Genomic DNA, 56,363 nt, shown 5'->3' on the forward strand with positions numbered 1-56,363 from the left:
GTGAAACGGAGGTCGTCGCCGTGTCCGGCAGATCCCCATGTGGGTGACCAGATCGAACAACCTCAAGCCGATCACCGGAGGTAAAACGACAAGCTTAGGGCCTGTCGTCAGACTCCCGTCTGCGCGTCGACGCTCCCCCAGCCTTCGGCCGGGAGGTGCCCCCACCGCAGTGGCTTCCTCCTCCGCCTTGCGATGCACGCACCCCAACGCCGTCACGCCCGCCCTCCGGGCGGACGACGGGAGTCCGACGACAGGCCCCAGGGCTTCTCCGCCGATCCCCGGGGCCGGACACACCCGGTCGGCGGCGAGTCGCGAACCCGCCGGCCGACCGGGCTCACCACCGGCCGGTACTGGTTCGCTACCGCCGCCCAGTCAGCGTGGCGCCCACACTCGCGGCCACCACGCACCCGATCCCGGCCAGCTGCGGTGCGCCGAGCAACTGGCCCAGCACCACGAGGCCGACCAGGGCGCTGACCGCCGGCTCCAGGCTCACCAGCACGCTGAACACCCGTTGCGGCATCCGTCGCAGCGCCGTCATCTCCAGCGCGTACGGGATCACCGGCAGCAGCAGCGACACCCCGGCCACCGCGAGCAGCAGCATCAGCGGTGAGGCGCCGGGGGCGGTCAGCCCGTCCCAGGCCTGGCCGAGTCCGAACGGTGCCAGCGTCAGCGCGCCGACCGTCATCGACACCGCCAGGCCCTGGAAACCCTGGAACGCGGCGCCGACCTTGTCCGTGAACAGGATGTACGCGGCGTAGCAGGCGGCCGCGCCGAAGGCGTACAGCAGGCCGACCGGGTCGAGTGACGAGCCGCCGTCGCCCTCGCCGAGCAGCGTCAGCAGCACCACCCCGCCGGCTGCCAGCAGCGCCCAGAGCAGGTGGCTGGCGCGGCGGGCGAAGACCAGCGCGACCGCGAGCGGGCCGAGGAACTCGATGGTTGCGGCGGTGCCCATCGGCAGCCGGTCGATCGCCCCGGCGAAGAGCAGCGTCATCCCGGCGGACGCCATCCCGAGCAGGCCGGCCGCCGCGAGGTCGCGCGGACGGCGCCCGCGCAGCCGGGGCCGGGTGGCGATCAGCAGGATGACCGCAGCGAAGCTCAGCCGCAGGAAGGTCGTACCGCTGACCCCGAGCGGGCCGAACAGCGGCTTGGACAGCGCGATGCCGAGCTGCACCAGGAACATCGCGGCCAGACAGAAGAGCGGCGCCGGGATTCGATCCGGGCGCCGCATCAGCTTCGAGAACCGCCGGTCGGTCCGGCCGGGTCGGGTGCCTGGGGGCGGTTCGGCGCCGGGCGCCCCGCCTCGTCGCCAGCTACCGCGCTCGCCGGCGGGCTCGCCCTTGGGGGCGGGCGGCATGGCAAGGGCCTCGGCGACGGCGGCGGCCGACGTCGGGGCGACGGTTTCGCTGGGGTTGGGCGTGGGCATGCTGGCGAGTTTGCCGTAAGGAGTGATGAAGGGGCAAGCTCGTTACCTGAATCCGGACGGATGCGGACGGGTGCGCCCGAAAGGGTGAGCTTCGGCGGCACGGGCGGCGCGGCAGTGGCAACCGTTCGACGGTCCGTCAGTATCAAGGCGGGGTGCGCTATCTCCGTTCCGCGGCCCTTGTCGTCGTGTCCCTCGCCCTGCTGCTCGCCACCGACGGAGCGGGCGTGAACGCCGACACGACCGTCCTGGCCGCCGCCGCCGTCCCCCGGATCCGGGCCACCGTGCTGCCCGATTGGGCCGGCCCGCCCGCCCTCCGGGCCCGCGACCTCTACACCGGCGCCGCCTTCGACGCCTGCACCGCACCCCCGCTCGACACCCTCCGGGCCTGGCGCGGCACCTCCCCGTACGGCGCGGTCGGCATCTACACCAGCGGTGGCCAGCGCGGCTGCGACCAGCCGAGGCTCACCGCCGACTGGGTCCGCCAGGTACGGGCGATGGGCTGGCGGTTCATCCCCGTCCACGTGGGGCTGCAGGCGCCGTGCAGCGGACTCAGCCGCAAGCCCCGGCGGATCGACCCGAACCGGGCCGTGCAGCAGGGCCGGGACGAGGCGGCCGAGGCGGTCCGCGGCCTGAGCACCGTCGGGCTGGGCGAGGGCAGCCCGGTCTTCCTCGACATCGAGGCGTACCCGGCGCGGGACCCGGGCTGCGGTCAGGCCGTCGTCGACTTCACCCTCGGCTGGACCCAGACCCTGCACGCGGCCGGCTACCGCTCCGGCTTCTACTCCAGCCTCGACTCAGGCATCGCCGACCTCGCCGCCGCCGCGCGGGCCGGCAGCTCCCCGCTGCCCGACTCGCTCTGGTACGCCCGCTGGGACGACCGCGCCGACACCGTCGGGGGCGGTCCCCTCGGCGCCGAACTCTGGACCGACCACCAGCGCGTGCACCAGTACCACGGCAACATCGAGGAGACCTACGGCGGCGCGACGCTCACCGTCGACCGCAACCACGTCGACACCCCCCTCGCGGGCTGACGGGGCGGTTCCCCGGCCCCCCGCCGAGCCGCCCGGCGGCGCCCACCCGGGCTCAGCCTGCGGCCGGGCGCCGCCGCCACTCGCCGCTCCCGAGCGGCGACCAGCCCCGTCCGGCACAGTCCCGGCAGGTCTCCGGGATGTGGCCGGTCCCCGTCCGGTCTCCCCGGATCCCCATCCGGGCCCGGGTCTGCACCCCGTTCGAACAGTTGGGACACGGCACCCGGAACCTGGCCGGCTCCCGCTTCACCTGGCGGTCGTCGTGGCTGTCGCTCATGCCATGCAGTATCGCGCGCGGGCCCGTCCGGGACCGGCGCCGACCGCCATTGTCAGCCGTGAGTGCTACAACCTCTGTCCAGGGAAGCGGAAACCGAGGAGGACCACATGGGTACCTGGGACAGCGGCAACTTCGACAACGACACGGCGGCCGACCACCTCTCCGGGGTCACCGCGCGCCTCATCGGCGAGATCGAGCAGGCCATGGCCGGTGACCAGGTCGAGCTGGAGCCCGACGAGTACTGGGGCGTGGCCGTCCCCTGCAACCTCGAACTGCTCCACCTGATCGCCTCCCAGCACTACGTCGGTGCCGAACTTCCCCCGGCCGACGTCGTCGAGGCCTGGAAGGAGACCTTCCTGTCCGTCTGGGAGCGCTCCATAGACGACCTGGACCCGTCACCCGGCCACAAGGAGGAACGCCGCGCCGTCCTCCTCCGCACCTTCGACGACCTCGCGGCCCTCGCCCGCTCCCGGGGCTGATCCCCGGGGCCGGGAACAGGGACGAATCCGTGATCCGTGCAACGGGCCCGGGCTACTGACATCCGCCCTGCCGAGAGGCACAATCGGGCTCGTCCGCGCGCCTTACCGCCCAGTAGCCCCCGGTAGCCGCGCAGTCGCAGCCGCAGTGCCGCCCGGTCAAGGAGGACCCGTGTTCAGCACGATGCAGGACGTACCGCTCACCGTCGCCAGGATCCTCGAGCACGGGGCCACCATCCACGGGCGGTCGACCGTCACCACCTGGGACGGCACGGGGCCGGTGGTCCGGACGTACGCCGAGGTCGGGGCGCGGGCCGCCCGGCTCGCGCACGCGCTGCGGGACGAGCTCGGGGTGACCGGGGACGACCGGGTCGCGACGCTGATGTGGAACAACGCCGAGCACCTGGAGGCCTACCTTGCGGTGCCGGCGATGGGCGCGGTGCTGCACACGCTCAACCTGCGGCTGCCGGCACACCAGTTGTCGTTCATCGTCAACCACGCCGCCGACCGCGTGATCATCGTCAACGGCAGCGTGCTCCCGCTGCTCGCCGCCGTCCTCCCGGACCTCGACCCGACGCTCCGGCACATCGTGGTCAGCGGCCCCGGCGACCGGTCCGTCCTGGACGGCTTCGCGGGCACCGTGCACGACTACGAGGAGCTGATCGCCGACCGGCCCGCCGAGTACCCCTGGCAGAGCGACATCGACGAGCGCCAGGCCGCCGTGCTCTGCTACACCTCCGGCACCACCGGGGACCCGAAGGGCGTGCTCTACAGCCACCGGTCGGTCTACCTGCACTGTCTCCAGGTCAACACCGGGGACAACTTCGCCTTCACCCCGCGCGACATCGCGCTGCCGGTCGTCCCGATGTTCCACGTCAACGCCTGGGGCATCCCGCACGCCGCGTTCATGTCCGGCGCCGGCCTGCTCATGCCGGACCGTTTCCTCCAGCCGAAGCCGATGGCGGAGATGATCGCCCGGGTGCGACCCACCGTCAGCGCGGCCGTGCCCACCATCTGGAGCGGTCTGCTGGACGAGCTCGACGCGGGCGACCACGACACCTCCAGCCTGCGCATGGTGGTCATCGGCGGCAGCGCCTGCCCGCCGTCGCTGATGCGGGGCTTCGAGGAGCGCCACGGCATCCGGGTCCTGCACGCCTGGGGCATGACCGAGACCTCGCCGCTCGGCTCCTTCGCGCAGCCTCCGGGGGGCCTCACCCCGGAGGAGGAGTGGCCGTACCGCGTCACCCAGGGCATCTTCCCGGCCTCCGTCGAGGCCCGGCTGATCGGCCCGGGCGGCGAGCGGATGCCGCACGACGGCGTCTCGGCCGGCGAGCTGGAGGTGCGCGGACCGTGGATCGCCGGGGCGTACTACGGCGGCGCGGGCCACGACCCGCAGCGTCCGGACGACAAGTTCTCCGAGGACGGCTGGCTGCGCACCGGTGACGTCGGCACCATCACCGCCGACGGCTACCTCACCCTCACCGACCGCGCCAAGGACGTGATCAAGTCCGGTGGCGAGTGGATCTCCTCGCAGGACCTGGAGAACCAGCTGATGGCCCACCCGGAGGTCGCCGAGGCCGCGGTGGTCGCCGTCCCGGACGAGAAGTGGGGCGAGCGCCCGCTGGCCACCGTCGTGCTGCGCCCGGGCGCCACGGTCGGGCTGAAGGAACTGCGCGCCTTCCTGGCCGGGCGGATCGCCTCCTGGCAGCTGCCGGAGCGCTGGGTGATCGTCGACGCGGTGCCGAAGACCTCGGTCGGCAAGTTCGACAAGAAGGTGATCCGTGCCAGCTACGCGGCCGACGAACTGGACGTCACGCTCCTCGGCAAGGAGTAGACCGGGGCGCGACGAGGGCCGGCCACCCACGGCGGGTGGCCGGCCCTCTCGCGTCGTCCGGGTCAGCCGGCGGCCGCGACGCCCGTCTCGCCCATGGCACCGATCCGTCCGAGCAGGTCGACGATCCGCGACTGCACGTCCGCGCTGGTCGAGCGCTCGGCGAGGAACAGCACCGTCTCGCCGGTGCGCAGCCGGGGCAGCTCACGCGGGTCGAGGTCGACCGAGGTGTAGACCACCAGCGGGGTGCGGTGCAGCCGGTCGTTGGTGCGCAGCCAGTCCAGCAGACCGATTCGGCGGCGGCGGATCTGGAACAGGTCCATCACCACCAGGTTCGGCTGGACGCTGCTCGCCCGGGCGACGGCGTCGTTCTCGTCCACCGCGTGCTCGACGTGCATGCCGCGCCGCTCCAGGCTGCTGATCATGGCGGCGGCGATGTCCGGATCGCCCTCGACCAGCAGGACCCGCGGGGCGTGGTTCTCCCCGTCGCGGGGGGCGAGGGCGCGCAGCAGGACGGCCGGGTCGGCGCCGTACGCGGCATCCCGGGTGGCCTGGCCGAGGCCGGCGGTGACCAGCACCGGGACCCGGCTGTTCAGCGCGGCGGTGCGCAGCGACTGCAGCGCGGTCCGGGTGATCGGGCCGGTCAGCGGGTCGACGAAGAGCGCGGCGGGGAAGCCGGAGACCTGGGCGTCCACCTCCTCGCGGGAGCGGACGATCACCGGGCGGTAGCCGCGTTCCTGGAGGGCCTGCTTGGTGGCCGGGTCGGGCTCGGGCCAGACCAGCAGCCGGCGCGGGCCGCCGTCCCCGGCGGGGGTCGCCATCGACGGGTGCTCGACCGAGTCCTGGCCGGCGGCCGGCAGCTCGGCCATCGGACGCGGTGCCGTCCGGGCCTCCGGCGCGGCGGGCGGCTGCGGCGCGCCGCCGGTCGGGACCGGCCCGGCGGACGGTGTGACGGCGGACGACGGGGCGGCCGGGGGCAGCGCGGCCGGCGGGAACGCCTCACCCGGGCCGCCGGGCGTGCCGGCCTCGCCCGGAGCGCCGAGCGGGCGCGGCGGCGCGAGCTCGGCGAGGCCGGTGCCGACCGGCCGCGGGCCGTCGGTCCGGTCCGGCGCGCCGGGGCCGTCGCCACCGGAGCCGTTCCCGCCGGGGGCGGGCAGCGCGGGCCGGGCGGGCTCCAGCTCGGTGGACGTGCCGGAGGTGCCGGAGGTGACCCGGGCGTCCGGGCCCGGGCCGGGCGGGACGGCCAGCCGGCGCCGACGGCCGGTCGGCGCGGCGCCGGTCGGTTCGCTCGGTGCGGGCGTGGGCGCGGGCCCGGCCGGGAGGGCGTGCTCCAGACCGGGGTAGACCGGGAAGCCGGTGTCGGGGACGCCCGGCAGGGCGAATCCGTCGGCGGACTCCTCGTTGGCGGGCAGCGCCCGGCGCCGCCCGGAGGGCTTGGACTCCGGCTCGGCCGGGGCCTGACCGGACGGCCGGCCCGTGCTCGGGCCGGTCTCCCGGCCGGCGGCCGCGCCGCGGTCGCCGAAGGCCTCGGCGGGGGTCTCGGTCCCACCCGCCGGCGTGCTCGTGGCGGGCTCCGGAGCGGACCCGGTGCCCGGCCCGAGCGCGAACGGGCCGCGCGGGCCCGTCGGCGCGGCCTGGCCGCCCCGGCCGCCCGGCTGCTCGCCGCCGACCGGCACCGCGTACGCCGTACCGGCCCGGCCGTCGTCCTTGCCCCATGGGTCGCGCTGCGCGGTGTCCGGGCCGCCCAGGCCCTGCCGGCCGTACGCGGGGTCGTTGCCGGTGCCGTTCCACTGCTCGGGAACGGCCCGCTCGACCCGCGCCGGGGCGTTCGGCCACTGGTCGGGGTCGGCCGGTACGGCCGGGGGCGCGGCCTCCTCGGCCGCGGCCCGGCCACGGCGTCCGCGCCGTTCGGCCGCGGGCTCCTCGGCGGACTTCTCGGCGGACTTCTCGTCGGGGCTCTGCTCCCGGTCCTTCCCCTTCCCCTGGCCCTGGTCCGGGCGGGGCGCCTTCTCGCCGGGCGCCGCCTCGGCGTCGTCCTCGGCCCCCTGCGCGGTGGGCAGCTGCGGGATGCCCGGCAGGTCGGGCAGCACGGCGCTGTCGCTCTCCTTGGGGCGGTCCGAGCGCCCCTCGGCGCCCGCGCGCTCGGCGGCGGCCTTGGCCGCGGCCGGGTCCAGCGGCAGCTCGACCACATAGGTGGTGCCGGCCTTGCCGGGCAGCTCGTGCGGCTGGAGCACACCGCCGTGGCGCTCGACCACGGCCCGGGCTATCGGCAGGTGGACGGGGCTGCCGCCGCGTCCGGGGCCGCGGATCTCCACCCGGGCGACCTCGCCGCGCTGGGCGGCCGCGAGCACCACCATGGGCGCGTCTCCGCCGCCGGGGGGCAGCGCGGGCGCGCCGGGGGCGGCCAGGCCGGGGGAGGAGGTCTCGGGGGTGGCGTCCAGCGAGAGTCCGACCCCGCTGACGTCGGCGACCAGGTGGGCCAGCGCCTGGGCGAGCCGCTGCTCGTCGGCGATCACCTCGACGGCGGCCGCGTGCACGGAGAACCGGACCCGGCCCGCGCCGACCAGCTCGCCCGCCTGCTCGACGGCCCGCCGGACGACCTTGTCCAGGGCGACCGGCACCCGCTCGGCGGTCTTCTTCCCGCCCTTGTCGTCGCCGGCCCGGCCGTCCTCGGCGGAGCCGGGTGCGCCGGACCCGCCGTCGCCGCCGGCCTCGGAACGCTGGTGGGCGAGCACGCCGTCGATCAGCTTGCCGAACCGGCGGCACTCGTCGGCGAGCCGGCGCAGTGTCCAGTTGGCCTCGGGCCAGAGCTGGCCGGCCGGGTCGGTGGCCAGCGCGTCGATCCGCCGGTGCAGCGCGGTCAGGGCGCCGCCCAGCTCGCCCTCCAGGACGGCGGTGAGGTGCTCGTTGCGGGCGACCAGGGCCAGCTCACGGCTGCGGTCGGTGAAGGTCATCACCGCGCCGACCAGCTGGTCGCCGTCCCGGACGGGGGCGGTGGTGAGGTCGACGGTGACCGGCCGGCCGTCCTTGCGCCACAGCACGGTGCCGCGCACCCGGTGCTTGCGCCCGGAGGTCAGGGTGTCCAGCAGCGCGGACTCCTCCAGCGTCAGCGGCGTGCCGTCGGCCCGGGAGTGCTGGATCAGCGGGTGCAGCTCGCGCCCGCCCAGCTCGCTCGCCCGGTACTCCAGGATGTGCGCGGCGGCCGGGTTGACCAGGACGCAGCGGCCTTCGAGGTCCACGCCGAGCACGCCCTCGGCGGCGGCCCGCAGGATCATCTCGGTCTGCTTGTGCTGGCGGCGCAGCTCCGCCTCGACGCCGAGGCGGCTGGAGAGGTCGCGGACCAGCAGCAGGAGCAGGTCGCTCGCGGAGGAGCGCTCGCGGTACGGGTCGTACGGGACGAGCGGGGTGAGCGCGTAGCCGCGGCTGTCCCCGGCGCCGTCGTCGGCGAAGTCGTTGCCGGAGACCTCGACCGGGAAGGTCGTGCCGTCGGTGCGGCGGGCGGTCATCCGGACCGGCCGGTCGAGGGCGTCGTCCTCGCGGGGCGCCGGCCGCATCGAGCCGGGGATCCGGCTGGGGTCGAACTCGGGCAGGAGGTCCAGCACGCCCATGCCGACCAGCGAGGTGCCGGGGGTCTGGAGTGCGTGGACCGCCGCGTTGTTGGCGTCGACAACGGTGCCGTTGCTGTTCACCAGCAGCAACGCGTCTGGCAGGGCGTCGAGTATGGCGGCGAGGCGAGCAGCGCCTCGGATCGGCCTGCTGCTCACGTCGACAGGTCTCCTCGGCTCAGGGCAGCTCCTCCGGAGACGGCAGTATCTCATTCTTCTTTGCGGCGGGGACGACCCGCCTAGTAACGTTGGCGGCGGTTGGTGCCGGGCCCTCGGGTTGTGGCATCATCACAGGCACACGGAACGAGTCCGCCATGCGGGCGCGGTCCATGTGGGGAGGCTTCGCCTAGTCCGGTCTATGGCGCCGCACTGCTAATGCGGTTTGGGTCTTAAAGCCCATCGAGGGTTCAAATCCCTCAGCCTCCGCCCCATGGGAGCCCCGTCGACGATCATGTCGGCGGGGCTCTTCGCATGGCTCCGCAGGGCGTCCGGATCAATCGATTTCGCCCCGCGTCGCAGGTCATGTAATGTTGTCCCCGCAACGCCCCGATGGCACGTTCACCAGGGCGAGCGCTCATAGCTCAACGGATAGAGCACTTGACTACGGATCAAGAGGTTGCAGGTTCGAATCCTGCTGAGCGCACCAATCCCCGCAAGATCGGGTTCGCCCGGTTCTTGCGCTCATAGCTCAACGGATAGAGCACTTGACTACGGATCAAGAGGTTGCAGGTTCGAATCCTGCTGAGCGCACCATCGAGAAGCCCCCGGCCACCGGCCGGGGGCTTCTTCGTCGTGTGCGCCCGGCCCGCGGGTGCCCGGATGCTGTGCGCCCGGCCCGGGGACCGGGGCCGGCTGCCGGACGGCGGTGCCCGGTTGGGCTTCTGGGGCTCCGGCCCGATACCCCGCTTAATGGATGAAATGCATTCCTTTCGGGTACATCCTGTCCTGCCGGTCGGATGACCGCCAAACGGGTAGGACACGGCCAGGAGTGCAGGTGTCGCAGTATTACCGGCCCAGGATCATGATTCCGTTTTGTCAGATCTTGTGCCCAGACTGCCCGGCCACCCTGGCAGCCGACACCGAAGGGAGAGCCGGATGGGCCGACAGCTTCCCCGCATCGCAGCCCCGCCCGCCCCGGCCCCGGACCGGCGCACCCGCCGGGCGCGATGCCTACGACTGGCGTCGGCCGGGGCCTCCTCCGCACTGGCCGCCGGACTGCTCGTCGCCGGGAACCCGGCGCCCTCCGCCGCCCAGCAGTCCCCGGACGCCTGGTCGGGAGAACAGCGCGCGGTCCTTCCCTCCGGGCTCTCCGTACAGTTCGACTTCTCCGCCGCCCCGGGAGTGGCCGTCACCGCCGGGCCGGGCGAATTGGCCGACCGTTCCGGAGCGGGAAAAACCGGCGCGCTCTATGCCGACGGACTGCGGCCCGGAGATCCCGCGCAGACGTTCCGAATCGCCGAGGACCGTCCGTGGACGGATGGTTCCTGGCGCACCGTCGGAACGCTCCGGCTCGCATTCTCGCGCCCGGTCCGCAATCCCCGGCTGCACCTCAGCGGACTCGCCGGAATCGCCACCGGGAAAGGCGGGACCACCAGCACCGCGACCCGGCTGACCCTCACCGACGGCTCGCCGGGCTCGCCCACCCTGGTCGACCGCACCGGCTGGCCCGGCTGGACGGTGCGGGGCAGCACCCTGGCGCCCGCCGGGGCCGACGGCGGCACCGACGCCGTGGCCGGATCCGCCGCCGAGGGCAGCCTGGAACTGGCCGGCACCTTCCGCACCGCCGTCTTCCGGGTCGAGCAGCGCTCCACCGCCCGGGCCGGCAGCACCACCGCCCCCGCGGCACTGGCCCAGGTGTACACCGTCACCCTGGACGAAGGCGTCGGCACCGCGCCGCAGGGCTACGGCAACGCCTCCCACCTGGTCTCTGACCTCTTCCTGGGGACGGACGCCACCACCACGCCGGGCCGGCCCGCCCGGCGGGCCGCCGCGACCGCCCCGGGGGCGGCCGGGGAACCGCTCGTCCAGCTCGACCACGGCGCGGGCCTGCGCGGCGTCTGGTCCGACCCGGCGTCGTCCCGGCGCCGGCCCGGGCGCGGCGAGTACCCGGGCGCCGATCCGGCCGTCGCTTTTCCCGCCGAGGCCGCGATCGGCCGCTACTACCGGCTCACCGTCCCGGTGGCGGTCGGCGACGCGCCCGCCACCCTGGCCGGCTGGATCGACTTCGACCACAACGGGAGGTTCGACCCCACCGAGCGGGTGCAGACCGACCTCCCGGCCGGGGCGCGCACCGCCGTCCTGGAGTGGACCGTCCCCGGCAACGCCTCCTCGGGGGAGACCTGGGCCCGGCTGCGGCTCGGCCGGGACGCCACCCAGCTGGTGGGCGCCGACGGCTACGCCGACTCCGGCCAGGTCTCCGACCAGCGGGTCAGACTGACGGTCGGCGCCGCCCGCCTTGAGATCGCCGACCCGGTCGACGGCGCGGTGGTCTCCGACGCGCGCCCGCGGATGCGCGGCGAGGGTGCCGTCGCCGGGGCGGCGGTGGAGGTCCGCGACGGGGACACCGTGCTCTGCGGCACCCGGGTGGGGCCGGGCGGCGACTGGTCCTGCAGGCCCGGCAGCGCGCTGAGCGCGGGCGCACACAGCCTCACCCTGGTCGAGACCACCCGCGGCGGCGTGGTGCTGCGCGGCGAGCCGGTCCGGATCACTGTGAAGACGGCGCCGCCCGGCGCGCCCGTCCTCACCCTCCCCGAGTACACCAACGACCCGGGCCTCCAGCTGACCGGCACCGGGGAGCCGGGCAGCGTCGTCTCGGTCGCCGACCGGCCCGCCGGGGCGCCCGGCGACGCGGACACCGAGCTGTGCACGACGGCGGTGCGGGCCGACGGTGGCTGGTCCTGCCTCCCGGTGGAGAACCTGCCGGACGGGCGGCACCGGCTCACCCCGTCCGCCGCGGACCAGGCCGGGAACCGGACGGCGGGGCGCGTCGCCGAGCTGGTCGTCGACACTGTTGCGCCGGACCGCCCGGTGCTCACCGCGCCGGCCGTCGGCGAGACCGTACGGGTAGCCCGGCCGAAGCTCGCCGGGCGGGCGGAGGCGGGGGTCAGGGTCGTCGTCACCGCCCGGGCGGGCGGCTCGGCCCCGGGCTCCGGCGAGCCGGTCGTGGCCTGCGGGGCGACCGCCGCCGTCGACGGCAGCTGGACCTGCACGGCCGACCGCGATCTGGCGGACGGCGAGCAGCGGCTGGTCGTCACGGCGACCGACCTGGCGGGGAACGGAACGGCGGCCGACGCGGTCCCGATCCTGGTCGCGACTGCGACTGCGACTGCGAGTACGGGTGCGGCGGTGCCGACGCCGTCCCAGCCGATGTCGCCGTCGCCGTCGGTGCCCACGTCGTCGCCCACGTGGGCACCCACGTCGGTACCGACAGCGGTGCCGTCCTGGACGGCGTGGCCCTCGCCGTCCCTCTCCCCGTCCCGGCCGCCGGTTCCCGGCCGACCGGCCCCGTCCGTACCGGTCGCCAGGCCCACGGGGCCGGCGAGTCCGGTACCGGCGCCCGTGGCGTCGTCGGCCGCGGCCGCCCCGTCCGGCCGGCCGGTTCCGTCCGGTCCTGTCCGCGGGCCCGGCCTGCCGGGGCTGCTGCCGATCGCCGTGCCACCGGCGGCCGTGCCGGACCCCCGTCCGGCGCTGCCCCCGGCGTCCGTCCCCGCCCCGGCGGCGCCCGCGCTCGCGGTGTCCGTCTCGCCGAGTGCGGTGGTGGGCCGGAGCGCGGCACCGGACCCGAGCCCGAGCGCGGGTCCGGCCGCGGTCGCCGCCCCGGCCGCCGCCGTCACCCTGGAGTCCGGCGCCGGGAAGGCGCCCACCGAGGCCTCCCGGCAGCCGGCTGCACCGCCGGCTGCACCGCCCGCCGTATCGCCGCCCGTGTCGCCAGTGGTGGAGGAGCCCGTGGACGAGCCGCCCGTCGAGGCGTCGCACGCGTCCGGCCGGACGGGATCGGGCGGCTGGCGCGGCGGGCTCGCCGGTGTCCTCTTACTGCTCACCGCGGCCGGCCTGATCACGCGACGGTTCGTCGCGCGGAGGCCCGGCGCGCAACGAGGTTGAACCAATCCGACCATCCGACCATGTGCCTGCGCGTCAGGTCAGCCTCGGACGATTCGTCAGGAAATGTCGACACGCACTACCTCAAATGTCGCATTTGATGACGTATGAACTTAGCCTGACTCTGGCACTGCCCGTCAGATCCGGGCCGCCCGTTGCGCGACACACCGACCCCGAGGATCCGTGCATGGACGTCACCCGCGATTCTTCGCAGCGACCCGACAATCTGCCCAAGGCGCTCCCCCCGGCGCTGCCGGAACGTTCCTCCAGCGGCGCCAGCCCGCTGGTCAAGCTGGCCAGGACCGCCGGCCCGGCCGACAGCGGCCCGGCCACCACACCGCTGGCGGTCGTCCCCGGCCCGTCGACGGGTACCCCGATCGACCTGCGCGACCCGCTGGAGACGGCCGGCCCGGCGAACCTGGACAGCCTGGAGGCCACCCCGGCCGGCGCGGTCCCCGCCACCGCCTCCCGCCGCCCCCCGCGCGCCGACCAGGCACTGCGGGAGCACAGCGCCGCCGCCCTGCCGGGCTGGATCGCCCTGCTGACCCTGCTGGTCGGCGTGACCGCCGTCCTGCTGGTGCTGCTGCGCGACGGCGTCATCCCCTACTGGGACGCGCTGCCCGACCTGCGCGGCACCGCCGCGAGGGAGAACGGCCACGGCGAGGTGACCGTCCAGTCCATCGCGGCCGTCACCACCGCCGGGCTGCTGATCGTGCTCTCCCTCGCCGGGCTGCTGGCCAACGCGGGCGGCGAGACCCGGGTGCTCACCCGCTGGGGCCGCTACCGGGGCACCGTCCGCCGGACCGGCCTGGTCTGGGTCAACCCGCTGCTGCGCCGCCGCCGGGTGGACGTCCGGCTGCGGCACTGGCGCAGCGAACAGGTCAAGGTGGTCGACCGCACCGGCACACCGATCGTCGTCCGGCTGCTGATCGTCTGGCGGGTCAAGGACACCGCCCGCGTGCTGCTGGCGATCGAGGACCACGAGAGCTACCTGCGCGAGCAGGTGCAGGCGGTGCTGACCCGTACCGCGTCCACACTGCCGTGCGACAGCAACGCGGCGCCCGGGCCCGCGCTGCGCGACGGCCAGTGGTTCGCCGACGAGCTGACCCGGGGGCTGGCCGCCGAGGTCGCCCCGGCGGGCATGGAGGTCTACTCGGTGCAGCCGCTGGCACTGGACTACGCGCCCGAGGTGGCCGAGTCGATGCGCCGGCGCCGGCTGGCCGACCTGGACGCGGGCCTGCGCACCGTGCTGGTGGACGACGCCGTGGAGGCGGCGGCGCTCGCCGTCCGCCGGCTGGAGCGCGCCACCACGCACGAACTGGACGAGGCCGCCCGCAGCGCGCTGATGGAACAGCTGCTGGTCGCCTTCGTCGCCCCGGCCGGAGTGGCCGCCTCGGTACCGTCCCCGGCCACCCGGGCCGGGCGGAAGGAAGGACGACCGGCATGAGGATAGCCACCGGCACGGAAGCCGGCTTCGACGCCGACACCGCACTGATCGGCTTCGAGGAGAGCCTCGGCGGCATCCCCGCGATCGAGGGCTGCGCCTGCCCGAACTGCGCGGCCCGGCCGCGCACCGCCCGCCCCGCGGCGGGCGGTGGCGGCCGAATACACCGCGCCGTGCGAAATACCTGCCTGGCCACCACCGTGCTGGCCGGCGCCGGCGTGGTCGGTCTGACGGCCGGCGCCGGGTCCGCGCAGGCCGCGGCCGGCAAGCAGGGCTGGGACGGGTCGAAGTACTGGTTCAAGAACGCCGACGGCGAGTGGCGCTGGACCAGCCACTACGAGGTCTACGCCGGCCGCACCGGCAAGTCCGCCGGCTCGGGCGGCTCCGGCGGGGCCGCCGCCTCCAACGGCTCGGCCTCCTCCTCGGGTATCACCCAGGGCTGGGACGGTTCCAAGTACTGGTTCAAGAACGGCAGCGGGGAGTGGCGGTACACCAGCCACCACGACGTCTACCTGAGCCGCACCGGCCAGTCCGGCGGCGGTTCGGCCCCCGCCCCCGCCCAGCCCGCCACCCGGCCCGCCGCCGACAGCGCGCCCGCCTCCGGCAGCGTGGAGACCGCGATCGACTACGCGCTCGCCCAGCTCGGCAAGCCGTACGTCTGGGGTGGCAACGGCCCGTCCGGTTACGACTGCTCGGGGCTGGTCCAGCAGGCGTACCGGCGCAGCGGGATCAGCCTGCCGCGGGTGGCCGACGACCAGTACGCGGCCACCACGCCGATCAGCGCCGGGCAGCTGCGCCGCGGCGATCTGGTGTTCTGGTCGGACAGCGGCCGGGCCTCCGGCATCCACCACGTGGGGATCTACCTGGGCGGCGGCAAGTTCGTCGAGGCGCCCAGGCCGGGGACGACGGTGCGGATCTCCAGCCTGAGCCAGGGCTACTACCCGACCCACTTCGGGCGTCCGTAGGACGTCGCGGCCCGGGCCCTCCGGGGACACGGCCCGGGCCCCCGCCGGGGCCTGACCCGGCGAATGCTCCTAGCTGTTCTCGCCGCCGCGGCCGAGGGCGGTGGCGGCGTCCGAGCGGCCGGTGTCGTAGACCGTCCGCATCTGCTGCTCGTCCCAGTCCACGTCGAGGGCGTCGGGGCTTTGCCGCCGTCGTTCCGTCTGCCACGTCTCGACCATCGCGCTGATCCCCTCGTGGCCGCTTCCGCCGTCGCCGCCGGTGAGGGTGTTCCGCTCGATCCGGCCGGCCGCGGCCGCGTTGATCTCGTCGGTGGCGCTGCTCTGCCACTGGGTGAGCCCGGCGCCGAGGAGGCGCTGGGCGGCCTCGCCCATCCCGGGGACGGGGACGAGCGAGAGCGGGGTGCCGACCCCGGCGTACATGGTCTTGGCCTTCCAGGCCTCGACCTTGGTGTCGTCGTCGCGCTGGTCGAGGATGGCGTCGGCCTGGACGGCGTCGATGACCCCGAGGGCGACGGAGGAGTTGGCCATCAGGCCCTTCCATTCCTTCTCGGCCGTGGTCGGCGGGAGCTGGGAGAGCTGCTGGGCCACGTGCGTCAGCTCGGCCCGGCGGACGGTCTGGTGGGCGTCCGGGTCGTCGGCGACGCCGCGCAGGAGCCGGATCAGCGAGCCCTTGTCGGTGGCCATCCTGGTTCCGCCGGTCTCCTGGTCGGTCCAGACGCCGCCGGTGTTCCCGCCCGCGTGGTCCTTGGCGGCGCGGTTGGTGCCGGAGAGGATGTCGTGGGTGTCGGCGGCGTAGTCGGCCAGCGCGTCGGCGAGCGGGCGCCGCAGGCCGTCCGGGAGCCTCTCGTGGCCGATGCCGGCGTCCAGCAGACCGACGGTGTCGCGCATCACCCGGGCCTGGGCCTCGGTGTGGTGCCTGACGGCGTCCTCCCGGCCCGGGCGGTCGCCGGTGGCGGCCGCCTCGACGGCCAGGCCGAGCGAGTGGTGGCCGGTGGCGCGGGCGCCGGCGACCAGCTCCTCCGGCCAGTGGCGGCCGTTCAGCAGGTAGGCCAGGTGGTCACCGCGACGGGGGTCGCCCGGGTCGAGGAAGCGGGTCGAGGCCTGCGGGTTGCGGCCCAGGGCCGTGAGGAAGCCGGCCACCGCGTCGCCGCCGCGGCCCTCGCCGAGGTGGTCCCACGTCGGCTGGGTGGAGTCCGGGGCCCAGATGGCCTGCGGGCCGATCCCGGAGCCGCGCTCGAAGGCGAGCAGGCTCTCGCCGTAGGCGTTGAGGAAGTCGGAGTCGTACGCCCCGGAGCGCAGCAGGCTGCTCATCAGCTGGTAGCCGTAGGGTGTGGGGCCGCCGCCCGGGCGGTTCCGGACCCGTGGTCCGAGCCTGATGATCTCGTGTTCCCAGTCCCGCATGGCCCGGCCGCGGCTCTGGGTCGCGGTGCCGAGGGTGGTGCCCAGCGAGGTCTGGAGGCGCCGGACGGCCTCGCCGCGCCCGCCGCCGTACGCGCCGGCCTTCGCCGGGTCGTTGACGTCGCGCCAGAAGTCCAGGGTGCCCTGCGGGCCGAGCGTGACGGCGAACTCCTCGGCGAAGGCGGGGTCGCTCCCGCGCCGGTCGAGCAGGGCGTTCAGCCTGGTCAGCTCCGCGGTGGAGAGGGCGCCGCCCTTTCCGGCCAGGGCGAGGGCCTCGCCGAGGTCCGCGCGGGCCGCCCGGGCCTCGTCCAGGCTGCGGCAGCCGCTGGTGTTGAAGGAGTCGTCGGCCGCGCCGTTCGGGTCGGAGCGCAGGGCCCAGGCCGCGGCCTCGTCGGCCTCGGTGGCCTGCCGCAGTGCCGCCTCGATGCGGTGGACCAGGTCGTCGACCGCCTGCCTCCGCCCGGGCAGGAAGGCCGTCCGGAAGTCCGGCTGGTGCCGGGCGGACTCGTCGTGCAGGAGCGGGTGGACGTCGGTGACCGTCCCGTCGGGCGCCACCTTCAGATGGCCGGCGGGGGCGTCCTCGTCGGCGAGCCGCCTGAGCCGGCGCTGGGCCTCGCCGAACTGCCCGGCGGCGTCGGCCAGCAGGCCGGCGAGGTCCGCGGACTCCTGGGCGGCGGCCTCGATCTGTTCGGCGGCCCGCCGGATCAGCGCCCTGGCCTCGGTCGCGGCCTCGCCCTCCCAGCCGCCGGCCAGCGCGGTCACGACCTCGCCGGTCAGCCGGTCCTTCAGTCCGAGGTAGCGGCCGCGCAGCGCCCGCCACTCCTCGGCGGCTCCGTTCAGCGTGTCGAGTCGGGCCGTGGTCACGGCTTCGTAGCTCAGCATGGTCGGCCCCGTCACCGTTCGCCGGAGAGGTTCCGCCCGGTCGCGTCCTCCGTCGCCGTGTAGGCGTCGGCGGTGGTGCGCAGCCGCCGGGCGATGTCGTGGAGCGTGTTTCCCAGCGTCGCCACCTGGTTGTCCCAGCGGATCGCGCGGGCCCGCAGCTCCGGTCCGGTCCGCCAGCCGCCGAGCGTGCCGTACGCGGTGGTGGTCCACTCCTGGGCGCGGTCGTCGACGGCGGAGAAGCATGCGTGGATCTCGTCGACGGTGCCGGCCCGGGCTCTCAGCTCGGCCGGGGTGACGGTCACTTCCGGGCCGGCCGTGGTGCCGGGGCCCGGCCGCGGGTACGGCGTGCCGTCCGCGCCGTCGAACAGGCCGCCCCGGACGGGTTGGCCGGCCGACCGGCGCCAGGTGGCCGTGTGGTCGGTGAAGTCCTGCTCGGTACCCGGTCGTTCGTGGACCATGGTTCATCATGGCGCGTTCCGGCCGTGAACGGCTGGTCCGCGTGCGCGAAAACGCCCGCAGGCTGCGAACAGGACCCGTACGGGGGGCGTGTTCGCAGCCTGCGGGGCGTGCGGGGACCTGCGGTGCGCTCAGGCGGAGGCCCTGTCCAGCAGGGCCGTCTGCTCGGGGGTGAGCCGCAGCGAGGCGGCGGCCAGCAGCGGCGGGAGCTGCTCGACCGTACGGGCGCTGGCGATCGGGGCGGCGACCGTCGGGCGGGCGGTCAGCCAGGCCAGGGCGACCGTGGCGGGCTCGACGCCGTGCTCGCCCGCGACGGTGTCCAGCGCCTCCAGCACCTTGGGGCCGCGCGGGTCGTCCAGGTAGCGGGCGGCGCCCTCGGAGCGGGCGCTCGCCACCCCGGCACCGCCGAGGCGGTACTTGCCGGTCAGGAAGCCGGAGGCGAGCGCGTAGTACGGCACGGTGGCCAGGCCGTGCTCCGCGACCACGTCGGCGAGCGGGCCCTCGAAGGTGGCGCGGGAAACCAGGTTGTAGTGCGGCTGGACCGCGACGTACTTGGCCAGGCCCTCGCGCTCGGAGAAGGCCAGCGCCTCGGCGAGCCGTTCGGCGCCGATGTTGGAGGCGCCGATCTCGCGGACCTTGCCCTCCTTCACCAGCTCGTCCAGCGCGGTGACGAACTCCTCGACCGGGGTGTCGTCGTCCTGGTGGGTGTAGTAGAGGTCGATGCGCTCGATACCGAGACGGCGCAGCGAACCCTCGACGGAGGACTTGATGTTGGCCGCGCCCAGGCCGAGCGCCTCGGGGTGGAGGCCGACCTTGGTGGCGATCACGATGTCGTCGCGGTTGCCCCGGCTGCGCAGCCAGTTGCCGATGATGGTCTCGGACTCGCCGCCGGTGTTGCCGGGCACCCAGGAGGAGTAGACGTCGGCGGTGTCGACGAAGTTGCCGCCGGCGGCGGCGTAGGCGTCGAGCACGGCGAAGGACTGCTCCTCGTCGGCCGTCCAGCCGAAGACGTTGCCGCCGAGGGAGAGCGGGTGGACGGTGAGGTCGGAGGTGCCGAGCTGCACACTGCGCCCGGCGTCACTGTGGTTTTCGGTCATGGTCGGAGTCAACCCGATCACGGTGGCCCGCATTCCATGATCCGGACAGGCTTCACCCGCTTGTCGCACCGTTGTTGCACTCGCGGGTGGTGAGGGCCGGAGGAGGGTCCGGGGTGTCGGCCGGGCGCGCGGATTCGTTAGAGTCCGTGCCATGGCTGACAACGACTACGACCCCGCCGGCAGCACCCAGATGTTCCGGGCGTTCGTCGACGAGACCCCGGCACCTCAGGCACCGGGCTCCGTCTCCACCTACGGCAGCAGCAGCGGCGGCGGTGGCAACCGCACCGGTGTGATCGCGCTGATCGCGGTCGTCGCGGTGGCCGTTCTGGGTACCGTCATCTGGCTGGCGGTCAAGTAACCCCCTCGGTGGACCGCCTGGCGGCGCCCGCCATGTCCGTGGCTCTCAGCAGGGCCGTCGCCAGGCGTCCAGTTCGAGCTTCTTCTGCATCGAGCTGAAGCCCAGACCCTTGGTCCGGGCGCAGAACTTCTCCGTGCCGAGCTTGTACTCGACATGGAAGACCGCCTTGCCCGCCTGGATGAAGGGCGAGAGCCGGTCGCACTCGTTGAACTCGGCGCATTCCTCGTTCACCGCGAAGTCGAACTCGCCGACCAGCGCCGGGATCTGCTCCAGGTCGTTCTTCAGGCCGATCGCCATCCCGCGCTCGTGGGCGAGCGAGGCCAGCATGCGGTTGTACCGGAGCTGGTCCTCGGCGGTCAGCGGGAAGCCGCTCTTCTGGTTGTACGCCTCGATGGTGTCGGGCTCGATGGCGTCGAAGCCCTTGGCCCTGCACATGTCGAAGCGGGCGGCCATCAGCGGCTTCAGCTGGTCGATCTTCCGGATGTCGAACCACTTCTCGCCCTTCCATCCGTTGCCGGAGCCCTGGAGGGCCTTGGCGAAGGCGGCGGAGTCGGGGCGGAAGTCCTCCCAGGAGCCGGCGTTGATGTAGCAGATCACCTTGCGGCCCTTGGCGTGCAGCGCGGCGACCACCGAGGCGTCGTTCTCGAAGCCGTCGATGTCGTAGACCGGTACGTCCACCGACTGGTCGACGCCGTCGCCGAGTTGCCACTGCCAGGCGAGGCCGGGCGCGGGCTGCCAGCGGGCGCCGGCGGGCTGGGGCGGGGTGGCGCCCGGGGTGGTGGTGCCCGGCGCGGTGCCGCCGGGGGTGCCCGGCGTGCCGGTGGCCGGGGTGCCCGGGGCGGTGGTCGGGGTGCCCGGGACGGTGCTGGTCGGGGTGCCCGGGGTGGACGGCGCGTCCGGGGTGCCGGGGGTGCCCGGGCCGCTCGACGCCCCGGGGTCGGGGGTGGCGGTGGCCGCGGGCGGCTGGGCGCCGGTGGCATCGGCCGAGGGGTCGTCCCCGGCGTCCGAGCCTGAGCTGCACGAGGTCGCCAGCAGGGCGGTGGCGAGGGCGATGGCGGCCGGCAGGGGCCGGGTGCGGCGGGTCACGGGTACTCGAACTCCGGTTCGGGTCAGGCCAGTTCGGCGGCGGTCAGGCCGTACGGCAGGGTGCGCCAGGGGTTCTCCCCGGCGCCCGGGACGGCGCAGCCGACGCCGGCCCGGCGGGCGGCGATCAGCGCGGCGGCGTCCCGGGCCTGCTCGGCGGGCACGTCGTACACGAGATGGCAGAAGCGGGCGGCCGCGTGCCGGCCGGTCCACACCGGCAGGGCCATCGAGCGGTACGTCTCCCAGTCGCCCTCGAAGGTGACCAGCAGGTCGGCGAGTCCGACCTCGGCGTAGCCGGGGTCGGGGTGGTCGCCGTGGCCGAACACCACGGTGCCGCACCCGGCGGCCCGGGCCGCGGTGGCCAGCCGCCGGTAGTGGGCCAGCGCGCCCGGGTGGGTGGCGACCTGGTCGAGGTAGACGCCGGTGATCCCGTGCCGCTGGCGGTAGGTCAGCACGTCGGCGACCACGGCCGCGTGCGGCCTCCGGCCGTAGTCGGTGTCGGCGTAGCCGAGCAGCGGCAGGCCGGCCGCGCGCAGTTCCTCGGCGGCCTCGGCGAAGACGTTGTCGGGGGTCTCGCCCGGGCCGTCGGCGAGGTTGAGCACGACGGCGGCGATCCGGCCCGGGTCGGCGGCGGCGACCGCCTGCCAGGCCGCCGGGTCCACCGCGGGGTGGACGTACAGCGGCACCAGCAGGCGGCCGTCGAGGTGGCTGCCGCCCGTCATGCGACGGCCGGGGCGGGGACGGGCTCGGCGGTGCCGAGCCAGAGGTCGCGCAGGGTGTCGGCGAGGCCGGTCTCCGGCTGCCAGCCGAGGGCCCGGGCGGCGGCCGAGACATCGGCCTGCTGCCACGAGACGGCGGCCGAGCGCTCGGAGCCGGCGCCGCTCTCGTCGATCCGGCCGGTGAAGCCGGCCGCCGCGACCAGGCCGTCCGCGATCGCCCGGACCGGCTTCGCCCGCCCGGAGGCGAGGTTGAGCACCCGGGGCAGCGGACCCTCGGCGGTGACCGCCAGACCGACCGCGCGGGCGATGTCCCGGGCGTCGACGAAGTCGCGGTGGGCCGAGAGATCCCCGACCTTCACCACCCCGTCGGCCCCGTCCGGGGCGGCCCGGCGCAGTTCCGCGGCGAGCCGGCCGGGCAGCGAGCCCGCCGGTGCTCCCGGGCCGACCGGGTTGAACACCCGCAGCACCACGGCGTCCAGCGGTGAACCGGCCACCGCGAGGGAGCCGGCCAGCTTGGTGGCGCCGTACACGCCGACCGGGCGGGCGTCGGCGTCCTCGGCGAGCGAGCTCCCGGGTGCGCAGACGCCGTACTCGCCGGCCGAGCCGATGTGCACCAGGCGCGCCGCCGGGGCGCCCTGCCGCAGGGCCTCGGCGAGCACGGCCGGGCCGCGCGCGTTGACCTCGGCGAGAGTGACGGCGCTGCCGGCCACCGCGCCGGCGAAGTTGACCACCGCGTCGGGCGCCAGCGCGGCCAGTTCCTCGCCGAGCGGGCCGGTCCGGGCGGTGGCGAGGTCCAGCCGGAGGCCGTGGTCGGGCCGCCGCCCGGCGGTCAGCACGGTGGCACCGGGCAGCGACCGCAGGACGGCGGCGGCGTGGCGGCCGAGGAAGCCGTCCGCGCCGAGCAGCAGGATTCTCACGCGGCCCGTCCGTCGTTCTCGGGGCCCGCGGCGGCGGTCGCGGGCTGTTCGACGGCGTCCGGCGCGGTGCGGGCGGCCGGGATCGACAGCTCCGAGCCGCTTCCGGGGACGGCGTACAGGCCCTCGACCGGCTCGCCGGGCAGCAGCAGCGAGCGGTTGACCGCGAACTCCGCGTTGGCCCGGTCGTAGTCGTCCGGGCGGCCGATGTCCAGCCAGTAGCCGCTGAACTCGTAGGCGGACGGCGGGGTCTGCGTGGCCAGCAGGTCCAGCACCAGCTCGTCGAAGCCCAGTGGCAGGCCGGGGGTGTACGAGGCCAGGGCCGAGCGGGACACGCCGTACACGCCCATCGAGACCCGGTAGTCGATGCTCGGCTTCTCCTGGAACCCGGTGATGCGGCCGGCCTCGGAGGTCAGCACACCGAAGTCGATCTTCACCTGGCGGGCGTAGGTGGCGATGGTGAGCGGAGCCCCGGACGCCTCGTGGTGCCTGAGCACCCCGGCGAAGTCCAGGTCGGTGAGGATGTCGCCGTTCATCACCAGGAAGTGCTCGGGCAGCCGGTCCTGCATGGTGAGCAGCGGGCCCATGGTGCCGAGCGGGCTGTCCTCGACGGCGTAGCCGACCCGCAGGCCCCACTGCGAGCCGTTGCCGACATAGGCGCGGATGATGTGGCCGAGGTGGCCGATGGCGAGGGTGACGGTCTTGAAGCCCGCGGCGGCGAGCTGGCGCATCACGATCTCCAGGATCGCGTGCTGGTCGCCGATCGGGACGAGTGGCTTGGGGAGCGCGGTGGTGTAGGGGCGAAGGCGTACGCCCTTACCGCCGGCCAGGATCACTGCGTGCATGGTGTTTCCCCCACGGATGATGGTGCGACAGGAGCCTTGGAAATCGGTGCTGGCAGGGAGGGAGGAGCGCGGCGGGGTCAGACGTTGTAGAGACCGGTCTTGTAGCGGGCCAGGTTGGCCGGGTCCCGGAAGAACTCGATCGTCTGCTCCAGGCCCTCCTCCAGGGAGAACCGCGGAGCCCAGCCGGTGGCGGCGCGCAGCCGGGTGGCGTCGGCGACCAGGCGCATCACCTCGGAGTTGGCGGGGCGGATGCGCTGCTCGTCCTCCTTCACCGTGAGGTCGACGTCCATCAGCTTGCCGACCAGGGCGACCAGGTCGCCGACCGAGATCTCGCCGCCGGTGCCGGCGTTGAAGGTCTTGCCGACGACGGTCTCGGCGGGGGCGGTGCCGACCGTGCGGAAGGCGTTCGCGGTGTCCTTCACAAAGGTGAAGTCGCGGGTCGGGCGCAGGTCGCCGAGGGTGATCTCGCGCTCGCCGGCGGCCAGCTGGGCGATCACGGTCGGGATGACGGCGCGCATCGACTGGCGCGGGCCGAAGGTGTTGAACGGGCGCAGCGTGACGACCGGGGTCTCGAAGCTGGCGTGGTAGCTGTCGGCCAGCCGGTCCCCGCCGGCCTTGGAGGCGGCGTACGGGGACTGGGTGTTGATCGGGTGGTCCTCGGTGATCGGCACGGTCTGCGCGGTGCCGTAGGTCTCGCTGGTGGAGGTGTGCACCAGGCGGGGGATCTCCAGGTGGCGCACCGCCTCCAGCACGTTGAGGGTGCCGGTGACGTTGGTCTCGATGTACGAGTGCGGGGCCCGGTAGGAGTACGGGATCGCGATCAGCGCGGCCAGGTGGTAGACCGCTTCGGTGCCCTTGACCAGGCCGTTGACCGAGCCCGGGTCCCGGACGTCGCCGAGGACGATCTCGACCGAGTCCAGCACCTCCTCGGACAGGGTCTCCAGCCAGCCGAAGGACGAGAAGGAGTTGTACTGCACCATGGCGCGGACCTGATGACCGTCGGCGACGAGGGTCTCGACGAGGTGGGAGCCGATGAAACCCTCGGCTCCGGTGACGGCGACGCTGCTCATGCTGGGAGTTCGCTTTCTGGGTTCGGGGACGGCCGAGCGGGTTCGTGGCGGCTCGGCCGTGTTCGGTGCTGTTCGGTTCGGCTGTCGTGTGTGTTCAGCGGTGCTGGGGCCAGCGGCGCTGTCGTTCGGCGGTGCTGTCTCAGCGGTGCTTGGTGGTGCGGCCGAGCACAGGCCCGGCGATGGCGGTGAGGACGACGGCCGCCGCCCCGCAGCCGAACAGCTGCAGGAGCGTCGGATCCACACCGGTCAGCAGCCCGGCGCACTCGGCGCCCGCGGCGGCCAGACAGATCAGGGCGGTGCTCCAGCTGAGCCCGAAGGCGTTCAGCAGCAGCGCCAGCCAGAGTGAGCCGCCGAGCAGCAGCAGCGCACCGAGCGCCGGTACACCGAGCGCCGGGGCGCCGGGCCAGAGCACGGTGGCGGCTGCGTCCAGCGCGGCCACGGTGGTGAGGTAGATGAACAGGCAGCCGAGCAGCACGCCGCCGGTGCGGCGGGTGAACTCCCCGGCGGTGTGGCTGGTGCGCAGCGTGGCCACGGCCATCGCCCGGTAGCGGAAGAGCAGCCACTCGGCGAGCCCGAGGCTGAGCGTCAGCGCGATCATGGCCGGCCCGGTCGGGCTGGCGGACGCCCCCTCGGCCGCGCCGGTGCGGACGGCCTGGTGAATGGTGGCACCCAGGCCGGCGATCAGCGTGAGGGTGCCGACCGCCAGGCCGAACAGCAGGTGCGGCAGCTCGTGCCGCAGCGGCAGCTTCAGCACGGTGGCGTCCTGCTCGCTGCGCAGGCAGCGGACGATCTCGCGGGTGGCCAGCCCCGCCGCCAGCCCCAGCGAGGCCAGCAGGACGACGGTCCGGACCACTTGCGGCACGTCCACGGCGAGCACCACCCCGGCGCCCAGCGCGGACGGCGCCAGCGCCAGCAGCAGGAACTTCTCCCGGCCCAGCACCAGCAGCACGGTGGCGGCGGCCAGATAGCCGGACTGCCCGGCGGCGAAGCAGAGCGAGCCGAGCGGCCCGCCGACCACGTACCCGGCGGTGGCCGCGATCAGCGCGCCCAGCGGCGCGCCGACGGCCAGGCAGATCCCGGCCGCCCGGCGCCGGCCACGGCCGAGCCAGGCGTACGAGCGGTGCGCCAGTGCCTGGTTCCAGGACCAGCTGACCAGGGTGGCGACGGAGAGCGCGAGCATCCCCGACGGCAGGCCGAACCGCATCCGGGTGGCCGCGAACAGGTTGGCGCCGAGCAGGTAGCCGAGGCCCGGCAGGGCGAACACCAGGCCGCGCACCACACAGCGCCAGGGGTCGGCCCGCCAGGGGTTGGCGAACTCCGAACTCGGACCGGGGTAGCGGCGCTGGACCTTCTCGAACAGCTCCTCGGCGACGGTGAAGGCGTCGGGGCGGCCGTACAGCAGCCCGGCCTGCTCGTCGGAGAGGCCGTCGGACTCCAGGAAGGCCGCGATCTCGTACGGGTGGACGGCATCGGCGCAGACGTCGGCGAGCCGCTCGGCGAGCTCGTCCAGCGGGTCCGGGGAGAGCTCCAGCTGCTCCTCGGGCTCGGGACGCTGCTCAGGCAGCACCGGCCGGCGGCGCTTGCGCGGCAGGGTGCGCAACTGGACGGTCTGCTCGGCCCACTCGGGGCCGGCCTCGTCCGGAACCAGGCGAAGAGGACCGCTCATGCGCCCACCTCGCTGTGCTCGGCAGCCGCTGCGCGGTACACGCACCTACTGATGATTCGCTTGCTGCGCGCGCTCATGTGCCCACCTCGCTGTGCTCGGCAGCCGCTGCGCGGTACACGCACCTACTGATGATTCGCTTGCTGCGCGCGCTCATGTGCCCACCCCGCTGTGCTCGGCAGCCGCTGCGCGGTACACGCACCTACTGATGATTCGCTTGCTGCGCGCGCTCATGCGCCCACCTCGCTGCGCCGCGCAACCGCCAGCGGTTGCGCCCAGTCCGCGGCGGGTGCGCCGTCGTCGACCGGGATGGCGTCGTCGACCGCGACCACGCCGTTCGGCAGCCAGCGGGCGGTGCCGAGGAGTTCGGTGTAGATGCCGCGGAAGCCGTCGATGTTCTGCCGGAGGGTGAACTGCTCGATCACCCGCAGCCGGGCCTGCTCGCCCAGCCGGGCCCGGCGTTCCGGGTCGCGGAGCAGTTCGAGGGCGGCGGCGGCCATCGGTTCGGGTTCGCGCGGCGGGACGACCAGACCGGTGTCGCCGACGGCCTCGCGCACGCCGCCCACGTCGGTCGAGACGGTGGAACGGCCGCAGGACATGGCCTCGATCAGGGTGAACGGGAAGCCCTCGCTGATGCTGGAGAGCATCACCACGTTCCCCGCCGCGTACGCGTCGGTGATGTCGGCGACGCGGCCTTCGAAGGCCACCGAGTCGGCGATGCCGAGCTCGGCGGCCAGGGCTATGCAGGTGTCGCGGTACGCCTCGCCACCCTTGGGCGTGCCGCCGAACAGGCGCAGTCGCGCCTCGGGTATCTCGTGCCGGACGATCGCGAAGGCCCGGATCAGGGTCTCCAGGTCCTTGATCGGGTCGACCCGGCCAGCCCAGCTGAGCGTGGGCGTCTCCGGCTCCGGCCCGGCCGGCGGGAAGGCGGCGGGGTCCACGCCGTTGTACACGGTGCGGATGTGGGCGGACGGCGTGCCGCCGCGCTCCTCCCAGCGCCGGTTGTACCGGTTGCCGGGGGTGACCAGCGCGGCCCGCCGGTAGCTCTCCTCGGCGAGCATCCGGTAGAAGCCGAGCAGCAGCGCCTTGACCGGCCAGCGGTAGGGGCCGGTGCGGTAGCCGAGGTAGCGCTCGCGCAGGTAGATGCCGTGCTCGGTGAGCAGAAACGGTACGCCGTACTGCTGTGAGGCGATCAGCCCCGGCAGCGTGGCCAGGCCACCGCTGGCGGCGTGCGCGACGCCGTCCTGCGGCGGCTCGACCGAGAGCGGGCGCAGCGCGTGCTCCAGCAGGTCGGTGGCGTTCAGCGCGTCGTGCAGGGTGGGCCGGGAGACGGCGGTGGAGAGGTAGTCGCGGGTCCAGACGTGCTGGAGGGTGCGCAGGGCGCGCTCGCTGCGCAGCGCCGGGCTGAGCAGCCCGCGCCGGGCGAGGTCGGCGAAGCCGTACAGCTCGGTGCCGAAGTGGGTGGTGTAGACCGGGTCCAGGATGGAGTGCAGGAAGCGCTCGTACGCGTTGAGGAAACGGCGCATCTCCTTGCCGCGTGGCGCCCTCGCCTCGGAGGGCGGGCCCCACAGCGGCGCGGTCGTGACGGACCGTACGTTGGCGGGCAGCTCCCAGGCCAGCGGTTCGTGGCCGGTGCCGGTGACGGCGATGACGTCGAAGTCGACGTCCGGCATGCCCTGGACGAGCTGGTCGCACCAGACGCTCACACCGCCGTGCTGGTGTGGATACGTTCCCTCGGTGAGCAGGGTGACGCGCATGCTTGTCCCCCCTCCTGTCCTTGCGTCAAGCGTCCGGCCTGGGTGGCCGGTCCGGGTGCCGGTGGTGGGGCCGGGGGACGGCCCGCCCCCACCACCGGTATCACCTGTTAGCGGGTGCCGGGCTGGCCGGCGGTCTTCCTGGCGGGTTCGGCCTTCCCCCCGGAGGCCTGACCGCCCTTGGCGCCGCCCTTGGCGTTGCCGTTGGTGCTGCTGCTCGTGACGACGCCCTTGCCCGCCACCGGAGCCCCGCTGCCGGGGACCAGCGTCGGGGCGTCGGTCCGGGCGGTGTCGCCCGGGCCGGCCGGGACGGCGTCGACGGTGCCCTGGGGCACCACCTTCTTGTCGGCCGGCGCCGGAGCCGGCACCGCCTTGGCGGCGGCGGACGGCGCGGCGACGGCCGGGGCCGCCGGGGTTCCGGCCGCGGTCAGCTTGAGCGTGACACTGCTCTGCAGCTGACCGGGCTTCACCCAGCCGGACAGCGTACCGGCGTACGCGGTGCCGAACGCGGCCGACCCGATGGTCATCGTCTGGGTGGTGCCGGCCGGCATGGTGGCCTGGACCTGGACGCCGGTCGGGGCGACCACCGTGACGGTCTCGCCGACCCGGTAGGCGGTGACCTGGCCGGAGGCGAGGGCCGTGTTCCAGGCCGCGCGGCGCTGGAACTCCGCGCCGATCTCGCGCTGCGGCAGGTTCACGATCGGCGCGTTGTCGGCGTGCAGCGAACGGTAGGTGGAGAGCACCTTCTCCAGCACCGGGTAGACGATCCGGTCCTCGGACAGGTTCGACTGGTGGACGAAGTGCGGCCGCGGGTCGTTGCTCAGCACGTGGCCGAGGTCGATCCGGGCCTCCAGCGGCACGATGTACGACTGGTAGCCGGTGTTGACGTCCAGCGGCGTGGGCAGGCAGGTGGAGTTGGCGTTGTTCTCGCAGACGCCGCTGCCGCCGTTCGCCGTGCTGGTGTAGATCCAGTTGTACTCGTCCGTCTGCTCCTTCGCCGTGCCGGCGTTGTAGAAGACGTTCATCGGGTAACGCGGCACGGTCAGCACGGACGAGCCGACGGCCCGCTGGGCGGACTCGCGGGAGGCGTCGCTGGCCGTCCACTTGACGCCGTTGGCGGCCAGTGCGGGCGCCAGGTACGGGTTGTCGCTGGTCTCCTGGGGAGCGGTCAGCAGGCCGGAGTGCTCACCGGTGACCAGCTCCGTCCTGTCGATGCCCAGGCTGTGCGCCGCGGCCCAGTCGATGTTGTTCTTGACCTGGGACGAGATGGTGGCCTGGTCGACCCAGACGGTGCTGCCGGAGGCGTTCTTGGTGCACTTCCACGGCACCACCGAGACGTCCTGCAGGCAGCCCAGGTACGGGTGCGTGTAGGTGTGGTTGATCCACCGGTAGCTGGTCTGGTCGGCGATCATCTGGTTCACCACCGGGTCGGTGGTGGTGTTGTGGTCGGCCTTCCAGTCCTCGCTGCCGCCGCCGTTGAACACCATGTCCATGGTGAAGTCGTTGTCGGTCTGCCACTGCTTGGCGTGCTGCGCGTCGGCGGTCGTCATCCGGATCGGGTTGGCCGTCTCGGGGGTGCCGGGCGGGCAGGTGACGTCACCGGGGGTGCACTTGAGCACGGTGTCCCAGCGGTCGTCGGCCAGGAAGACGTCGTCCACGTGGGCCGCGAAGTAGTTGCGGTCGTAGCCGAGGTGGACGCCCTGGGTTATCCAGTCGACTATGCCGCGTGCCAGCAGCCGGTACTGCTGCTGGTACTGGTTGTAGACGAAGGTGACGACCAGTTCCTTGCGGCCGTCGTGGCTGTACTCGCCGACCAGCGAGCCGCGGGCGGTGGAGCCCGGGATCGGCACGTCGACCAGCGGCGTGAAGGACGCGCCGGCCGGCAGCGAGCCGAGCGGGGTGGCCAGGTAGCCGTAGCTCTCGCTGACCGCCGGGTCGTTGTCCTCGAACGGGACGGCGCCCTTGAGGTAGCCGAACGGGCCGGCGGTGCCGGCGGTGGTGACCGCCGCCTGGAAGCCGTCGAGGCTGCCCATGTAGCCGGGGTTCTGGGCCCAGTTGAGACCGACGTCCGGGCGGGCGTAGGTGTAGGCGTCGACCTGGCGGACGCCGAAGGCGGCCTCGTAGGTGGCGAGGGCCGCCATCTCGGCCGACCCGGCCGCGAACGGGTTGTCGTTGGGCATCACGACGCCCTGGAACTTCCCGCGCGGCTGCCCGTTGACGGTGTCGCTGAGGAACGCGGCGTCGATCACCGGGCGGTTGGCGTCGTTGAGGTTGATGAGCTTGTAGGGCGTGCCCTGGCTCTTCAGCTCGGCGGCGATGGCCGCCGTCGCGGGCCCGCCGTCGTCGATCACCAGGACCGTGAGGTCGATCCTGGGGGCCGTGGTGACACCGTGTGCGAGGGACGTCTGCAGGCCACCGGCCAGCAGCACGGCCGCCGCGCAGACGGCAACTCTTCGGGTCGCTCGACCCATGTGTGTTCCTCCCCTGGGCAGAGCGCTCCGCTGCTCGGCACTCGCCTGCCCTGTCGCTGTTCGCGGGGCAGCAGACTGCCCGCGCCCATCCTGGTGGAGACTCCGCCCCGATTGGGACCGAAAAGGCGGGAGTGCAGCGAATCTGTTACCAACGTTCATGGCGATGCCATGGAGGCGCCGATTGTGGCCGGAACCGCACTGGTTGCGCAAATAACGAATTGAAAATTAAAGACCGGAGCCGGAGTGTTACCGCTGGTCACGCATCGTATGGCGGAGGCGGTTCGGCGGCACCCTACACTGGCGGCGTCGCGCATGACACTCTTGCACATCTGCCGCTTCCAGTGGGCAGGTTCATGCAATATCCGGCGGCTTGTGCCATGCCGGAGCCCGAATATCCAATGGAGGCCGTCGCGTGACCGAGCAGCAGACCGAGACCCCCGCAATCCAGCACGCCGGGAAAACGACGCAGCCGTCGGCGCGGGCGGCCGAGGCCGCCCGGACCCTCGGCCTGCGCGGGGCCGTCAACGCCCGTGACCTCGGCGGCTACCGGACGGCCGACGGCCGGCGGTTGCGGCACGGCGTCGCCCTGCGCGGCGACGGCCTCAACCGGCTCACCGACGAGGACCTCCGCCTGCTCGGGGTGCTCGGCCTGCGCCAGGTCGTCGATCTGCGCAGCCTCGACGAGGTCCGCGAGGCCGGACCGGACCGCATCCCCGGCCTGCCGGTCGCCGAGATCGCGGCCGCCGAGCTGTCCGCCACCCCGATCACCGTCGAGCGCACCACCCCGGACGGTGTGACCCTGCACCATCTGCCGGTCTTCGCCGCCCACTTCGACATCTACGTCGCGCTGCGCGACGCCCTGGCCGACCGCAGCCCGGAGAGACAGCGCGCGCTGCTCGGCGACGGCCGGGCCACCGCCATGATGACCGGCCTCTACCGCTGGTTCGTCACCGACCCGGTGGCCCGCGAGCGCTTCGCCACCGTGCTGCGCCTGCTGGCCGCGCCGGACGGGCCACCGCTGCTGTTCCACTGCTCGGCCGGCAAGGACCGCACCGGCTGGACGGCGGCCGTCCTGCTCACCGCTCTCGGGGTGGACCGCGAGACGGTCTTCGCCGACTACCTGCTGACCAACGAGCGCTCCGCCGCGATCGTGGAGGCCGTCGTGGACGGCTTCGGCACCCGCGGTCTGATGCGGGAGCCGGAGCTGCTGCTCCCGGTCTTCCGGGCGGAGCGCTGTTACCTGGAGGCGGCCTTCGAGGAGGTCGCCTCGGGCTGGGTCACCTTCGACAAGTTCTGGCAGGACGGCCTGGGGCTGGACGACGAGGTGCTGGCGGGCCTGCGCGCCAACCTGCTGGAGCCGTAGGCCGGCCGGGAGCCCGCCCGCCCCGGCCCGGCCGTCGGTTCAGCCCTCGCTGATCAGGCCCTCGCGCAGCTGGGTGAGGGTCTTGGTCAGCAGCCTGGAGACGTGCATCTGGGAGATGCCGATCTCCTCGCCGATCTGAGACTGGGTGAGGTTGCCGAAGAACCGCAGCATGATGATCCGGCGCTCGCGCGGCGGCAGCTTGGCCAGCAGCGGCTTCAGCGACTCCCGGTACTCCACGCCCTCCAGGGCGAGGTCCTCGTAGCCGAGCCGCTCGGCCAGCGGGCCGTCGCCGTCCTCCTCGCCCGGGCTGGAGTCCAGCGAGCTGGCGGTGTACGCGTTGCCCACCGCCAGGCCCTCGACCACGTCCTCCTCGCTGACGCCGAGGCAGCCGGCCAGCTCGGCGACGGTGGGGGAGCGGTCCAGCCGCTGGGCCAGCTCGTCGCCGGCCTTGGTGAGCGCCAGCCGCAGCTCCTGGAGCCGCCGCGGCACCCGGACCGACCAGCTGGTGTCCCGGAAGAAGCGCTTGATCTCGCCGACCACGGTGGGCATCGCGAAGGTGGGGAACTCCACCCCGCGCTCCGGGTCGAACCGGTCGATCGCCTTGATCAGGCCGATCGTGCCGACCTGGACGATGTCCTCCATCGGCTCGTTGCGGCTGCGGAAACGCGCCGAGGCGTACCGGACCAGCGGCAGGTTGAGCTCGATCAGGGTGTCGCGGACGTACGTGTGCTCCTCGCTGCCGGCTTCCAGGGCGGCCAGCCGCAGGAAGAGCGAGCGGGAGAGCGTCCGGGTGTCCAGCCCGGCGCCGGGTGGTGCCTCCGGAGCGGGCGCGGCTCCCGGAACGGCCTCGGGCTCCGGGCCGGTCCCGGGCGGTGCGGCCGGGCCCCGCTGGAGCGGGATCCGGTCGACGGCGACCGCCGTGCCATTGGCCTGACCAGCGTGGATCTCCGCAGTGCCCAGTTCGCCGGACATGCACCCACCCCCTCGTGACTGACAGTTGAACGGGTGCCGTCGCGCGGTGGTTCCCGGCGACGCCCTCCCCCTCCATACCGGAACACGGTCCACGGCAAACCCGAACGTCGCAAGATGTCACGCCTCGGTAACGCGCAGCAATCTTGATCCGGCCGGTCGGTTCGCCGGGTTCCGGCGGGTTTGCGGGGCCTACTCCTCCCAGGAGTTGCCGGTCCGAAGCCGGGTCAGGATGCGTGAGAGCAGCCGTGAGACATGCATCTGGGACATCCCCAGCTCGGTACTGATCTGCGACTGCGTCAGGTTGGCGAAGAATCGCAGCATGACGATCCGCCGCTCCCGCTCCGGCAGCTGGACCAGCAGGTGGCGGACCATGTCCCGGTGCTCGACCTCGGCCAGCGCCGAGTCCTCGTAGCCGAGCCGGTCGAGCAGGGCGAGCCCGCCCTCGTGCTCCTGCGCCGCCTCCAGTGAGGCCGCGTTGTACGCCCGTCCGGCGTCGAGGCAGGCCCGGACGTCCTCCTCCGGGATGCGCAGGCTGGCGGCGATCTCGGGCACCTTGGGCGCCCGCCCGTGGACCACCGTCAGCTCCTCCATCGCCCCGCTGACCTGCACCCAGAGCTCCTGGAGCCGGCGTGGTACGTGCATGGTGCGGACGTTGTCCCGGAAGTACCGCTTGATCTCCCCGAGGATGGTCGGCAGCGCGTAGGTCGGGAACTGCACCCCCCGGGTCGGGTCGAACCGGTCGATCGCGTTGATCAGGCCGATCGTGCCGACCTGGACCACGTCCTCCATCGGCTCGCTGCGGCTGCGGAAGCGGGTGGCCGCGTAGCGGACCAGCGGGATGTTGACCTCGATCAGCGCGGCCCTGACCCGCTCCCGTTCGGGGGTGTCCGGGGGCAGCTCGGCGAGCCGCTCGAACAGCACCCGGGTCAGGGTCCGGACGTCCACGACGGGGCGGCCGCCGGGGCCGCGCAGGCCGTCCGGCCGCAGTTCGCCGGCCGGGCCGATGACGGCGGCCAGCACCTCGTCCCCGGGCTGTGCCACCGGGCGTACGGCGGCCTGCGCGGGGGGTTGCGCAGGTGGCTGCGCGGCGTATGGTCCGGTGCCGGTGCCCGGCGCACTCCCTGGTGTCCGCACGGACACGTCACCCCTCCCGAAGTCGACAATGATGGGACCTGCGGAGCGGGTGTCGCGTCTCGTTTCACCACCTCGCCATGTCCGGCAAAACCGGTCATAGCATCACAAGGCGGGCGCAGGCGGGCAAGCACCGCGCTGAGGTGTGTTGGTGCCGGGCCGGCGCCGCGCCGGGCCCGGCGGAGGGTGCCCGGAGGGGCGTTCGCGGACAGGGCGAGGCGCCCCGCCCGGGTCTCGGGCAGGGCGCCGCAGGCCGTCCGGGGGGTGCTCCGGGATCAGACCTCGATGTCGGCGATCACCCAGGTGGCGAACTCGCGCCACTGGCCGGCCGCGGCCTGGTGCGCCGGATGGGCGATGTAGGACTGCAGCGTCTCGCGGTCCTCGACCAGGCTGTTGATCGCGTAGTCGTAGGCGATGTCACGGTCGGTGGTGTTCCAGCCGCACTCCCACTCGCGCAGCTCGGGGATGACCGAGCCGAGCGCCTCGAACGCCTTGGCGCCGGCGACCGCGCGCTCGTCGTCCTTGCCGACGCCTTCGTTGAGCTTGAACAGGACCAGGTGCCGGATCACGATGCCGCTCCTAGCGGACGGGGTTTGAGGGTCCCGCCCACCGTAGCCGGTGCCCCCGGGGCCGAACGAGCGACCCCGGCTACTTCACCAGCCCGGTCATGAAGGTGCCGACCGCCTTGGCCGCGTTCGAGATCCCCTCGAACCCCAGCTGCACGAGCTCGGCGGCCCGGGTCGGCGAGGTGATGATCGTGTAGAGCACGAAGATGAGCAGGAGAACCATGCCGATTTTCTTCGCCTGCGCCATCTGATGACCTTCCTCCCTGCCGTGGGTCGCCGCCATTCGGTCCCCGAACGTCCCTCTGCAGTGGCAGCTTATCCACCGGACGGCCCATCAAGTGTGCGACGCGTTCACCCGGCGGGACGAAGGTCCCCGTGAGTGGGGCCTTTCTCCGGGTGCCCGGAGGCGGGTGGTGAAGCAGGATGGGTGATGTGCCGAGGATCTGGCAGGAATCCCCCGGCACGTGGATCCGGAGTTCCCCGCTGTGGGACCGGGCGCCGCGACTCCCCCCGACGCGGCCCCGGTTGTGGGACTCCGCCCGGGGGAGCGGTCATCCCCCCGAACCGCTCCCCCCTCCAGGCTCCGTACTCGCCGGGCGTTGGTGGTCATCGGCCCCGGGTACGGAGCTTTTCCATGTCCGGCGGTCGGCGCGGCGCACCGGCGTGGCGCGGAACGAACGGTGGAACGACGAAGGGCCCCGACCGTCTCCGGTCGGGGCCCTTCGTGATGCTGGCGGTAGCGGTGGGATTCGAACCCACGGTGGAGTTGCCCCCACACACGCTTTCGAGGTCTGTGCGGCCGCTTCCGGCGGGGTTCGCCGGGGTTCCGGCCCCAGGTGAGAGAGGCGCCGTTGGGGTGCGGTGAACCCCGGTGAACGGGGGTGAATGAGACCGGAACTGAGACCACAAGCGCGCCTCACCGCTCCTCTCCACCGCAGAACGTTATGCGGTGGAGGCGAGGAGGTCGATCTACCCGCAAAGGCTTTGCGTGTGGAGTTCTACATGGTGGCGCCGTAGAGTCATAGCAGGACTTTGATGGACCGTGCATCAAGGTTCCGGACCTCCGTGCACTGTGGGCCCGGTTCTGGTGCCAGCCAGAACCGGGCCCGGTGCGCGGGATCAGAGGCCCGGCCGACCATCTACCGGCCGGGCCTTTTGCTGCCCGCGCCGCTGCCGTCCGTTCCCCCTGCTCATGCCTAGCGGATGAGCCGTCCCGCCAACTCGGCAATCGAGATCATGAGTCCGAGCGCGCTGATGTAGACCAGCCACCAATCAGGGCTGTCCATCTTCTTGCTCGGCCTGCGCGACCTGTCTGCCATGGTCAGGACCCTCCTACTCAGCCCCGTTGGGTGCTATCCCCAGCGGGGATACGGCACGGGCCCGGTTGGACCCGAGATGAGGAGAGCGTTGGGGACCTGACGGTGAGAAGCCTAGCGCCCGCAGGTCGGCTGGAGGCTTGGCGGACAGCGTCAGTACGGTCGGGAGGAGCGTTAGATCCGATTCCGATTTCTACCTTGATAAGGGGTACATCTTCGCTGTGGTGTGATTCGGTCACTGGCTCTGAGATCGGCCGCTAGGTGCCCCCCGTAGAGCTTCGGCGTTTTGTTCGAAGGGGCAAATGTGGCGTCCGTCACATCGACAGTTCCATGGGGCCGGGGGGGGGTGGGGTTAGGGGCTCAGGTCAGGTACTCGGCGATCATCTCCATGGAGTCCACTACGACGATGGCTCCAGCGGCGCCCAGCTTGGCACCCTTCCCCGGTTTGTTCGCGTAGCCGATGGTGGGCACGCCGGCAGCGTCGCCAGCCTCAACGTCCCGGACTGCGTCACCAATAAAGATGCAGTTCTCAGGCCGGGTGCCTACAGCTTCAATGGCGTCCAATAGGAGGCGCGGGCTCGGCTTCATCGATGACGGGTCGCCCGGGATTCGGCCAAAGACGCGGCTCACGTAGTCGCTGAGACCGTGATCGGCTAGGTATGTCTCGATTGCCGCGCCCGCGTTGTTGCTGACCACGGAGACGGACCGGCCCGAGCGAGCGCAGGCCCGCAGAACCGATTCGCCGCCCGGGTTCGGTCGGCCGACCCGGGCCGCTTCGGTCTCCAGAGCCGCCAGCGCGCCGTCCGTGCTGGCGGTGAGGTCCGGCCGGGCGTCCGAGATCAGGCGGAGCAGGGCGAGCGGGTCAGTCTCCGCCTCGGCCCCGGCCGGGGCCTGCTCGCCGTTGGCGAGCAGGCCCGCGCGGAGTCGCTCTGCTACTTCCGGGGCGGGCAGCCCCGCGAACACGGAGCACACCGGGCCGTCGAAGTCGAGCAAAACGTGCTTCACCGGTCGGAGCACGTCCGCGAGGGACTGCGGCATGGCGCTCATGGCTGACGCTCGTAGGCGATGGTGGACCACACGCTGTCGAACCACATCTGAGCCTGCTGGACATACTGCGACCCGAGCGACGCGTCATCCGGACCGGCGGCGTGGTGAAACAGCGTGGTGTCCTTGCCGGTCACGTCGTAGAACGTGTGGTCAGTGCCGTTCACCGGGATGGTTCGCTCCCGGAGCGGATAGAAGCCGAAGAAGGCTTCCGACTGGTTCAGGATGTACAGCTTGAACAGGCTGGATGCCCGGTGCACCTTGACCTGGACGCTCGCCGACTGGACGAGCCCCAGCTCTGCCAGTACCTCGACCGAGTGGGCGATCCCGCCGGCGTTGGTCAGCGCGATGTTCCGGGCCCGCTCGCGGAGCGCTACCTCGTCCTTGAGCCCGTCGACCAGCACGGGGACGGCCATCGGCTCCGTGGTGTCCGGCAGCAGTAGGCGCACGGTGATGGACTCTGGGGTGAGCCGCCCGGAGCGGACCTTGTCCAGCGGTTCCTGCATGGCGTTGTGCAGCGTCTCGCTGGAGAACCCTGCGAAGTCCAGAGTGACCTGCTGCTGCTCGAAGGCAGCTTCGAGGTGGGGCCGGAGTCCGACCGGCCGAGAGGTGCGCTCCCGGACGAACGAGCCGCTTCCCTGCCTGGTCACGATCAGCCCCTCGGTGCGGAGCAGGTCCAGCGCTTTGTCGACGGTGCCGCGCGCCACGCCGAAGTGCTTCGCCAGCTCAGGGCCGGAAGGAAGTTTGTCGCCGGTCTCGAAGCCCGGCTTCTTGGTGAGGATCGAGGCCCGCAGAGAGCTGCTGACCTGCTGATACGGGGGGCGCGAGTCATCCGGGTCTAGGGCCATGCGCCAATGCTAAGGCAGGCGCCCAACAGACGCGAGAAACTCAACCCTCTTGACCTGCCTAGGCAGGTTCTCTATGTTGAGAGTGTCGCAACCGAGAGAAACGGGAGCGACGCAGAGGGGCCTTCTTTGGGCTGCTCTGACCTGCACAAACGTGCCCGGAGGGGTGGGGTGACAGCCCCCCGAAGGAAGCACTGGCCCTTTGAAAACTCAACAGAGTGTTGATCAACGAACGAGTGTCTTTGGTCCCCGATCCGTGCCTCTCGTGGCGGGTCGGGGGTCATGGCTACTCGTGACATGACGAGTGGCTCGGGCCCAACAAGTCGGGCCGCCGCGCTCCGGCCAAGGAACGCGCGGCGGCCCTCGGGTCCACGCCCACCTAGAGAAGAGGTAGACCCGTGAGGTCGATTGTTGCAGGCCAGACGGCTCTGGATGGCGCCGAGTTCGCCGAGTTGGCGCTCGGCGTGGACGAGGAGCTGTTCGCCGGGGTGCCCGGCGAGACGAAGCTGGAGCGCTCCGCCCGGCTGGACGTGGCGGAGGCGGTGCTGGCGGACCTGCGCCGGGAGGACCCGGAGCTGGCCGCCTTCGCCACCGCGCTCATGAAGACGGCGCCGGTGCCGCTGCGGCGCCCGGCCGGCATCCGCCGTACCGCGAGCGTGGAGCGGGTGGCGGCGTGATTGCTCAGACCGCGCTCACGGCGCTCACGCTCGCGGCGAGCGCGCTCACCGGTCGCTCACGGCGGCAGGATCGGGGGCCGCGATGAAGGTGCCAACGACCCCCGCACAGATTCGCTCCGCCGAACGGGCGCTGAGTGTCGGGACGTGGACGATCACGCTCGGCGCGGTGCTCTACAGCGTGCTCACGGTGACCCCGCTCATGGCCGGACACAGCCCGAAGGGGTGGGAGTGGACGGCGCCGATCCTGCCGCTGGTCGTGGACGCGGCGGTGGTGATCGTGGTCCGTATGGACGCCACGCTGGCCCGGCTCGGCGGGGACGGCGGCCGCTGGCCGACGGTGCTGCGCTGGATGACCGGCCTCATGACCGTGCTGCTCAACGTGGGTCAGTCCGCTCTGGACGGTGACCGGGTCGGGGTGGCGGTCCACTCGGTGGCGCCGCTGCTGCTGATCGTCACGGCGGAGACCTCGCTGGCCTACCGGCGGGCGATCGCCACCGCGCTGAGCGCCCGTGAGACGGCTGAGCGCGCCGAGCGGGCGGAGCGCGAACGGCGCGCCGAGGAGAAGCGCCGACAGGCCCGGGAGGACCGCCAGGCCGAGTCCGCGGCGGCCGACCAGCGCGAGCGTGAGCGCCGTGAGCACGACGAGCGCATGGCCCGCGAGCGGCGTGAGCACGAGGAACGGATGCTGCGCGAGGAGCGGGAGGACAGGGCCCGCCGCGAGACCGCCGAACGCGAGGAGAGGGAGCGGCGGGAGGCCACCGAGCGGGTCGACCGTGAGCGCCGTGAGCGCGAGGTGAGCGAGCGTGAGCGCCGTGAGCGTGGGGAGCGCCTGGCCCGTGAGCGGAGCGAGCGGGAGGCCGCTGAGCGTGCCCGCGCCGAGCTGCTGTCCGCCGGGCCGGCCACCGAGCGGCTCCCCGAACAGCGGGCCCGCGAGATCGCCCGAGCCGCTTGCGCCGCCGGCCTGCCGCAGCGCCAGGCCGTGGAACTGACCGGCTGGTCGGCCGGGTGGATCGCCGCCCGCTATCAGGAACTGCGCGACACCCCGGACCGGCCCACCCCGCTGGCCCTGGCACACACCGCGCCCGCCGACAGCCGCGCGGCCTGACCCGGAAGGACCCGAAATGCAGACCGACACCACTCCGACCAGCCAGATCGAGGCGGCCGGCGCCCTGATGGCCATCCTCGCCGCCCACACCGACCTGCCCGAGACCACGCCCCAGCTGTGGCAGTTCCTCTCCTCCGGCACCGACATCGCGTTCGGCGCGTGGGGCGTGAAGCTGTCGCTGCACAGCGGCCTGACCGCGTTCGAGCAGTGGCGCGAGGCCCTGGACCTGGACCCCGCCACCACCGACCACGGCGAGCTCGACACCACCCGGTGGCTGTCCGCCCACGGCGTCCACCACGGCGTCCCGGTCGAGTTGGTCGGCTTTTACACCCTGCCCGACACCGGCGAGGAGTCCGCCGTGAAGCACTGCTACTTCTGCGGCGAGAGCACGCCGGATGTCGAGGACTGCGCGGACCCGTTCGCGCGGGAGATCAACGACGAGGAGTGGATCATCCCGATCTGCACCGACTGCTACCAGGTTCGCTGCGACGAGATCTGATCCCCACGTCCCCTGACCTGCTCCGCTGCCACCCTCGACAGGAGATCACTGTCATGTCCGTGACCGAGATCAGTGTGATCAGCTTCGGCTACCTGCACGGCGACCCGCCCGCCGACGCGAACCTCGTGCTGGACCTGCGCCGGCACTTCCGTGACCCGCACATCAGTCCCGGCCTGCGCTACCAGACCGCCCACGACCTGCCGGTGCGCCGGGCGGTGCTCGGCACGCCGGGAATCCGGGAACTGATCAGCACCGCCGCCCTGGTGGCCGACGCGTTCGACGCCGGGCCGGGCGGGGCGCCGCTGACGATCGCGGTCGGCTGTGCGGGAGGCCGCCACCGCGCCGCCACCGTAGCCATGGCCCTGGCCGACCGGCTCCGCAAGACCGGCAGCCCGGTGACCCTCGTGCACCGGGACCTCGGCAAGCCCGTCGTCGAGCGCACCGTCACCGGCGACGCCGTCGCCCCGGCCGCCCGAGAGAACGGAGAGCCCCGATGACCACCCCCCGCGCCGCCAGGTTCGCCGCCGTCTACGCCCTGCTCAGGGCGGCGGCGGACGTGGCGGACCACTGGATCCAGACCGACCACCAGGCCACCGCCAAGGGCCAGGCCGACACGGCCGGGCGCCGGGCCTGCGCCGCCCACGTCGCCACCTACACCGCCGTCCAGGGCGCCGTGCTGGTGGCCGGTGCGCGGGTGCTGGGGGTGCGGCTGCGGCCCGTCCCGGTGGCCGCCGCTCTGACCCTGTCGGCCGCCAGCCACTACTTCGCCGACCGGCAGGGCGGTCACTGGCGCGAGTCCGAGCCCCGAGGGATCGTTCGCCTTGCCCACGCCACCGGCGGGGGCAACTGGCTCCAGCGTGACCCCCAGGCCGGCTACCTGCTCGACCAGGCCTGGCACCACGCGTTCGAGGCCGCTGCGGCCCTCATCGCCTCCGCCTGACCGCCCGTCATCCCACCCGATCAGAGGAGAGCATCGTCATGTCCGACCGTGATTCGGTCTACAACGACCCGGCGTACGACATCACGTCGGTGCCGTCGTGGAAGTCCCCGCCGCTGCACGGCGCTTACGCCCCGAACGCCCGTCTGTCCGCCCGTGCCAGGGCCGGGATCGGCGCTGGCGTGGTCGTCCTGGCCGCCGCCGGGATGGTGGCCTATTCGGTCTACTCCTCCGCCGAGGCGGACGCCGAGGTGCGCAAGGCTCAGATCGCCCTGGACGCCTCCCGGCTCGACCTGGAGCGCCAGCGCCAGGCGGCCGATCTGGCCAAGGCCGGCGAGCAGGAGACCGACGCGCAGCGAGCCCGCCGTGAGGCCGTCCAGGCGTGTGTCGCCAAGGCCGGCGGCGCGTACAACGCGATCGCCGACTGCGGCAAGGCCTACCCGGCCGTCGACGCGCCGGGGATGGTGAACACCTCCCGCTCGGTCGCCTCCGGGGACGACGGCGGCTCGAACTCCGGCGTCGGCCTGGTCGTCCTCGGCGTCACCGGCACCGCGGTGGCCGTCGGCTGGATGAAGCGGAAGTTCGCCCGTCCGTAACATTCCGCGACCTCCCCCCACCCACCCCCCACCCGGGAAAACGTCTCCCCCCACCCGCTCAGGGACTCGGGAGGGCACTTTCAGGCCGGGTGGGGGGTGGGTGGGAGGTCACCCACAGTGAGGAATTCGTGATGGCCACACCCGCCACCCCCGGCGTCCCGCCCGTGCCGCCTCACCCGCCCGCACCCCCGGCGCAGGCCCCCGCCCCGGCTTCCCCGGCAGGGGCCTCACCGGATCCGGCTCCCGCTCCGGCCGCGCCGCCGAGCGCGCTCGCGCAGATCCTCGCCCCGGTCCAGCCGGCCCGCCGCCCCGCCACCCCGATCGGCACCACCGCCAGCCTGGCCCAGACCCCCGGCATCCCGGACCGCGGCGACGGCAGCAGTGCCGGCGACGGCAGTGCCAACGGCGGCTCCGGCCGTGACGACAAGCGCGACGGCGCTCTCGCCGCCCTGGTGCGGGCCCTCGCCGAACGACTGCGCCGCACCGGCACCACGACCAGCATCAAGCGCAACCACGACGTCAAGGAGACCCGGGTCGCCGGGAACTCCACCAACACCACCAACACCAACAATGCGGACCGGCAGGCCAAGCACGAGACCAGCGCTCAGCACCGCTCCAACCGCGACGCCAAGCTCGCCGACCTGAACAACAAGACCAGCCAGCACCAGCACCAGGACCACCGGGACGTCAAAAAAGCCGACGCCACGGACGCCAAGACGAACGCGAACCGCGACGTCCGCAAGACCGACGCCACCGACGCCAAGACGGCCGACACGAAGAACACGAAGGCCGACACCGCCTCCGTATCGAAGACCGGCAAGGACACCCGGGACAGCACGGACGCCAAGACCTCCGACACCAAGGCCGCCAAGAGCGACACCGGGGCCCGGACCAGCAGCGACGACAAACACCACCGCGACGTGAAGACCGTGAAGACGCCCGCGTCGAAGGACACCGGCGCCGGGAACACGGGTGCGGGTGCGGGGGGCTCGAAGCCGGACACCCCGCCCGGGACCGGCGGCGCGAAGGCGCCGAAGACCCCCGCCCCGGACACCCCGCCCGGCAAGGCCGACGCCACGAAGGCGCCGGCCACACCCGGCCCGGATGCCCCGCTCGGCGCGAAGCCGGACGGTTCCCCGAAGGCCGGCAGTGCCGACCCGGACAGCGCGGACGCCAAGCGCGGTGCGGGAGGCAAGGCGCCCGAGCCGAAGACGCCGGGTGCCTCCGGGCCCGCAGCGAAGCCGGACAGTCCGGCGGCGCCCGCCGGGGCGAAGGGCCTGGACACCAAGTTCGCCGGAGCGAAGGCCTTCGAGGACAAGGCGCGCGGCGAAGCACCGAAGACCGCACCACGCCCGGCCACCCCGCAGGCACCCGCCGCCGCGGTGGACGGCACGAAGGCCACGCCCGTCACGAAGACGGCGGACCCCGGGAAGCCGGGCGGCACGAAAGCCGAGGACACGGCAGAGAGGACGACGATGACCACCCCGAAGACCCGCCCTGGGCCCCTGGCCGCCCCGCCGATGACTCCCGCGAGCGGATCCACCGCCGACCTGACGAAGAAACCACCCGCCGCCGCTCCCGCCCGCCCGACCGTCCCGCCCCAGGCCCAGGCCAAGCCGTCCGCGGTTCCGGTGAGGGACGTGGCCGTCGGTGAGAAGGGCATCGCGTTCACTTCCGGTACGGGCGCCGACACGCGGCAGCACACCATGAGCCGCGGCGAGGTGCGCACGTTGCGGCAGTTCGAGCGGCGTATGGAGGAGAAGGCGGGGGTGCTGGCGCAGATCGCCGAGGACAGCAAGACCGCCAGGGCCCACGCCGTCGCGCACGCCGCCCGCGCACAGAAACTCGCCGAGGACGCCAAGGCCGTCAAGGGCGGTGTCGCCCTGGTCAACCAGTTGCGGCGGCTCGCCGAGCGCGCCAAGGACCTGCGCCTCAAGGCCGAGGAGGCCGAGAAGAACGCTGTCCGCGGGGCGGAGGCCGTCCGCGTGCTGGCCGCCAACGCGGAGGTGCGCCACGGCGGCATCTACAAGGCGGTCGTCGACAGCCCGCTCACCGCTCCGGCCGAGCGCTACTTCTACCAGGACAGGCAGGGGAGCTGACATGGCCACAGGACTGACCTACCGGGAACTGGTCCGCCAGGTGCGGCAGCTGGCCCGCGAGGTGCGGCGCGACACCGCCGCCTACAAGGCCCTGGCCGCCGCGCAGAACAAGGAAGCCAACGACACCAACCGGATCGCTGAGCAGATCATCGCTCTCAAGGTCGACACCGCCACCGTGGCCGAGACCCACGAGGTCACCCGGATCATGCGAGGCCTCGTCCATGCCGCGATCGCCTACGCGACCGCGACCGAGGAGACCTCCAAGTCCGCCGCCGCCACCGAGACGCAGGCCCAAGGCGACCACGGCGGCATCCAGCAGGCCGCCGATTCCTCCCGCGTCCCCATGGCCGACCGCCCTTGGTACACCCAGGAGTAGCAGCGATGACCATCCCCGAAACCACCCAGACCGCCCGGACCGCCCCGGCCGCGGTGAACCTCCCGACCGAGAAGGCGTTCGCCGTCGCCGAGGTCGCCGCCCCGCTGGTGACCGCCGCCGTGATGCCGTTCCTCGACCCGCAGGCCGCCACCACGGTGAGCACGTTCCTCGCGGCCCCCGCCCTGGTCGCCGGCGCCACCTTCACCGGCCTGCTGTCCGACCGGGTGCTGGACGCCGTCCCGGGGGGTGACATCCTGCGCGCCCACCGCCGGCCGTTCTTCGTCTCCACCGTCGCGACCGCGACCGCCGCCGCGACCGCCACGCTCCAGGGCATGCCCGGCATTGACGCCCTGCTCGCCGGGTGGATGAACCTGCCGTCCCTGTCCGGCCTGGTCTCCCTCGCCTGGTGGGGCAGCGTGGGCTTCGTCGGCTTCTCCCTGCGCCGCGTCCTCGGCAGCAGCCGGCCCCGGCCCGCCGCCCCGGCCGCGCAGCCCGCCCCCGCCGAGGACGCCCCGGTCAACCAGGTGCTGATGCGCTGGCACGTCTACATCTCCGACGAGTCCGGCGCCCACCCCGGCCAGCACCTCACCCTCACCGGCCACGGACCCGAGGCGTGGGAGGGCATCATCGAGGCCGCCCCGGGCCGGCCGGTCACCGTCACCGCCGACACCGTCTCCGGTGTCTACCGCATCCCCGCCGCCCAGATCAGCATCACGGACGGCCCGCACACCAGCTCCCGGCACATCCTGGTCCACCTGGTCGCCCCCACCGTCGACCAGCCGCAGTACGGCGCCCTGGAGACCCTGTGGCTCCAACGGGTCGCCCGCAAGGGCGGCTGCATGCCCGGCACCCACCTGGAGGGCACCGTCCCGGACCCGGCCACCGGCGGCGTCGCCGCGTGGATCTGCGCGGACGAGGACACCGACGCCCTCACCATGCCCGACCTTTACACCATCGCCGGTGCCCTGCGCACCACGCCGCTGCTGGTCTCCGTCGAGCGCACCGACGACCCCCGCAAGGCCGTGTTCCGCATGATGGACCGCTCCCCGCTGGAGGACGGCCGCCCCCTGCCCGGGCCCAAGACCCTGCTCGCCAACGCCAACGGGTTCGTGCAGCTCGGCACCGGCGTGTCCGGCAAGCCCTCCCGCATCCAGCTCTACGACGCCGACCTCGGCGCCCGCCACGTCCTGGTGGCTGGCGTCACCGGATCCGGCAAGGGCGGCGTCCTGCTGATCCTGGGCCTGAGCTACCACGTCAACGGGGTGGCGATCATCTACGCCGACCCCAAGGGCTCCAGCAACCCGGACGTCGAGGACATGGCCGCCTACGCCGGCTGCGGGCCCGACGGCGCCATGGGCGCCCTGCGCCTGGCCTACGCGGTCTTCCGCCACCGGGTCGCCGAGAGCCAGGAACTGCGGGCCAAGAACTTCACGCCCACGCCCGAACGCCCGTACGTCGTCACCATCCTGGACGAGATGGCCCAGCTCCTCGGCGACAAGAGCCCCTACCGAGCCGAAGCTGCGTGGATCATCGCCATCCTCGCCTCCCAGGGCCGCTCGCTGGGCATGCCCGTCGTGCTGTGCGGACAGATCCTCAACCTCGACCAGATGGGCTCCGACACCAGCATCCGCGACAACGTGTTCTACGGCGGGGCCCTGGTCCTCCTGCGCTCCGACAGCGCGCAGAAGAGCCGCGTCGACCTGCCCCCCGCCTTCAACGGCATCGACCCCTCCCAGATCCCCGCCTACTGGAAGAGCGGCACCGACAGCCTCATCTACGACCCCACCGTCCCCGAGGACGACCCCCGCCGCACCTTCGGCGTCGGCTACCTCGCCGGCCCCGACGACCGCGCCGAGATGATGCGCGCCTGGCTCCTCTCCTCCGCCGCCGGCCTCTGGAACCCCGACAACGTCGCCGTCCCCCACGACTTCCCCGGCTGGGAAGACCGAGACGCCATCGCCACCACCCCCGTCGGCCCCGCGGCCACCGACGACGACGAGGACGGCGGCACCGGCCGGACGTGGATGCCCGCCTCCGCCGCCCCGTCCCTGGCCAAGGAACCCACCGCCGAGGAGAAGATCCTCGCCGTCCTGGAGGAGCGCCGCGACCCGATCGGCCTGGAAATCGGCTTCCTCCACCTCGACCAGATCACCGACATGACCAGCGTCACCCGCAAGACCGTCGAGAACACCTGCTCCCGACTCACCAAAAAGGGCGCCCTGGTCCGCAAGTCGACGTCCTCCGGCGAATACGGCCTCCCCCTCCCCGACACCACCGAGTAGCACCACAGGACCCGACGTCCTGCCCGACCGACCGTGCCACCCGGGCCCTGCCGCACCCAGCGACAGGGCCCGGACGGTGCGGGGGACGGCCAGACCGCGCCCACACAGCACGAAACCCCGCAACAGCCGTGCGGTTCTTGGCAGAGAGCCGGCTGCTGCGGGGCCCACCAACCGCGTCTTACGACGAGATCGGATCCAAGCATGCCCCAGACCGACCACCCCGCGCTCGCCAACGTGGACGACCTCAATGTTCAGAGCCTGGCGCCCGCGCTGCGCGTGCTGTCGCTCGGCGCGGGGGTGCAGTCCACCGCGCTGCTCCTGCTGGCAGCCGAGGGCCGCATCCCCCGCTTCGACGCCGCCGTGTTCGCGGACACCGGGTGGGAACCCGCCATCGTCTACACCCACCTCGACCGACTGGAGCGCGAGGTAGCCAAGCCCGCCGGCATCCCGATCCTGCGCGTGAAGGCCGAGGCCAGCGAGGGTAGCAGCCGCGTCACGGGCAACCTGCGCGAGGACTCCATCGCCCCGGGCAGCTTCGTACGGATGCCGGTCTTCGTTCCCGACCGCACCGGAGCCAAGGCCGCCGTAGTGCGACGCCAGTGCACGGACGAGTACAAGGTCAAGCCCGTCAAGGCCGCCATCCGCCAGCTGCTCGGCTACCCCCACCCCAAGCCCGTCCCCGCCGGGCTGGTCGTCGACCAGGCGATCGGCATCAGCCGGGACGAGTTCTGGCGGGCCAAGGACGCCATGGTCCGCTACCTGCGCAACAGCTTCCCCCTGCTCGACCTGCCCGCCCCCAGCGGCGCCGGTACCGGCTGGACCCGCACCGACTGCCTGCGCTACCTGCGCACCCAGGGCTGGGAGACCACCCCCAAGTCGGCGTGCATCGGCTGCCCGTTCCACGGCAACGCCGCCTGGCGAGACCTGCGCGACAACCACCCCACCGAGTGGCAGGACGCCGTCGACTTCGACCACCAGCTCCGGGCCGTCACCCTGCGCGGCATCAAGGGCGCCCCCTACCTCCACCGCAGCCTCCTGCCCCTCGCCGAGGCCCCCATCGACAAGGTGAGCCGCGGCGAGTGGAACGAGCGGCAGGGCGACCTGTTCGACGCCCTCGCCGACCAGAACATCGAGGACGACGAGCAGGAACGCCCCGGGTGCTCCCCCTGGTCCTGCCGCAGCGACGACGAGGACGGGGCAGCCGCATGAGCCCGCGCCCGCCGCTCGCCGGCGCCAAGACCTGGCAGGCCGTCATCGACACCGCGAACAGCCAGTGCCAGTGCAGCGGCAGCTGCGGCAAGGACCACACCAAGACCGGCGGACGGTGCGACCGAACCCACGGCAGCCACGCCCACAAGCACGGCGGCGGCCAGGTCCGACTCATCGCCGCCCCCGCGGAGCCCACCGGCCTGCTGCTGCCCCCGCACCAGGCCGCCGCCCTGCCCACCAGCCACCTCGCCGCCTGGTGCCCGGCCTGCCACGACGCCGCCCGTCGCGCAGCAGCCAAGGCCCAGCAGGCCACCGCCCCGGCCGTCGAGCCGGACGCCCTGTTCTGAGCCGAGGAGAACCCGCATCGCCATCAAGGTCGTGACCTGTCACGTCGCCGTCTGCGACGTCTGCGGCGCCGAGTACGGCGCCCCGTGCGAGGACCTCACCGTCCACTCCACCACCCACCAGGCCGCCGTCGAACTCGTCCACGCCGACACCGGATGGCTGATCACCACCGATAACCACGTCATCTGCCTCACCGGCGACCAGGCCCACCAGGACGCCCTCGACGCCCTGCTGCCGCCCCCGCCCCCGGCCGAGACCGACGGCCAGATGCCCCTCGCGCTTGACCTCTGACCACCCGCCGGCCGGGGCCGCACCCTTCGGGCCCCGGCCGGTCGTACCGAGAGGACCCCGCATGACCGAACAGCCGTCTACGGACCTGCTCACCGCCGCGCTGACCGCCGCCGCCCGCGGCTGGCACGTCTTCCCCCTCGCGCCCGACGCGAAGTACCCCGCTCTCCACAGCGAGGAGCGCTGCCCCCTCACGGGGCCCTGCGCCACCGGCCACCACGGCTGGGAGCGCCGGGGCACCACCGACCCCGGCGTCATCCGTCGGGCCTGGTCCCACGGCCCCTACGGCATCGGTCTGGCCTGCGGGCCTTCCGGGCTGGTGGTGGTCGACCTGGACACCCCCAAGCACCCCGGGGACCTGCCCCCGGCACGGTGGGCCGGGCCGGGCATCACCGACGGCCTGGACGTGTTCGCCGACCTCTGCGAGCGGCACGGCCACCCGGGTGAGTACGAGACGTTCACCGTCCGCACCGGCCGGGGCGGGCGCCACCTGTACTTCGCGGCCCCGGTCGGGGTGACCTTGCGGAACACGACCGGGGACAAGGGCTCCGGGCTCGGGTGGAAGGTCGACACCCGGGCGCACGGCGGCTACGTCGTCGCCGCTGGCAGCACCGTCGCGGGCCGCCCCTACACCGTGGTGCGGGACGTGCCGGTGCTGCCGCTGCCCGCCTGGCTCGCGGCCCTGCTCGCCCCGAAGGCCCCGCCGGTGGCCAAGCTCGACACCGCCGCCGTGCGGGCCCGGATCGGACGCCTCACCGCCTACACGCAGGCCGCCGTGCGCGGAGAGGCCGAGAAGGTCGAGAGCGCCGGAGAAGGCGTCAGGAACCACACCCTGTTCGCGTCCGCCGCCGCCCTCGGCCGCCTGGTCGCCGCCGGCACCCTCCCCGAACAGGACGCCATCGACGCCCTGCTCGGAGCGGGCCAGAAGGCCGGTCTGGGAGAGGCAGAATGCCGCCGAACCATCGCCAAGGGCCTGGCCCGCGGTGGCAACGGCGTCGGGCGGGCCGCATGAGCGACCGTCACCCTTCGTCCCCCAAGGAAAAGCGCTTCTCCGGCGGGGACCGGCACAGGCGGGAGGCCGAGTGAACGCCCCTGACCTCCTTGAGGCCGAACCCCGGCAGGCACCGGCCCCCGGCCGCCAGGCACCCCGGAACGACTTCTACGACGACCTGGACGGCCTGGAGCGGCCCACCCGCCCGGGCCCGGTACCCGACCCGGCCGTGTTCCAGGGCCTGGTCGGGCGCACCGTTCGGGAACTGGACCCGACCACGGAGGCGGACCCGGTCGGGGTGCTGGTCAACCTGCTGTCCGCGGCCGGTGCCCAGATGGGGGCAGATCCGCACCTGCGGATCGGCAACGACCGCCACCCCGCTCTGATCTGGGCCCTGACGATCGGCGCGACCGCCGCCGGCCGCAAGGGGGCCGCCACCAACACCGCCCGCCTGCTGCTGACGGCCGCCGCTCCCGGGTTCACCAAGGACAACCTGCTCTCCGGCCTGTCCTCCGGCGAGGGCCTGATCGAGGCCGTGCGCGACGGCGACCCGACCAAGAAGGACGACCCCGGCCACATCGACAAGCGCCGCTGGATCGTGGAGTCCGAGTACGGCATCACGATGGCCCGCGCCCGCCGGGAGGGATCCTCGCTCGGCGGCGTCCTGCGGCAGGCCTGGAACGGTGAAGACCTTGGTGTGATGAACCGCGAAGCGCTCAAGGTCACCGCCCCGCACATTGCGATCATCGGGCACATCAGTCCCCGCGAGCTGCGGGCCAAGATGCAGGACTCCGAGATGGCTGGCGGCACCTACAACCGGTACTTGCCGATCTTCGTCCACCGGAACCTGATCCTGGCCGAATCCCGGGGCGCCGATCCACAGCTTGTGGACAACCTCGCCGCCACGTGGCGCACCGTCCTCGCAGACGCCCGCCAGACCGGAGAGGTCACCCTCGACGAGCCCGCCCGCAAACTCTGGCGCGAGGACGTCTACCCGGCCCTGTGCGGTGACGAGGACGGCGACGGACCCCTCGCGGAGTTCACCGCCCGCGCCGCCCCCTACACGCTCCGCCTCGCCATGGTCTACGCCCTGCTCGATCACCACCGCCAGATCCAGGAAGACCACCTGAGGGCCGCTCACGCGCTCGTGAACTACTCCCGGGCCTCCGCCGCCCACGTCCTCGGCATGGGCGCCGACACCACCGGCGACCCCAAGCTCGACAAGCTCGCCGCCGCCGTCCGCGCCGCCGGACCCCGCGGTCTGACCGGCGAAGAGGTCTACAAGCTCTTCCGCAAGGCCAACAAGGACGAGCGCAACCGCCTGGTGGCCGCCCTGCTCCAGATCGACGGGTACGGCAGCGCCCAGATCCCCGGCACCGGCCGGCACGCCACCGTCCTGCTCTACGCCCCGCCCGCTGACTGACCCCGGAGGTGGAAAGGGTGGAAAGGGTGGAAAGCCCTCCCACCTGCGGAAACAGCGGGTGCTAAGGGGGGTGGAAAGGGGGTGGAAAGCCCCCACCCCTCCTGACGCCAGCCAGGCAGCCAACCCTTTCCACCCCCTTTCCACCCCCCTTTCCACCCCACAAAAGACCAGCTCAGCGGGCTTTCCACCCTTTCCACCCTTTCCACCCCTCGCCCGAGCGCGAACCGGAGGCTCGAACGTGTCCGCCACTACGCCCCAGACGCTCGCCGCATTCGACCCCACCCTGGTCGCCCTCACCGTCGAGGAGGCCGCCCGTCGGCTCCAGATCGGCCGCACCACCATGTACGGCCTGATCAAGGACGGCGAGATCGAGACCATCCCGATCGGCCGGGCCCGGCGCGTGCCGGCCGAGGCCGTCGTCGAGTACGTCCGCAGCCGGATGCGGAAGACCACCACCCCCATCGCAGCCTGAGGAGGTAGCACTCTTGGCAACCCGTCAGCCCAACGGCGGTTCGAGCATCTACCAGGACAAGGACGGCAAGTGGCACGGCCGCGTGACCGTCGGCGTTAAGGACGACGGCACGCCGGACCGTCGACACGTCCGGGGGAAGACCCGGGCGGAAGTGACCAAGAAGGTCCGGGAGCTGGAGAGGAAGCGGGACGACGGCAACGTCCAGAAGGCCGGGAAGAAGTGGACCGTGGCGGCCTGGCTCACCCATTGGGTGGAGAACATCGCCGCGCTGCACGTCCGGCCGAACACCCTCGCCGGGTACCGGGTGGCGGTGAACGTCCATCTGATCCCCGGGGTTGGCGCTCACCGGCTGGAGAAGTTGGAGCCGGAGCACCTGGAACGGCTCTACAAGAAGATGCAGGACGGCGGAAGCAAGCCCGCCACCGCTCACCAGGCGCACCGCACCATCCGGACGGCGCTCAACCAGGCGATCCGGCGCGGGCACCTCACCCGAAACGTCGCGTCGCTCGCCGTGGCGCCCAAGGTGGAGGAAGAGGAGGTTGAGCCGTACGAGGTGGAGGAGGTGCAGGCGCTCCTCCTGGAGTCGGGCAAGAACCGGAACAGCGGTCGGTGGGCCATCGCGCTGGCGCTCGGCCTGCGGCAGGGGGAGGCGCTCGGGCTCCAGTGGCGGGACATCGATCTGGAGCGGGGCAGCCTACGGGTGCGGCAGGCCCGACAGCGACCGAAGTACCGGCACGGCTGTACGGCCCCGTGTGGGCGAAAGCACGCCGGCCGGTGCCCGGAGCGGGTGCAGACGAACACCGATGCCGCTCTCACGAAGTCGCGGGCGGGTAAGCGGCTGATCGGCCTTCCGGATCAGCTGGTGAAGCTGCTCAGGCTTCACAAGGAGGAGCAGGACCGGGAGCGGCTGGCCGCCCGTCAGGAGTGGGTGGAGGGCGGGTGGGTCTTCGCCTCGGAGACCGGACACCCGCTCATCCCCCGAACGGACTGGGACCGGTGGAAGGAGCTGCTCGTTGCCGCCGGCATCCGGGACGGGCGCCTGCATGACGCTCGTCACACCGCCGGGACCATCCTGCTCCTGCTCGGCGTCCCCGAGCGGATCGTGATGGAGATCATGGGGTGGTCCAGCACCGCCATGACGCATCGGTACCAGCACGTGACGGCCCGGATCCGGCGGGACGTGGCGATGCAGATCGGTGGCCTTATCTGGGAGGTGGCCAAGGACTCCGACGACGGCGATCTGCTTAGGACGCCTCCTGTTTAGCTCTGTGCCCGTCGCTTCCTGAACTGTTCGTATCGGTCGGCGAGTACGAACATGTAGTCGAACAGGGCTTCGGCAAAGGAGAGGGCGTCTTCCGCATCCTGTCGGGAGGAGTGGTCCCCGTGCGCCCCTTCGTTTCCGAGCATCCGAAGCTCGTCGGCCCAGTCATACAGGCGGCCCTCGATCTTTTGGGAGTCTTTGAGGCAGATGAGTTTCTGTCGGAGATCCCGCCCGGTGGCGCCTTGGGCCTTGCAGGCGAGTTCAACTGCGCGTCTAGTCATCACGACCGTCGCAGGATAGGCGCGTGCCTTCAGGAAGCAGGCGCGGGCCTCGTCGAGTGCTACCCGCACCTCCTGCGGGATCGCAGGAGACAGAGCACGGTACGGGCTGGGCCATACTCGCTCAAAGTCGGACCACGTGTCGTGCGTGCTATCCAAGGACAGGCTTTCCAGCACCATAGTGCTGGTGCACTCGTTGCAGCCGGCTAGGACGATCCGCGCGAACACATCCTCGTCATCGGTGCCCCTCTCCGCCTCGACGCCTTGGCCGAGTACGTCAAACATAGTGGGGCGTTCGCACTCGGGGCAGTCGATCGCCAGTGGCCCCCGTACTCCCGAAGCTCCATCGAACCTGACCATGTGGCGAACGTACTCCGGAAGGGGATGAGAAGTCCTGAGGTTTCCGTAGTTCAGACGGTCATCTGAGACCAAAACTGAGACCGGCATGACGAAGGGCCCCGACTGTCACCAGTCGGGGCCCTTCGTTTTTCCTGCTCATGGCGGTAGCGGTGGGATTCGAACCCACGGTGGAGTTGCCCCCACACACGCTTTCGAGGCGTGCTCCTTTGGCCGCTCGGACACGCTACCGAGGGGAACTCTACCGGACGGGTGGCGCCGTCACGAAATCCGTATCGGGGCGCCCGTTCAACGGCGGGTGTCAGTGGTGGGCGTCAGCGGTGGGTGTCGAAGAACCCGCGCAGCTGCGCGCCGCACTCCTCGGCGAGGACGCCCCGGATCACCTCGGGGCGGTGGTTGAGCCGGCGGTCGCGCATCACGTCGAAGAGCGAGCCGGCCGCACCGGCCTTCTCGTCGAGGGCGCCGTAGACCACCCGGTCGATCCGGGACAGCACGATGGCGCCCGCGCACATGGTGCAGGGCTCCAGGGTGACGACCAGTGTGCAGCCGGTCAGCCGCCACTCGCCCTCGCGCCGTCCGCCGGGCGTGGCGCGGGCGGCCGTCCGCAGGTTCTCGGCAGCCTGCCGGATCGCGACCACCTCGGCGTGCGCGGTCGGGTCGCCGACCGCCTCGCGCTCGTTGTGGCCGCGTCCGATCACCTCGCCGTCCGGGCCCAGGACGAGCGCCCCGACCGGGACGTCCCCGGTGGCCGGCGCCAGCGCGGCCTCGGCGATGGCGAGGCGCATCGGCGCCGCCCAGCGGTCACGGACCGGGTCGGGGCGGACGGGGGCGGGCAGCGGGGCTATCCGCGGGGCTATCTGCTGGAGGTCTGGCTGCGGGTCTGTCTGCGGGGCGGAGGCGGACTGCATGGCATCCAGTGTCCGGCATCCGGCGATGGGCACCGGCCGCTACCGGACCGCCTCCAGGACCTCGCCGCAGCCGAGGGCCTCGGCGATCTCCTCCAGGGCGTCGCCCGGCACCGCGCCCTCGCCGCTGAGGGCCAGCAGTTCGTCGGAGGAGAGCCCGAACTCGGTGAGCAGGTGGGCGTCGCCGAGCGGGCCGACCGGGACGCCGCCCCGCAGGGCGGCCTCCTCCTCGTCCTCCTCCTGCGCCTCCGTCTCGTCCTCCAGCTCGGCGACCAGGTTGTCGAGGTCGCCGAACTCGCTCTCGCCGGCCTGGTCGACCAGCTCGTCGGTGAGGACGGAGCCGTAGGAACTGCGGGCGGCCGCGGCGCCGTCCGACACGAAGATTCGAGGATCCTCCTCACCGTCCACCCGGACGATGGCGAACCAGGCATCCTCCTGTTCGATGAAGACCAGGACGCTGTCGTCGCCCTGCGAGGCCGCGCGGGCGAGATCCGCCAGATCGGCCAGGGTTTCGACGTCGTCGAGCTCCGTCTCGCTCACATCCCACCCGTCCTCGGTGCGAGCAAGCACTGCAGCGAAGTACGCCACCAGGGACACTCCCAGATCTCGGTCTCGGCTGTCGGCGCGTTTGGGCAACGCGGAATCTGGCCGCCCCCGCGCCAGAGGCGGTCCGCTGTTCGGACCGTCCCATCGGAATCGTGACAGAAAGCCCGCCTTTGCGGGGGGTGTTCTGCAGCGCGTCTTTGCAGGTCGTGTCGGAAGCGCCGGCCGGGAGCCGGTGGACGGCCGTCGGGCCCGTCAGATTCGGAAGGTTCGCATCCGCATGGCTTCGCGCATGCGGCGTTCCTTGGTCCGCCGGGGCTGGACCCGCTCGCGCAGCTCGCGTGCCTCGGCGAGTTCGCGCAGGAACACGGCCCGCCGCTTGCGGCGTTCCGCCTCGGTCTCCGGATGGTCCGGGGGCGGGGCCGAGAGGCCGCCCGACGGGCCCGTGGGCTCGTCCGCCGAGCCGTCCCCGGTCCTCGGGTTGCTCGTCATAAGAGGTCACATTCCCAAATCGGCCCGATTGATACCACAGGAGGCCTTTCCGTCCTCACCTTCTCGGTGCGTCACGGCGTGTCATGACTGAGTGAGCCCGGCGGGGCACCGGGTCGGCCGCCGGGTCATCCGGGCGGGTCGCGGCGTGTCGTACGGGTGTCCGGTCCCGGGCTATCGTCGAGACATGCGGATCCACCTCGTCGACCACCCCCTGGTCGCCCACAAGCTCTCCACCCTGCGCGACGAGCGCACCGACTCACCGACCTTCCGTCGCCTCACCGACGAGCTGGTGACCCTCCTCGCGTACGAGGCCACCCGGGACGTCCGCACCGACGAGGTGGAGATCACCACGCCCGTGGCGGTCACCACCGGCACCCGGCTGAGCTACCCCCGCCCGCTGGTGGTGCCGATCCTCCGGGCCGGCCTGGGCATGCTGGACGGGATGACCCGGCTGCTGCCGACCGCCGAGGTGGGTTTCCTCGGCATGGTGCGCAACGAGGAGACCCTGGAGGCCTCCACCTACGCCACCCGGATGCCGGACGACCTCTCCGGCCGCCAGGTGTACGTGCTCGACCCGATGCTGGCCACCGGCGGCACGCTGGTCGCGGCGATCCGGATGCTGATCGAGCGGGGCGCCACCGATGTCACCGCCGTCGTGCTGCTGGCCGCCCCCGAGGGCGTCGCGGTGATGGAGAAGGAACTGGCCGGGATGCCGGTCACCGTCGTCACCGCCGCCGTCGACGAGCGGCTCAACGAGAACGGCTACATCGTTCCCGGCCTCGGCGACGCGGGCGACCGCCTGTACGGCACCGCGGGCTGAGCACCTCTTCCACCTCGTCCTCGGACACACGAGAGCCCCCCGGCCTGCCGGGGGGCTCTCGTCCGTTCGAGCGCGGGGTACGGGCCGGGGCTCAGCAGCTGCCCGTGGTGCTGGGGGCCGGGGTGGGCTTGGTGGCGAGGGCCAGGGCGGCGGCGGCCTGGGTCTCGTCCAGCAGGGCGTTGTAGCTGTCGCCGATCACGAAGTCCACGGTGGCGTCGGTCCGGGCGTCGGCCGTGGTGGTGGCGCCGGCGATCTGTGAGCCGAGCAGGGTGGACGCGCCCACCCCGGCCGGGCCGGCGATCACCTGGGCGGTGCCGGGCACCTTCTTGTCCAGTTCGGCGGGCGCGTTGCCGACCTTGCCGATGGCGAAGCCGCGCTTCTTCAGCTCCTCGGCGGTCCGGGCGGCCAGCCCGGCCTTGGCGGTGGCGTTGTAGACGTTCACCGTGACGGTGGCGGGCTGCGGGATGGCGTGCGGGTCGGCCAGTGCGGCGGAGGCGCCGGGCGCGTCCGGGGAGGCGTCCTGGGCCGGTGCGGCCAGCGCCTTGCCGGAGGGGGTTTCGCAGGCCTGGGCGGAGGCGTTCCTGCCCTTGCCGCTGAAGATGTCCCAGAGCTGGACACCGCCGAGGCCGATCAGGGCCAGCGCGAGCAGAGCACCGATCAGGGCCAGTACCTTGCGGCTCTTCTTCGGCGGCCGGCCCAGCCGCGGATAGGCGTTGCCGGTGATGCGGTACTGCTTCCCCTTCAGGCCTTGGGGAGTCAACATGCTCACGGTTTGTCTCCCCCTCGTGCCGGGGCGGGGTTCGAGTGACGGGTCCGGCCGACGCGTGGGGGCGAATCCCGCCCGGAAGGTGGGAGTTCGCCGCGGGTCGCGGCCGTAGTCAGCAGATTAGTGCCGTACGCCTGCGAAGGTACTAAACGATCATCATCTGGAGTACGTCGGTACCCGAAAGGAGGTACCGGCGTATGAGTAGACCGCCCTCCGGAGGTGGCCGGAGGGCGGTACGGGGGTTGTGCGGGCGGGGACCCGTCACTCCATTTCGAGGACGCGGGCGTGCAGTACCTGCCGCTGTTGCAGCGCGGCCCGTACGGCGCGGTGCAGCCCGTCCTCCAGGTAGAGGTCGCCGTGCCACTTCACGACGTGGGCGAAGAGGTCTCCGTAGAAGGTGGAGTCCTCCGCCAGGAGTGTTTCCAGGTCCAGTTGTCCCTTGGTGGTCACCAGCTGGTCCAGCCGCACCGGACGCGGGGCGACGTCCGCCCACTGGCGGGTGCTGGTCCGGCCGTGATCCGGGTACGGCCGCCCATTGCCGATGCGCTTGA

The 56,363-nt window shown here is 72.8% G+C and carries 50 protein-coding genes, 4 tRNA genes and 1 pseudogene (1 of these 55 running past the window's edge); 28 read left to right on the forward strand and 27 right to left on the reverse strand.

Annotated features, from left to right (window positions below; all coding sequences use genetic code 11):
- Positions 1–358 precede the first annotated feature (358 nt).
- Positions 359–1,423 (reverse strand): EamA family transporter, encoded by a 1,065-nt coding sequence (locus tag ACIQIB_RS25410; protein ID WP_400760819.1) that lies wholly within the window; start codon positions 1,421–1,423, stop codon positions 359–361.
- Positions 1,424–1,575: 152 nt separating this feature from the next.
- Here ACIQIB_RS25410 and ACIQIB_RS25415 point away from each other — a divergent pair, with 152 nt between their 5' ends.
- Positions 1,576–2,454, forward strand: coding sequence for a DUF1906 domain-containing protein (locus ACIQIB_RS25415; protein WP_363603898.1), 879 nt, complete (start codon positions 1,576–1,578; stop codon positions 2,452–2,454).
- 52 nt (positions 2,455–2,506) lie between these two features.
- On the opposite strand, the gene ACIQIB_RS25420 is transcribed toward ACIQIB_RS25415, so the two are convergent.
- Positions 2,507–2,728 (reverse strand): hypothetical protein, encoded by a 222-nt coding sequence (locus ACIQIB_RS25420; RefSeq protein WP_363603900.1) that lies wholly within the window; start codon positions 2,726–2,728, stop codon positions 2,507–2,509.
- Positions 2,729–2,835: 107 nt separating this feature from the next.
- Here ACIQIB_RS25420 and ACIQIB_RS25425 point away from each other — a divergent pair, with 107 nt between their 5' ends.
- Complete coding sequence (locus tag ACIQIB_RS25425) at positions 2,836–3,207, forward strand: DUF4259 domain-containing protein (RefSeq protein ID WP_400760823.1); 372 nt, start codon at positions 2,836–2,838, stop codon at positions 3,205–3,207.
- A gap of 169 nt (positions 3,208–3,376) precedes the next feature.
- Entirely contained in the window at positions 3,377–5,038 is a 1,662-nt protein-coding gene (locus ACIQIB_RS25430; protein WP_400653327.1) for a long-chain fatty acid--CoA ligase, read from the forward strand.
- 62 nt (positions 5,039–5,100) lie between these two features.
- Here the strand turns inward: ACIQIB_RS25430 and ACIQIB_RS25435 are convergent, their stop codons facing one another.
- Positions 5,101–8,799 carry a PAS domain-containing protein gene (locus ACIQIB_RS25435; protein ID WP_400760825.1) on the reverse strand — a complete coding sequence of 1,233 codons (3,699 nt, stop codon included), beginning with the start codon at positions 8,797–8,799 and terminating at the stop codon, positions 5,101–5,103.
- A 176-nt stretch (positions 8,800–8,975) separates the two neighbouring features.
- Between ACIQIB_RS25435 and ACIQIB_RS25440 the strand changes: the two genes are divergently transcribed.
- The 6 genes from ACIQIB_RS25440 (at position 8,976) to ACIQIB_RS25465 (ending at position 15,147) form a co-directional block, all read left to right on the forward strand.
- Positions 8,976–9,066, forward strand: a tRNA-Ser gene (locus tag ACIQIB_RS25440).
- 144 nt (positions 9,067–9,210) lie between these two features.
- A tRNA-Arg gene (locus ACIQIB_RS25445) sits at positions 9,211–9,286 on the forward strand.
- A gap of 31 nt (positions 9,287–9,317) precedes the next feature.
- Positions 9,318–9,393 (forward strand) — tRNA-Arg (locus ACIQIB_RS25450).
- Between the two features lie 342 nt (positions 9,394–9,735).
- Positions 9,736–12,741, forward strand: coding sequence for an Ig-like domain-containing protein (locus ACIQIB_RS25455; protein ID WP_400760828.1), 3,006 nt, complete (start codon positions 9,736–9,738; stop codon positions 12,739–12,741).
- A gap of 184 nt (positions 12,742–12,925) precedes the next feature.
- Positions 12,926–14,185, forward strand: a complete 1,260-nt coding sequence (locus ACIQIB_RS25460) for an SPFH domain-containing protein (RefSeq protein WP_400760831.1) — start codon at positions 12,926–12,928, stop codon at positions 14,183–14,185.
- Entirely contained in the window at positions 14,182–15,147 is a 966-nt protein-coding gene (locus ACIQIB_RS25465; RefSeq protein ID WP_400760832.1) for a C40 family peptidase, read from the forward strand. The genes ACIQIB_RS25460 and ACIQIB_RS25465 overlap by 4 nt, the downstream gene beginning before the upstream one ends.
- Positions 15,148–15,216: 69 nt before the next feature.
- Here ACIQIB_RS25465 and ACIQIB_RS25470 read toward each other — a convergent pair whose 3' ends face one another.
- The 3 genes from ACIQIB_RS25470 to ACIQIB_RS25480 form a co-directional block, all read right to left on the reverse strand.
- Positions 15,217–17,424, reverse strand: coding sequence for a hypothetical protein (locus ACIQIB_RS25470; protein ID WP_400760834.1), 2,208 nt, complete (start codon positions 17,422–17,424; stop codon positions 15,217–15,219).
- Positions 17,425–17,435: 11 nt separating this feature from the next.
- Positions 17,436–17,882, reverse strand: coding sequence for a WXG100 family type VII secretion target (locus ACIQIB_RS25475; RefSeq protein ID WP_400760837.1), 447 nt, complete (start codon positions 17,880–17,882; stop codon positions 17,436–17,438).
- Between the two features lie 129 nt (positions 17,883–18,011).
- Positions 18,012–18,977, reverse strand: a complete 966-nt coding sequence (locus ACIQIB_RS25480) for an aldo/keto reductase (RefSeq protein ID WP_400653338.1) — start codon at positions 18,975–18,977, stop codon at positions 18,012–18,014.
- 151 nt (positions 18,978–19,128) lie between these two features.
- Here ACIQIB_RS25480 and ACIQIB_RS25485 point away from each other — a divergent pair, with 151 nt between their 5' ends.
- A complete protein-coding gene (locus tag ACIQIB_RS25485; RefSeq protein ID WP_400760839.1) occupies positions 19,129–19,335 on the forward strand; it encodes a hypothetical protein in 207 nt (68 codons plus the stop codon).
- A 45-nt stretch (positions 19,336–19,380) separates the two neighbouring features.
- Here the strand turns inward: ACIQIB_RS25485 and ACIQIB_RS25490 are convergent, their stop codons facing one another.
- The 8 genes and pseudogenes from ACIQIB_RS25490 to ACIQIB_RS25525 all read right to left on the reverse strand — a co-directional run bounded on the left by ACIQIB_RS25490 (position 19,381) and on the right by ACIQIB_RS25525 (position 29,854).
- The gene (locus tag ACIQIB_RS25490; RefSeq protein ID WP_400760842.1) at positions 19,381–20,421 is read right to left on the reverse strand and encodes an endo alpha-1,4 polygalactosaminidase; all 1,041 of its coding nucleotides are present in this window, start codon (positions 20,419–20,421) and stop codon (positions 19,381–19,383) included.
- Positions 20,422–20,444: 23 nt separating this feature from the next.
- Entirely contained in the window at positions 20,445–21,140 is a 696-nt protein-coding gene (locus tag ACIQIB_RS25495) for a spherulation-specific family 4 protein (RefSeq protein ID WP_363603918.1), read from the reverse strand.
- Positions 21,137–22,054, reverse strand: a complete 918-nt coding sequence (locus tag ACIQIB_RS25500; protein ID WP_400760845.1) for an NAD-dependent epimerase/dehydratase family protein — start codon at positions 22,052–22,054, stop codon at positions 21,137–21,139. Before ACIQIB_RS25500 ends, ACIQIB_RS25495 begins: the two co-directional genes overlap by 4 nt.
- A gap of 134 nt (positions 22,055–22,188) precedes the next feature.
- Positions 22,189–22,896, reverse strand: a pseudogene (locus ACIQIB_RS25505) (NDP-sugar synthase); the annotation flags it as partial.
- Between the two features lie 77 nt (positions 22,897–22,973).
- Positions 22,974–23,966, reverse strand: a complete 993-nt coding sequence (locus ACIQIB_RS25510) for an SDR family NAD(P)-dependent oxidoreductase (RefSeq protein ID WP_363603922.1) — start codon at positions 23,964–23,966, stop codon at positions 22,974–22,976.
- A 139-nt stretch (positions 23,967–24,105) separates the two neighbouring features.
- Positions 24,106–25,632 carry a hypothetical protein gene (locus ACIQIB_RS25515; protein WP_363603923.1) on the reverse strand — a complete coding sequence of 509 codons (1,527 nt, stop codon included), beginning with the start codon at positions 25,630–25,632 and terminating at the stop codon, positions 24,106–24,108.
- A 227-nt stretch (positions 25,633–25,859) separates the two neighbouring features.
- Positions 25,860–27,386 (reverse strand): GT4 family glycosyltransferase PelF, encoded by a 1,527-nt coding sequence (pelF, locus tag ACIQIB_RS25520; RefSeq protein WP_363603925.1) that lies wholly within the window; start codon positions 27,384–27,386, stop codon positions 25,860–25,862.
- A gap of 107 nt (positions 27,387–27,493) precedes the next feature.
- The gene (locus ACIQIB_RS25525; protein ID WP_400760848.1) at positions 27,494–29,854 is read right to left on the reverse strand and encodes a hypothetical protein; all 2,361 of its coding nucleotides are present in this window, start codon (positions 29,852–29,854) and stop codon (positions 27,494–27,496) included.
- Positions 29,855–30,266: 412 nt separating this feature from the next.
- Between ACIQIB_RS25525 and ACIQIB_RS25530 the strand changes: the two genes are divergently transcribed.
- On the forward strand, positions 30,267–31,217 hold the full coding sequence (locus ACIQIB_RS25530) for a tyrosine-protein phosphatase (protein WP_400760851.1): 951 nt from the start codon (positions 30,267–30,269) through the stop codon (positions 31,215–31,217).
- Positions 31,218–31,256: 39 nt separating this feature from the next.
- On the opposite strand, the gene ACIQIB_RS25535 is transcribed toward ACIQIB_RS25530, so the two are convergent.
- The 6 genes from ACIQIB_RS25535 to ACIQIB_RS25560 form a co-directional block, all read right to left on the reverse strand.
- Positions 31,257–32,189 carry an RNA polymerase sigma factor SigF gene (locus ACIQIB_RS25535; RefSeq protein ID WP_400653351.1) on the reverse strand — a complete coding sequence of 311 codons (933 nt, stop codon included), beginning with the start codon at positions 32,187–32,189 and terminating at the stop codon, positions 31,257–31,259.
- A gap of 189 nt (positions 32,190–32,378) precedes the next feature.
- Positions 32,379–33,329: an RNA polymerase sigma factor SigF gene (locus tag ACIQIB_RS25540; protein WP_400760853.1), complete on the reverse strand. Its 951-nt coding sequence runs from the start codon at positions 33,327–33,329 to the stop codon at positions 32,379–32,381.
- A gap of 266 nt (positions 33,330–33,595) precedes the next feature.
- Entirely contained in the window at positions 33,596–33,889 is a 294-nt protein-coding gene (locus ACIQIB_RS25545; protein WP_363603932.1) for a Dabb family protein, read from the reverse strand.
- 79 nt (positions 33,890–33,968) lie between these two features.
- Positions 33,969–34,133, reverse strand: a complete 165-nt coding sequence (locus ACIQIB_RS25550) for a hypothetical protein (protein WP_363603933.1) — start codon at positions 34,131–34,133, stop codon at positions 33,969–33,971.
- 1,429 nt (positions 34,134–35,562) lie between these two features.
- Positions 35,563–36,249, reverse strand: coding sequence for an HAD family hydrolase (locus tag ACIQIB_RS25555; RefSeq protein ID WP_400760855.1), 687 nt, complete (start codon positions 36,247–36,249; stop codon positions 35,563–35,565).
- Positions 36,246–37,094 (reverse strand): GntR family transcriptional regulator, encoded by an 849-nt coding sequence (locus tag ACIQIB_RS25560; RefSeq protein WP_400760857.1) that lies wholly within the window; start codon positions 37,092–37,094, stop codon positions 36,246–36,248. The genes ACIQIB_RS25555 and ACIQIB_RS25560 overlap by 4 nt, the downstream gene beginning before the upstream one ends.
- 395 nt (positions 37,095–37,489) lie before the next feature.
- On the opposite strand from ACIQIB_RS25560, the gene ACIQIB_RS25565 reads away from it, so the two are divergent.
- The 16 genes from ACIQIB_RS25565 (at position 37,490) to ACIQIB_RS25640 (ending at position 51,654) form a co-directional block, all read left to right on the forward strand.
- Entirely contained in the window at positions 37,490–37,768 is a 279-nt protein-coding gene (locus ACIQIB_RS25565; RefSeq protein ID WP_400760860.1) for a hypothetical protein, read from the forward strand.
- 82 nt (positions 37,769–37,850) lie between these two features.
- A complete protein-coding gene (locus ACIQIB_RS25570; protein ID WP_400760863.1) occupies positions 37,851–38,873 on the forward strand; it encodes a DUF2637 domain-containing protein in 1,023 nt (340 codons plus the stop codon).
- Between the two features lie 16 nt (positions 38,874–38,889).
- On the forward strand, positions 38,890–39,372 hold the full coding sequence (locus ACIQIB_RS25575) for a hypothetical protein (protein WP_400760865.1): 483 nt from the start codon (positions 38,890–38,892) through the stop codon (positions 39,370–39,372).
- 53 nt (positions 39,373–39,425) lie between these two features.
- Positions 39,426–39,869, forward strand: coding sequence for an ATPase (locus tag ACIQIB_RS25580; protein WP_400760867.1), 444 nt, complete (start codon positions 39,426–39,428; stop codon positions 39,867–39,869).
- Positions 39,866–40,312 (forward strand): hypothetical protein, encoded by a 447-nt coding sequence (locus ACIQIB_RS25585; RefSeq protein WP_400760870.1) that lies wholly within the window; start codon positions 39,866–39,868, stop codon positions 40,310–40,312. Before ACIQIB_RS25580 ends, ACIQIB_RS25585 begins: the two co-directional genes overlap by 4 nt.
- Before the next feature lie 38 nt (positions 40,313–40,350).
- Positions 40,351–40,905: a hypothetical protein gene (locus ACIQIB_RS25590; RefSeq protein WP_400760871.1), complete on the forward strand. Its 555-nt coding sequence runs from the start codon at positions 40,351–40,353 to the stop codon at positions 40,903–40,905.
- Positions 40,906–41,036: 131 nt separating this feature from the next.
- Positions 41,037–43,004 (forward strand): hypothetical protein, encoded by a 1,968-nt coding sequence (locus tag ACIQIB_RS25595; protein ID WP_400760873.1) that lies wholly within the window; start codon positions 41,037–41,039, stop codon positions 43,002–43,004.
- Between the two features lies 1 nt (position 43,005).
- Positions 43,006–43,380 carry a hypothetical protein gene (locus tag ACIQIB_RS25600; RefSeq protein ID WP_400760876.1) on the forward strand — a complete coding sequence of 125 codons (375 nt, stop codon included), beginning with the start codon at positions 43,006–43,008 and terminating at the stop codon, positions 43,378–43,380.
- Positions 43,381–43,385: 5 nt separating this feature from the next.
- Positions 43,386–45,662: a type IV secretory system conjugative DNA transfer family protein gene (locus tag ACIQIB_RS25605; protein WP_400760878.1), complete on the forward strand. Its 2,277-nt coding sequence runs from the start codon at positions 43,386–43,388 to the stop codon at positions 45,660–45,662.
- Positions 45,663–45,863: 201 nt separating this feature from the next.
- The gene (locus tag ACIQIB_RS25610) at positions 45,864–46,871 is read left to right on the forward strand and encodes a hypothetical protein (protein ID WP_400760881.1); all 1,008 of its coding nucleotides are present in this window, start codon (positions 45,864–45,866) and stop codon (positions 46,869–46,871) included.
- Complete coding sequence (locus ACIQIB_RS25615) at positions 46,868–47,218, forward strand: hypothetical protein (RefSeq protein ID WP_400760883.1); 351 nt, start codon at positions 46,868–46,870, stop codon at positions 47,216–47,218. The genes ACIQIB_RS25610 and ACIQIB_RS25615 overlap by 4 nt, the downstream gene beginning before the upstream one ends.
- A gap of 31 nt (positions 47,219–47,249) precedes the next feature.
- Complete coding sequence (locus ACIQIB_RS25620; protein ID WP_400760885.1) at positions 47,250–47,507, forward strand: hypothetical protein; 258 nt, start codon at positions 47,250–47,252, stop codon at positions 47,505–47,507.
- Positions 47,508–47,568: 61 nt separating this feature from the next.
- Positions 47,569–48,516 carry a bifunctional DNA primase/polymerase gene (locus ACIQIB_RS25625; protein ID WP_400760887.1) on the forward strand — a complete coding sequence of 316 codons (948 nt, stop codon included), beginning with the start codon at positions 47,569–47,571 and terminating at the stop codon, positions 48,514–48,516.
- A gap of 70 nt (positions 48,517–48,586) precedes the next feature.
- The gene (locus tag ACIQIB_RS25630) at positions 48,587–49,918 is read left to right on the forward strand and encodes a DUF3987 domain-containing protein (protein ID WP_400760890.1); all 1,332 of its coding nucleotides are present in this window, start codon (positions 48,587–48,589) and stop codon (positions 49,916–49,918) included.
- Positions 49,919–50,156: 238 nt separating this feature from the next.
- A complete protein-coding gene (locus ACIQIB_RS25635; RefSeq protein ID WP_400760892.1) occupies positions 50,157–50,390 on the forward strand; it encodes a helix-turn-helix domain-containing protein in 234 nt (77 codons plus the stop codon).
- A 13-nt stretch (positions 50,391–50,403) separates the two neighbouring features.
- Entirely contained in the window at positions 50,404–51,654 is a 1,251-nt protein-coding gene (locus ACIQIB_RS25640) for a tyrosine-type recombinase/integrase (protein ID WP_400760894.1), read from the forward strand.
- Here the strand turns inward: ACIQIB_RS25640 and ACIQIB_RS25645 are convergent.
- From ACIQIB_RS25645 to ACIQIB_RS25665, 5 genes are all read right to left on the reverse strand, one after another.
- Positions 51,651–52,214, reverse strand: coding sequence for a DUF4145 domain-containing protein (locus ACIQIB_RS25645; protein ID WP_400760896.1), 564 nt, complete (start codon positions 52,212–52,214; stop codon positions 51,651–51,653). The two genes, ACIQIB_RS25640 and ACIQIB_RS25645, sit on opposite strands and share 4 nt — an antisense overlap.
- A gap of 213 nt (positions 52,215–52,427) precedes the next feature.
- Positions 52,428–52,517, reverse strand: a tRNA-Ser gene (locus tag ACIQIB_RS25650).
- A gap of 83 nt (positions 52,518–52,600) precedes the next feature.
- Positions 52,601–53,194, reverse strand: a complete 594-nt coding sequence (locus tag ACIQIB_RS25655) for a nucleoside deaminase (protein ID WP_400653355.1) — start codon at positions 53,192–53,194, stop codon at positions 52,601–52,603.
- Between the two features lie 39 nt (positions 53,195–53,233).
- On the reverse strand, positions 53,234–53,779 hold the full coding sequence (locus ACIQIB_RS25660; RefSeq protein WP_400653357.1) for a hypothetical protein: 546 nt from the start codon (positions 53,777–53,779) through the stop codon (positions 53,234–53,236).
- Between the two features lie 210 nt (positions 53,780–53,989).
- Entirely contained in the window at positions 53,990–54,226 is a 237-nt protein-coding gene (locus ACIQIB_RS25665; protein ID WP_363603936.1) for a hypothetical protein, read from the reverse strand.
- Between the two features lie 184 nt (positions 54,227–54,410).
- Here ACIQIB_RS25665 and upp point away from each other — a divergent pair, with 184 nt between their 5' ends.
- Positions 54,411–55,046 (forward strand): uracil phosphoribosyltransferase, encoded by a 636-nt coding sequence (gene upp, locus ACIQIB_RS25670; RefSeq protein WP_363603938.1) that lies wholly within the window; start codon positions 54,411–54,413, stop codon positions 55,044–55,046.
- 91 nt (positions 55,047–55,137) lie between these two features.
- On the opposite strand, the gene ACIQIB_RS25675 is transcribed toward upp, so the two are convergent.
- Positions 55,138–55,809: a LytR C-terminal domain-containing protein gene (locus ACIQIB_RS25675; protein ID WP_400760898.1), complete on the reverse strand. Its 672-nt coding sequence runs from the start codon at positions 55,807–55,809 to the stop codon at positions 55,138–55,140.
- A 264-nt stretch (positions 55,810–56,073) separates the two neighbouring features.
- Positions 56,074–56,363: the 3' portion of a type II toxin-antitoxin system VapB family antitoxin gene (locus ACIQIB_RS25680; RefSeq protein ID WP_030061387.1), read on the reverse strand. Its footprint extends 7 nt past the window's final position; 290 of the gene's 297 nt are visible here — the last part of the coding sequence; its start codon lies off the right edge, out of view; it ends in the stop codon at positions 56,074–56,076.

Origin of the sequence: Kitasatospora sp. NPDC092286, assembly GCF_044755565.1 — a bacterium.
In the GTDB taxonomy this organism is placed as follows: domain Bacteria; phylum Actinomycetota; class Actinomycetes; order Streptomycetales; family Streptomycetaceae; genus Kitasatospora.

What these genes read in the sequence shown, in the direction of transcription:
- ACIQIB_RS25410 (WP_400760819.1), bottom strand. Translation starts at nt 1,423, where the DNA reads ATGCCCACGCCCAACCCCAGCGAAACCGTCGCCCCGACGTCGGCCGCC.
- ACIQIB_RS25420 (WP_363603900.1), bottom strand. Translation starts at nt 2,728, where the DNA reads ATGAGCGACAGCCACGACGACCGCCAGGTGAAGCGGGAGCCGGCCAGG.
- ACIQIB_RS25425 (WP_400760823.1), top strand. Translation starts at nt 2,836, where the DNA reads ATGGGTACCTGGGACAGCGGCAACTTCGACAACGACACGGCGGCCGAC.
- ACIQIB_RS25455 (WP_400760828.1), top strand. Translation starts at nt 9,736, where the DNA reads ATGGGCCGACAGCTTCCCCGCATCGCAGCCCCGCCCGCCCCGGCCCCG.
- ACIQIB_RS25460 (WP_400760831.1), top strand. Translation starts at nt 12,926, where the DNA reads ATGGACGTCACCCGCGATTCTTCGCAGCGACCCGACAATCTGCCCAAG.
- ACIQIB_RS25465 (WP_400760832.1), top strand. Translation starts at nt 14,182, where the DNA reads ATGAGGATAGCCACCGGCACGGAAGCCGGCTTCGACGCCGACACCGCA.
- ACIQIB_RS25470 (WP_400760834.1), bottom strand. Translation starts at nt 17,424, where the DNA reads ATGCTGAGCTACGAAGCCGTGACCACGGCCCGACTCGACACGCTGAAC.
- ACIQIB_RS25475 (WP_400760837.1), bottom strand. Translation starts at nt 17,882, where the DNA reads ATGGTCCACGAACGACCGGGTACCGAGCAGGACTTCACCGACCACACG.
- ACIQIB_RS25480 (WP_400653338.1), bottom strand. Translation starts at nt 18,977, where the DNA reads ATGACCGAAAACCACAGTGACGCCGGGCGCAGTGTGCAGCTCGGCACC.
- ACIQIB_RS25485 (WP_400760839.1), top strand. Translation starts at nt 19,129, where the DNA reads ATGGCTGACAACGACTACGACCCCGCCGGCAGCACCCAGATGTTCCGG.
- ACIQIB_RS25495 (WP_363603918.1), bottom strand. Translation starts at nt 21,140, where the DNA reads ATGACGGGCGGCAGCCACCTCGACGGCCGCCTGCTGGTGCCGCTGTAC.
- ACIQIB_RS25510 (WP_363603922.1), bottom strand. Translation starts at nt 23,966, where the DNA reads ATGAGCAGCGTCGCCGTCACCGGAGCCGAGGGTTTCATCGGCTCCCAC.
- ACIQIB_RS25515 (WP_363603923.1), bottom strand. Translation starts at nt 25,632, where the DNA reads ATGAGCGGTCCTCTTCGCCTGGTTCCGGACGAGGCCGGCCCCGAGTGG.
- pelF (WP_363603925.1), bottom strand. Translation starts at nt 27,386, where the DNA reads ATGCGCGTCACCCTGCTCACCGAGGGAACGTATCCACACCAGCACGGC.
- ACIQIB_RS25525 (WP_400760848.1), bottom strand. Translation starts at nt 29,854, where the DNA reads ATGGGTCGAGCGACCCGAAGAGTTGCCGTCTGCGCGGCGGCCGTGCTG.
- ACIQIB_RS25535 (WP_400653351.1), bottom strand. Translation starts at nt 32,189, where the DNA reads ATGTCCGGCGAACTGGGCACTGCGGAGATCCACGCTGGTCAGGCCAAT.
- ACIQIB_RS25550 (WP_363603933.1), bottom strand. Translation starts at nt 34,133, where the DNA reads ATGGCGCAGGCGAAGAAAATCGGCATGGTTCTCCTGCTCATCTTCGTG.
- ACIQIB_RS25555 (WP_400760855.1), bottom strand. Translation starts at nt 36,249, where the DNA reads ATGAGCGCCATGCCGCAGTCCCTCGCGGACGTGCTCCGACCGGTGAAG.
- ACIQIB_RS25560 (WP_400760857.1), bottom strand. Translation starts at nt 37,094, where the DNA reads ATGGCCCTAGACCCGGATGACTCGCGCCCCCCGTATCAGCAGGTCAGC.
- ACIQIB_RS25570 (WP_400760863.1), top strand. Translation starts at nt 37,851, where the DNA reads ATGAAGGTGCCAACGACCCCCGCACAGATTCGCTCCGCCGAACGGGCG.
- ACIQIB_RS25575 (WP_400760865.1), top strand. Translation starts at nt 38,890, where the DNA reads ATGCAGACCGACACCACTCCGACCAGCCAGATCGAGGCGGCCGGCGCC.
- ACIQIB_RS25580 (WP_400760867.1), top strand. Translation starts at nt 39,426, where the DNA reads ATGTCCGTGACCGAGATCAGTGTGATCAGCTTCGGCTACCTGCACGGC.
- ACIQIB_RS25585 (WP_400760870.1), top strand. Translation starts at nt 39,866, where the DNA reads ATGACCACCCCCCGCGCCGCCAGGTTCGCCGCCGTCTACGCCCTGCTC.
- ACIQIB_RS25590 (WP_400760871.1), top strand. Translation starts at nt 40,351, where the DNA reads ATGTCCGACCGTGATTCGGTCTACAACGACCCGGCGTACGACATCACG.
- ACIQIB_RS25595 (WP_400760873.1), top strand. Translation starts at nt 41,037, where the DNA reads ATGGCCACACCCGCCACCCCCGGCGTCCCGCCCGTGCCGCCTCACCCG.
- ACIQIB_RS25600 (WP_400760876.1), top strand. Translation starts at nt 43,006, where the DNA reads ATGGCCACAGGACTGACCTACCGGGAACTGGTCCGCCAGGTGCGGCAG.
- ACIQIB_RS25605 (WP_400760878.1), top strand. Translation starts at nt 43,386, where the DNA reads ATGACCATCCCCGAAACCACCCAGACCGCCCGGACCGCCCCGGCCGCG.
- ACIQIB_RS25610 (WP_400760881.1), top strand. Translation starts at nt 45,864, where the DNA reads ATGCCCCAGACCGACCACCCCGCGCTCGCCAACGTGGACGACCTCAAT.
- ACIQIB_RS25615 (WP_400760883.1), top strand. Translation starts at nt 46,868, where the DNA reads ATGAGCCCGCGCCCGCCGCTCGCCGGCGCCAAGACCTGGCAGGCCGTC.
- ACIQIB_RS25625 (WP_400760887.1), top strand. Translation starts at nt 47,569, where the DNA reads ATGACCGAACAGCCGTCTACGGACCTGCTCACCGCCGCGCTGACCGCC.
- ACIQIB_RS25645 (WP_400760896.1), bottom strand. Translation starts at nt 52,214, where the DNA reads ATGTTTGACGTACTCGGCCAAGGCGTCGAGGCGGAGAGGGGCACCGAT.
- ACIQIB_RS25655 (WP_400653355.1), bottom strand. Translation starts at nt 53,194, where the DNA reads ATGCAGTCCGCCTCCGCCCCGCAGACAGACCCGCAGCCAGACCTCCAG.
- ACIQIB_RS25665 (WP_363603936.1), bottom strand. Translation starts at nt 54,226, where the DNA reads ATGACGAGCAACCCGAGGACCGGGGACGGCTCGGCGGACGAGCCCACG.
- upp (WP_363603938.1), top strand. Translation starts at nt 54,411, where the DNA reads ATGCGGATCCACCTCGTCGACCACCCCCTGGTCGCCCACAAGCTCTCC.
- ACIQIB_RS25675 (WP_400760898.1), bottom strand. Translation starts at nt 55,809, where the DNA reads ATGTTGACTCCCCAAGGCCTGAAGGGGAAGCAGTACCGCATCACCGGC.